The organism is Pseudonocardia sp. GCM10023141 (assembly GCF_042653605.1).
Genome location: NZ_JBHSIR010000080.1, coordinates 1 through 54,853 on the forward strand (window position 1 = coordinate 1; position 54,853 = coordinate 54,853).

Sequence of the window (54,853 nt, forward strand, 5' to 3'; positions counted from 1 at the left end):
CCTGATCAACCCCGAGGGGTGGAGACATTAACTTGGCCACCAGCGGGGACCACAACTTGGCCGTTGACAGCAGACCCTCCAACCGGCTCAGGCTCAGGCTCTGGCGCTGCAACGCCTCGTCGCGCCGGGCCAGTTCGGCCTGGGCCCGCGCCGGATCGCCCGTCCTGCGCAACGTGTCGACGACGGCCGTGCCGACCGGCGCCGGGTCGGTGGCCGCGGTGGCGAACGCCGCGTTGACGCGCGCGACGTGGGCGCGCTCGGCGGCGAGCTCGGCGTGACCGGCGTCGATCGCCGCGAGCGCCGCCCCGACGTCACCGCGATGGATGGCGCCCAAGGCTTCGCGCGCGCGTCGCGAGCAACGCGTCGGCGTGGCGGTCGGGGAAGGTGCGGTAGCCGTTGGCGCTGCGCCCGGCAGGCGGCAGGACGCCCATGTCGAGGTAGTTGCGCACCTGCTGCGGGGAGACCCCGCCGAGCCGGGCCAGCTCGACCAGCCGCCACCGCCCGTCGGACACATCTCGATCCCCGGACTTGAGGGTTCAGTGGGAGAACAGCATGGAGGACCCGACCAAACCATCAAGTGGCAAATTCAACGGTATTCGTCAAGGCATGGATCTCGGATCGATCGCACGGCTCATCACGGAAACGTTCGACGGGTGTTTGTGATGCAGGCCGCCGGGGACACCTTCTTCATCTACGACCCGGCGGGAGACCTCCCGGACAACCGGAAGATGCCCTTCGCCACGCTCGTCACGGGCGACCGCTACGACACCGTCTCCCGCCTCGACCGCGACGAGGAGACGTTCCGGTCAACATCGGCCTGCCGAAGGCCGGCTACGCCGCGCTGCTCGGCCCGGGGGCCGGTCGCCCCGAGCCGCCGACCGTCGATGACTCCACCGACGTCGTCATGCCGCATCCGGTCCACGCCGGGCAGCACTGGGTCTGCGTGATCAACCCCGGGCCTGCGACGGACGCCGCACTGCCCGGGCTGCTCGAGCAGGCCCACGACTTCGCCGTGCGCAAGCACGAGCGCCACGAGGCGCGGCAGGGCTCCCGGTAGGCCCGCAACGGTGGGCTCACCCCCGCCGCAGCACCGGCCGCAGCGCGTCCAGCACCGTGGCGTCGTCGATCGTGGACGGCACCGGCTCGTCGACGCCGTCGGCGATGCCCCGCATGGTCTTGCGGAGGATCTTCCCCGAGCGGGTCTTGGGCAGCGCGGCCACCACGGCCACGTCCTTGAGGCTCGCCACGGCGCCGATCTGGTCGCGCACCAGCTGCACCAGCTCGCCGCGCAACTCGTCCTCGTCGCGCTCGACACCCGCCTTGAGCACCACGAGGCCGCGGGGTACCTGGCCCTTCATCGCGTCGGCCACGCCGATCACCGCGCACTCCGCGACGTCGGGGTGCGACGCGAGCACCTCCTCCATGCCGCCGGTGGACAGGCGGTGCCCGGCCACGTTGATGACGTCGTCGGTGCGGCCCATGACGTAGACGTAGCCGTCCTCATCGAGGTGCCCACCGTCGCCGGTGAGGTAGTAGCCGTCGTACGCGGACATGTAGGACGCGACGAACCGCTCGTCGTCGTTCCACAGCGTCGGCAACGAGCCGGGGGGCATCGGCAGCTTGACGACGATCGCCCCGTCGGTGCCCGCCTCGACGGGCTTGCCCGCGCCGTCGAGCACCTGCACGTCCCAGCCCGGCAGCGGCCGCGTCGGCGAACCGGGCTTGATCGGCAGGAGCTCGATCCCGGCCGGGTTGGCGACGATCGGCCAGCCGGTCTCGGTCTGCCACCAGTGGTCGATCACGGGGATGTCGAGCTGCTCGGACGCCCACCGGTAGGTCTCGGGGTCGAGGCGCTCACCGGCGAGGAACAGGTACTCGAGCTTGGAGAGGTCGTAGTCGGTGATGAACCGGCCGTCCGGATCCTCCTTCTTGATCGCCCGGAACGCCGTGGGCGCGGTGAACATGCTCTTCACGCCGTACTCGGCGATCACCCGCCAGAACTGCCCGGCGTCCGGGGTCCCGACCGGCTTGCCCTCGTAGAGGACGGTGGTGGCGCCGGCCAGCAGCGGCGCGTAGACGATGTAGGAGTGGCCGACGACCCACCCGACGTCGGACGCCGTGAAGATCGTCTCGCCGGGTCCGACGTCGTAGACGTTGGGCATCGACCAGTTCAGCGCCACCGCGTAGCCGCCGCCGTCGCGCACCACGCCCTTGGGCTTCCCGGTGGTGCCCGAGGTGTAGAGGATGTACAGCGGGTCGGTGGCCCGCACCGGGACGCAGCCGGCCGGGGTGGCTCCGGCCACCGCCTCGGCCCAGTCCACATCGGAGGCGCCCATGGTCGCGGTGGCCTGCGGCCGCTGCAGGATCACCGACGCCACCGGCTTGTGCTCGGCGAGCTGGATCGCCTTGTCCAGCAGGGGCTTGTACTCGATCACCCGCTTGCCCTCGATGCCGCAGGACGCCGACACGATCACCTTCGGCCCGGCGTCGTCGATGCGGACCGCCAGCTCCTTGGGTGCGAAGCCGCCGAACACCACCGAGTGCACGGCGCCGATGCGCGCGCACGCGAGCATGGCGATCGCGGCCTCCGGCACCATCGGCAGGTAGATCACCACCCGGTCGCCGCGCTCGACGCCGAGCCCGGCGAGCACGCCGGCGAACGCCGCGACCTCGTCGCGCAGCCGGGTGTAGTTGTAGGTGGCCTTCGTGCCGGTGACCGGGGAGTCGTAGATCAGCGCTGCCTGATCACCGCGGCCAGCGTCGACGTGCCGGTCGAGCGCGTTGTGGCAGACGTTGAGCTCGCCATCGGGGAACCATCGGTAGAACGGCGGGCGCGACGCGTCGAGTGCGGTGGTCGGCGGCACCGTCCAGTCGATCGACTCCGCCGCCTGCAGCCAGAACGCCTCCGGATCGTCTGTGCTCGCCCGGAAGATGTCCTCGTACGAGCCCACCATGGCCTCCTCGCCTCACGACCAGCCGTCCGCAGCTCAACCTAAGCCGTTCGCCATCCGTCGCCCAACCCTGCGCCGCCCACCTGGTCAGGGGGACCTGACCGAGTGGTCGCGGAGCGTCAGAACACACGCAACGTAGCGTAATCACCCGATCGGCCGCTTTCTGAAACGGCTCGCCGCTCGTTCGACGATCTGTAACCGAGCGCCTACCGGCTGTTCTCCTGGCGCCCCGGTCGAACGAGGGGGAATGCGGTGAGCACGGTACTGCTGGCGGAACCGGAGCGGCCCGATGTGCTCGAGCGGTCGCCGGCGTCGACGGTCGGTCGGGCGCGGCGGGGGCGCCTGCGGGCCGGGCTCGCGGTCGGCGTGGCGCTGGTCGGGGTGCTGGCCGTGGCGGCCGGGGTCGATGACTCCCAGCAGTCGGCGGCCCGCCCTGCCGCGGTCGTGGTTCCCAGCGGATGCTCGGCGCCGCGCTGGGTCTCGGCATGGCAGGCGGCCACGCAGCCCGCGCCGGGTGACCCGGCGCTCGCCGGCGCCACGTTGCGCATGATCGTGCACCCGCAGGTCACCGGCGCGCAGGTGCGCATCCGGCTCTCCAACGCCTACGGCACCGCGCCGCTGGCCGTGGGCACGGCGTCGGCCGGTCGCTCGGACGGTGCCGCCGGCCTCCTGCCGGGATCGATGCGGCCCGTGACGTTCGCCGGCTCGCCGGAGGTGGTCATTCCGGCGGGCGGGTCGGTCGTCAGCGATCCCGCCCCGCTCGTCGCCGAGGTGGGCCGCCCGATCGCCGTCAGCTTCTACCTTCCGGCTGCTCCGGCAGTGGTCACCCAGCACGCGATCGCGCTGCAGACCTCCTACCTGGCCCGGAGCGCCGACGCCGCGCTGGCCACGGCCGGCACGGCGTTCGACCGACCGGTCGGCTCCTGGCTCGTGCTCGACGGCCTGGACGTGCTGGCCCCGCGGCCGGAGAACGCGGTGGTGGCGGTGGGCGACTCGATCACCGACGGCTTCGGGACCGCGCTGGACGCCAACGCGCGCTGGTCCGACGCGCTCGCCGCCCGGCTGGCCGCGGCGGGCGGTGCGTCCGACATGGCAGTGCTCAACGCCGGGATCTCCCGCAACCGGCTGCTCGCGGACGACCCCGCAGGCGATGGTGACGCGCCGCTGACCCGCTTCGACCGGGACGTGGCAGCCGCGCCCGGCGTCACCGACGTCGTGCTGCACATCGGCACAAACGACATCGCCGCAGGCCGCCCCGCGGGCGAGATCATCGCGGGGCTGGAGCGCTACACCGAGCGGGCTCGCGCCGCCGGCAAGCGGGTCTTCCTCACCACGATCACGCCGTCGGTGGCAGGGCCGCACGGCACCCCCGCCGCGCTGTCGACCCGGGCGGCCGTCAACGCCTGGGTGCTGGGAGAGGGGCGCGAGCACGCCGACGGGGTCTTCGACTTCGCCGCCGCGGTCGCCGATCCGGCGCAGCCTGCGCGCCTGGCTCCCGCGTTCGACTCCGGTGACGGGCTGCACCTGTCCGCGGCCGGCTACCAGGCGCTGGCCCGTGCGGTCGACGTCGCCCGCCTCTCGGGCAGCCCGTGCCTCGCCGACACCTCGCCGGCGCGGATCGTCCTGTCCGGAAGCTGAGCCGGCTGCCACGATCGCGGGAAAGGATGCTGTACGTCTGTATGGGAGACTGTACAGGTGTATTGTCCACCGTGTGGACGTACAGCAGGATGACCTGACGGCGCGTGCGCGGATCCGGGACGCGGCCATGGCCGAGTTCGCCGAGCGCGGCCTGGCAGGCACCACGATCCGCGCCGTCGCCGAGCGCGCCGGTGTCTCACCCGCGCTCGTGCAGCACCACTTCGGCACCAAGCAGCGGCTGCGCGAGGCCTGCGACGCGCATGTCGTCGACTACCTGCGGCGCGAGGCCGCCACCGGGATCGACGACGGCCTGATCGACGATCCCGGCTACATCGCGAGCATCTTCCGCTCCGCCCCACCGCTGCTGCGCTACCTGGCCCGCGCGCTCGTCGACGGCTCCCCGGCGGCCGCCGGGATCTTCGACGACATGGTCGCGTTGACCGAGAGCTACCTCGCCGACGTGCCCGGCGCTGCCGACGCCCGCACCCGCGCGGTGGTCTTCACCGCCATGCGCCTCGGCCTGACCGTGATGCACGACCACGTGTCGCGTGGCCTGGGCGTCGACCTGTTCAGCCGCGAGGGCTCCACCCGCGTGGCCAACGCGACGCTCGACGTCGTCGCACCCGAGATCATCCCCGACGGCATGGCCGATCGGGTCCGCACCGGACTGGACCGCTTCGGAAGGGAAGAGCAGCCATGACCGCCATCGCCACGAGGGGGCTGGTGAAGACGTTCGGGTCCACCAGGGCACTGGACGGGTTGGACCTGGAGGTCCGCGAGGGGGAGGTGCACGGCTTCCTCGGGCCGAACGGGGCGGGCAAGACCACCACCATCCGCATCCTGCTCGGACTGCTGCGCCCCACCGCGGGTGAGGTGACGCTGCTCGGTGGGGACCCGTGGGCCGACGCCACCGAGCTGCACCGCAGGCTCGCCTACGTGCCCGGCGACGTCACGCTGTGGCCGACGCTCACCGGTGGCGAGGTGATCGACCTGCTCGGACGGCTGCGGGGCAACCTCGACAAGGGGCGCCGCGACGAGCTGCTGGAGCGCTTCGAGCTGGACCCGACCCGGCGCTGCCGCACCTACTCGAAGGGCAACCGGCAGAAGGTCGCGCTCGTCGCGGCGCTGGCGTCCGACGCCGAGCTGCTGATCCTCGACGAGCCGACGTCCGGGCTGGACCCGCTGATGGAGGCGGTCTTCGGCGCGGCCGTGGCGCAGGAGCGCGACCGCGGCCGCACCGTACTGCTGTCGAGCCACATCCTCTCCGAGGTCGAGACGCTGTGCCAGCGCGTCAGCATCATCCGGGCGGGGCGCACCGTCGAGTCCGCCACGCTCGAGGAGCTGCAGCGGTCCCGGCGCACGGAGGTCACGGCCGAGCTCACCGGGCCACCGGTCGGCCTCGACGGGCTGGCCGGCGTGCGCGACCTCGAGGTGGCGGGCAACCGCGTCACCTGCCGCGTCGACGCCGAGCACCTCGACGCGCTGCTGCGCGCGCTCACGGCCGTCGGTGTGCGCAGCCTGGTGAGCAGGCCGCCGTCGCTGGAGGAGCTGTTCCTGGCCCATTACAGCGCCGCGGGGACCCAGCGATGACCGCCGTCCAGGAACGCCCCGGCGTGGTGCCCGCTGCGTTGCCGAGGGGACCGCTGACGGGCGCGGGCGTGCTCGTCCGGCTGATCCTGCGGCGGGACCGGATCGCGATCACGGCCTGGGTGGTGATCATGGCGGTGCTCCCGGTGCTGCTGGCGATCGCGACGGAGAAGGGCTATCCGGCCGAGGCCGACCGGCTCGCCTTCGCCGCCGCCTCCGCGGCCAACCCGGCCGAGCTGGCACTGCGCGGGCCGGTGTTCGCCCCGTCCGTCGGCGCGTTGGCGGCGTGGACGTTCGGCTCGTCCGGCGTGCTGGTCGGCGGCATCGTGAGCGTGCTGCTGCTGATCCGCCACACCCGGGGCGACGAGCAGGCGGGCCGTCGCGAGCTGGTCGGCGCCGGTGTCGTCGGCCGGCACGCCCCGCTGGCCGCCGCGCTCGCCGTCGTGGTGGCAGGCAACGTCGTGATCGCCGTGCTGGCGGCGCTCGGGCTGCTGGCCCACGGGCTGCCGGTCGCGGGATCGATCGCGCTGGGGTCGGCGATCGGGGCCGGGGCGATCGTGTTCACCGCGGTCGCCGCGGTGGCCGCCCAGCTCGTCGAGGGCACGGGCGGCGCCCGCGGTGTCGCGTTCGTCGTGTTCGGCGTGGCGTTCCTCCTCGCCGCGATCGGCGACGGCACCGGTTCGGGCCTGGTCTGGGCGTCCCCGTTCGGCTGGGTGCGCCACATCCAGGCCTTCGCGGCTGAACGGTGGTGGGTGCTGGGCCCACTGCTCGGCACGGCTGCGGTGCTGGCCGCGCTGGCATTCGCACTCTCCGCCCGCCGAGACGTCGGAGGTGGCCTGTTCGCGGCGCGCCCGGGGCCCGCGCACGCAGGCGCGGCACTGCGCAGCCCGCTCGCGCTCGCCTGGCGGCTGCACCGCGCCTCCGTCCTCTCGTGGGCGGCGGGGCTCACGATGCTGGGCCTGATGCTGGGCTTCGCCATGGGCTCGCTGGGCAACCAGCTCGACACCCCTGCGTTCCGGGCGCTGGCCGTGACGCTCGGCGGTGGCGACGTGGCCGCGGTGTTCTTCCGCTTCGTCCTCTACGTGCTGGCGCAGGTGGTGGCCGCCGCCACGATCGCCGCGGCGCTGCGGATGCGGTCGCAGGAGACCGGCGGGCTGGCCGACGCGGTGCTCGTGCTCCCGGTGGGGCGCGTGCGCTGGGCGCTGGGCCACCTCGTGATCACGGCAGGCGGTGCCGCGCTCACGCTGCTCGGGCTCGGCCTCGGAGCGGGCATCGGCTACGGCGCCCCGTTCGCCGTGCTCGGCTCGACCGTCGCCTACCTGCCGGCCTGCCTCGTCTTCGCGGGACTCGCGGTGGTGCTGGTCGGCTGGGCGCCGCGGGTGGCGGTGCCGGTGACGTGGGTGCTGCTCGCGCTCGCACTGATCGTCGACCTGCTCGGCGAGTTCAAGCTCGTGGGTGCCGCGGTGCTGCAGGTGTCGCCGTTCGTGCGGACGTTGCAGTCACTCGGTTCGGGCGCCGTCGGTCCGGCACTGGTGCTGCTCACCGTGGTGGCCGTGGTCCTCGGGGCCGTCGGGCTGGCCGGGCTGCGCCGCCGCGACGTGGACGCCGCGTAGGGAAGGTCAGCGGCGGCCGAGTCGCTCGCGCAGGCTGCGGCGCTTCGGCTCGTCGGCCTCGATGAGCGGCAGCGGGCCGGTGGGGGTGTCCTCCCGGTCCAACCGGTCGATCACCCAGTCGACGGCCAGCGCGCCGGGGGAGACGCCGCGCTCCTGGGCGATCCGTCGCAGCTGCTCGATCCGCAGCGCCGGCAGGCGCAGCTGGAAGACCTGCGCGCTGCCGAACCGGCCGGTGAGCTCGGTGGCGTCGGCATGCGCGTCCGGGGCGAGCGAGGCGAGGTAGGAGCTGAGGTCGCCGTCGCTCACGAGTTCCGGGTCGGCCACGAGGTTGCCCAGCTCGACGGGCGCCGGCGCGGTGGCGCGGTGGCGTGAGCGGCCGCGGGGTTGTGACATGGCCTCGACCCTACGACCGGGCGAGCGCGAACCCGGCTTCGGTGATGGCAGCGGCGATCTCCTCGCGCCCGACGGCGCGATCGGACAGCAGCGTGACGGCGCCGGTCGGGAGGTCCACAGCGACCGAGCTGACCCCGTCGATCCCGGCGAGCTCCTCGGTGACCGACATGACGCAGTGCTGGCAGGTCATCCCGCTGACGGTGACCTCGGTGCGGAACGGTGCCTCGACGGACATGAGAGAACTCCTCCACGGTGCGAGACGCACATCGTGGCAGGGCGCGGACCACCCCCGGCGACCGCCCCGAATCGGGTGAGAGTGCGGATGCACGTGCAGTTCCGCTGCGTCACACATCCCCCCCGGGCGGCCCCCGGAAGAGGGGTGCGTCGGCCGGGCCCGATAGGTAACGTGCCGGTCACGGCCACGGGGGTGGCTGCAGTCGTGCCGAGCCGGGCGTGGGGTTCCCGGCCCTGGTGAGCGGCCGGTTGTCGCCGGGCGGTGGGACCTGCGGAACGCCCCCGTCCAGGCCGTGACGGAGTGACGACCGGACGGGGAGGACGTCGATGAGTATCGGAAGCGCACGGCGCGAAATCGGGGACGAACGGGTCATGGGGTCGGGGTCGATCCCCACCCAGCGGACGGCGGCTGACGCCTACCGCGTCTCGGACGACCAGCTCAATCGCGCCAGGATGGTGGTGGCGAGGAACTCGGCGGATTCCGACGATCTGCGCCAGTTGCTCGACATGCTCGGCCTGATCTCGGCCAATCCGGATCTGCCGCCGCCAGTAACGCGCTGACCTGGCCCGATGCCCGATCGGACCCCCGGGTGTGGGGCCCGATCGGGGTCTGTCCTATGCTTAGCGAGCTCCCAACGGGCAGTCGTTGCAGGCGAGGATGGCTTCGGCGGTCCAAGTCCCCATCGTCTAGTGGCCTAGGACTCCGCCCTTTCAAGGCGGCAACGCGGGTTCGAATCCCGTTGGGGGTACGCTTCACCAGCAGCAAGCAAGGCCCAGTGGCGCAGTTGGTTAGCGCGTCGCCCTGTCACGGCGAAGGTCGCGGGTTCGAGTCCCGTCTGGGTCGCTCCACCAGGTGTCCGGTGTGACAACCGGCCCGGCCAGGTAGCTCAGTTGGTACGAGCGACCGCCTGAAAAGCGGTAGGTCGGCGGTTCGACCCCGCCCCTGGCCACCACCTTCAGGATTGCAAACAGCCCCGGCGGATTCCGCTCGGGGCTGTTGGCTTTCTCGGGCACGGTGCCGATGCGGGTGTGATGTGCGTCATGCCGCGCCCACTCGGTCACGCAGCGTAGGCGCTCGCCTGCGGTCCGCGCCCGCAGGGTGACGGCCGCCGGCGGCGGCGAACAGCGGCGCACCGCCCGTTCGGCGCACCGTCCGTTCGGCGCAGCCCCGGCCGCCGGGTGTCGGACGTCGGGCCGCCGCGGTCGCCGTGGCCGTTCCGACGGTTCGGACTTCATCGAACATGACCCGAATCACACGCTGCCCAGCCCCTCTGTGCCCGAACTTGCGGTTGGCTGACCGGTCGGGTTGCTTCCGGCAACGTCCACCGCGCGGGGGACGTCGCTGCCGCTGCCCGATCGATCCATGCAGCTCGCCGCTCGCCGAGTCCACGGGTGCGCCTGGACGCTGACGTACGGTTGCCGTCCGGCTACCATCCGCCCGGATGGGGGACAGGCGATCGAGATGTCAGCCCGGTTGAAAGGTTTCAGGGGGATGCAACTGTCGCGGCAGCGTCCGATCGGATTAACCCGATGGTCGCTATGGTCGTTGCCGGGGCGAGTGCTGACCGTGATCCTCCTCGTCGAGGTGACGGCCGTCGTTACCCTCCTCGCCACCGCGTCCTCCAGCTTCGGGTACCCGCTCTCGGAGATCGGCTCCCGAATGGCGGTGCTCGTCATCGCGGCCGTCCTCAGCACCGAGGCCTCGCTCGGCGTGGAGCGCGTCCGGCACCGCTCCGACGAGGCGCCCCACATCGACCTCAGCTCGGTCTGGGCCTTCGCCGCTGCCGCCCTGCTGCCCCCGCTGGCGGCATCCGGCGTCGTGCTGCTGGTCTACACCCACATCTACGTCCGGATCTGGTACCGCTCCGAAGTACCGCTGCACCGCGTGGTGTTCAGCACCGCCACGGTGGTGCTGGCCGTACAGGCGGCCGCCGCCGTGATGGGCGTCGTGAGCGACCTGAACCCGTTCCAGGAGGTCACCGGCCTGTTCTCGGTGGTGCTGGCGGTGTTCGCCTACGCAGCGGTCAACATGGTGCTCGTCGTCGCCGTGATCGTGCTGAGTGGACCGGTGCGGAACCTCGCGACGTTCCTGCAGGTCCTCGGCCACGGTGACGAGGCCGTGCTCGAGTTCGCCACCCTGTCCATGGGCGCGCTCGTCGCGGGCGCCATGGCGTCGTTCGGGATCGCCTACGCCATCCTCGTGCTGCCTCCGCTGATCGTGCTGCATCGCAGTGTGCTGGTGCGGCAGTTGGAGGAGGCCGCGAGCATCGACGGCAAGACGGGGCTGCTCAACGCGGCCGCGTGGCACGTGCAGGCCTCCCGCGAGCTGCGCCGGGCCGAACGCGCCCGCGACCGGGCCGCGGTGCTGGTGCTCGACCTCGACCACTTCAAGCTCGTCAACGACCGCTACGGGCACCTCGTCGGCGACGTCGTGCTCGCGGCGGTGGCTGCCGCGGTGCGGTCGGAGGTGCGCGACGAGGACGTCGTCGGGCGGTTCGGTGGTGAGGAGTTCGTCGTGCTGCTGCGCGGGATCGACGGCGACTGCCGGCTCGGCACGCATGCCGCCGCCGAGCGGATCCGGCGCCGGGTCGCCGCACTGCGCGTCGAGGTCATCGGTCCGAACGGGCCGATCGTGATCGACGACCTGACGGTCTCCATCGGCGGTGCCGTGTTCCCGCCGGACGGGCTCGACATCGCCCCGCTCCTCGAGATCGCGGACGCGGCGATGTACGACGCCAAGAACAGGGGCCGCAACCGGGTCCGGATGGGCCTTCCCGCCTGAACGGCGGGCCGTCACCGGCCGCGAGTTCCTGCCGGCCCGGGGTGCGTGGCACGATCGATGTCCACGGTGTGCCGCGAGGAAGGGCCGATGTCCGCTACCCCGATCGACACCGGCCCGCGCCGGGCCGGGCGGCGACCCGTAACCTCCCGCTCCGAGATCGAGCACATCGCGCTGGAGCTGTTCACCGACCGCGGCTTCGACACCACCACGGTCGACGACATCGCGGCCGCTGCCGGGATCGGCAGGCGCACGGTCTTCCGCTACTACGCGTCCAAGAACGACATCCCGTGGGGCGCGTTCGACGAGCAGCTCGACCGGATGCGGGCCACCTTCGCCGCCCTGCCGCCCGACGTGCCGGTGCTGACCGGGATCCGGATGGCGGTGCTGGACTTCAACGAGGTCGCCCCCGCCGAACAGCCGTGGCACCGGCGCCGGCTGCGACTGATCCTGGGCACGCCCGCCCTCCAGGCGCACTCCACACTCCGTTACGCAGAGTGGCGGCAGGTGGTCGCCGACTATGCGGCGTCACGACTTGGCCTGACGCCCGATCAGCTGATGCCCCAGACCATCGGGCACGCGAGCCTCGGAGTGGCGCTCGCCGCCTACGAACGATGGCTCAGCGCCGACGACGCGGATCTCCGGGATCTTCTCGACAGCGTTTTCCGATCCCTGGAACACGGCCTGGCTGTCGAGTCAATGCCCTGACCGTCGCCCTTTCGGCGGCAATCCGAAATGGTCGGCGGGTATTCCCGCCGACCATTTCAGGTCAAGCTGTTGCTCCGCTCAGTGTGCTGTCGCAGTGTTTCCGGTCGGATTTGCCGGAGCACTTCCCGGCAGTGCCGGTGCGGCCGGAGCGGCCGGAGCGGCCGGGGCGGGCGGCAGTTCCGGAGCAGCGGGGAGTGCCGGGGCGGCCGGGAGGGCCGGAGCCGGCACCGCGCCCGGGTCGGGCAGTGCGGCACCTACGCCGGGCACGTCCGGCGCCGGCAGCGCCGGCAGGTCGGCGGGCACCGGCGGCACGGCGACCGGCAGGCAGGTCGCCGGGACGGCCGGGTCCGGAAGGGCCGGGGTGGCCGGAACGGCCGGGACGTCAGGCGTCGCCGGAACCGCGGGATCCGTCGGAACGGCCGGGGCGGCAGGTGCTGCCGGTGCTGCCGGTGCTGCCGGGGCCGCCGGTGCGGCCGGTGCTGCCGGTGCTGCCGGTGCTGCCGGGTCGGCAGGCGCCGCGGGATCCGGTACGGCCGGTGTGGTCGGGCACACCGCGGGTGCAGCGGGCACCGCCGCACCCGGGTCCGGCAGGGCGGCACCGGGGTCGGGCAGAGCGGGAAGCGCTGGTAGCGAGGCTCCCGGAGCGGGAACCGCGGGAAGTGCGGGATCCGGCACCGCCGGTGTCGGCACCGGGAGCGGCGGCACCGGAAGCTGCTCGGGTGTCGACAGGTTGGCGGTCGGGAGGGCGGGCAGCGCGGGCGCCGGGAGCGCGGGCACCGGCAGGTCGGCGGGTACCGGGAGGGCGGGTACCGGGAGCGCCGGTACCGGCAACGCGGCGGGGATCGGCAGGGCCGGCAGCGGGACGGGCAGTGCTGCGCCCACCCCCGGCACCAGCCCGCCGAGCAGGCCCGTCACGGCCGCGAGCAAGCCGCTGATGAGGCCACTGAGCGGAGAGTCCGGAGCAGCGGGGTCGGCGGCGGCCGGAGCGGTGATCGTCGGAGTGTCAGCCGCGGGAACTGCGGCATTTGCCGTTGCGCCACCGGCGACGGTGATCAATGCCCCCGCCGATATCGTGGCAATCGAGAGAGTCAGTTTGCGACTCCGCATCGGAGCCTCCCCGGACTAGGACGGATGGATCGGTTGTCGGGGGAATCATGGGCTCGGCGCAATGGCCCGCCAAGTGGTGCGGACTCCGCCGCGGCCGTTCCTGCTGATTGCGGCCGCAACTGTGGGTCACCGAAAGGTTGGCCAGACCCGATTCGGGGGTCACTCGAACCGGGTCTCGACCCCGCGCGTCACCCAGGCGCGCCGAGCAATCCCGGCCGGGGCATACGGCGTTCGCCGATCTCGTCACCCGTCGGCTTAGGAGTTGCGCACCAGTACCCGTCCGGGGTGTGTCGTCACCTACGGTCCCCACTGTGGGCCGAGAATGTGACACATCGTCACTGCGGTGCCGGTGGCGCGGATCGTCGATGCCCTGCTCGTGACGTCGCCCGCCGTCGTGCCGATGCGGTCCCGGACCGGACGAACGGCGCGCCGCGATCCGGACGTCCGGCCCCCCGCCGCTCGTCGCGTCGGCGATGCCCCTCGCCGACGGTGCGTGATAGGTTCTCCGCGGTTGCAGTCGTGTCTTCCTCGATCGTTGTGAAGCGTCCGTGGAGAGTGACGGTGGGCTTCACTGGCGTTCGAAGAGTTCCTCTGCGCGCGTCCGTGATCCCGTGCAGCCCCTGGTCGGCACAGTGCCGGTCAGGCCCGCTTCACGTATGGAGAACAGGTATGCCGCAGGGCACCGTCAAGTGGTTCAACGCCGAAAAGGGTTTCGGCTTCATCGCCACCGACGACAACGGTCCGGACGTCTTCGTCCACTACTCCGCCATCCAGTCGGACGGCTTCCGGAGTCTCGACGAGAACCAGCGCGTCGAGTTCGAGTCGAGCCAGGGTGCGAAGGGTCCGCAGGCCGACACGGTCCGCCCCATCTGAGCCTCTCACCAGTTGAGAACCGCTGCCGGCGATCCCCTCGGGGTCGCCGGCAGCGGCATGTCCGGGGCCTTCCGGTGGCACTGGGCGCGCTCGGCTCCGGCTCTCGGCGTGGCATGCCACGCCGACCGTCCGTCGCAGGCCCCGACGGTGGTCACGGGGCGCCCCGGTCCGTGACCCACCGCGCCGTCTGCGCCAGCCCGGCGTCGACCCCCGTCGGTGTGAAGCCCAGCGCGCGGGCGCCGGCGTCGTCGATGCGGACGGGCGGCAGTTTGCCGTAGACCTCCGAACGCCGGGCGTACGTGTCGGCGTCGGGTCCCAGCGCGCTGCCAGGCGCGCGCAGCGCCACCCGCGACCCGCCGACGAGATCGGCGAAGGTGTGCAGCATCCGCCCGAACGTCGCGACCTCCCCGCAGAGCACGTAGCGCTCCCCGGGCACCCCGTGCTCGAGCGCGAGCACGTGACCGTCAGCCGCGTCGGCGGCGAGCACCCAGCCGACGGGGGCATCCACGACCTGCGTCACGGCGCCCCGCGCCGCGGCGAGGAACAGGGAGTTGTAGCTGCTCGGCCCCATCGGGCTCGGCCCGTAGATGCTGACCGGGTTGACGATGGTGGCGCCGAGGCCGTCGGCGGCGGCGTCGAGCACGAGCCGCTCGGCCTCCGCCTTGCTGGCCGAGTAGGGATCGGTGAGCGCGGGCGTGCCGGTGGGGTGCTCGGTGACCAGGCCGGTGAAGTCGATCACTGCGGCGCTGCTGCTGGTGAAGACGAAGCGCGACACCTCCGCGGCCACGGCGGCGGCGAGCACCGAACGGGTGCCCTCCACGTTGATCGCCCGGGTCTCGGCGGGATTGCTCCCGACGGAGCCGGCCACATGCAGCACCCCGGTGCAGCCGCGCGCGGCCCGGTGCAGCCCGTCGCGGTCGGCGAGGTCGGCGACCGCGACGTCGACACCCGCGGGCAGCGTCTCGCCACGGGACGCGCTGCGCACCACGGCGCGCACCTCGCGCCCGTCGGCGAGGAGCCGTTCCAGCAGCGCGCGGCCGAGGTAACCGGTGGCCCCGGTGAGCAACAACATGGTCATCCTCTCGGCACGGCGGCGGCGTCCGCTCGATCCTGCCGCTGGCTGCCCCCCGACGTCAGCAAGGTGGCCGTCCTGACATGGGCGCGAGCCGGGAACGCGCGGCCGACACCGGTGGGGTGAACGTGTTGCCGCTGGCCGACGATCGACCCGCGACGACCGGTGCCGGGCGGCGGCGCCGCCGGAGGTTGCCACCGTTCGCATGCCGTCCGGCCACCGTTCGGCCCCGGTGGGCGGGAAGCCGTTCGCCCGCTGATCCGCTTGTCTCGGGGTCCGGCGCGGTCGTCGCGTATCGCTTCCAGGGCCGTTCCCCGAGCGCCATGCTTAGTGTTGAGAGTCACAGATGTGCACGTGATGAACGAAGCAAGGGAGATCGACGATGTCGGGCTGGGACAGCTACCGCGCGGTGTACGGCGCGGAGCTGCGCGCGGCGGCGCGAGAGTTCAGCGACCATGGGTGGATGGTGATCGTGCCGGATGCCACCACGCTGAAGCTGGTCACCGGAACGGCGCTCGACATCCTCGAGGTACCGGCGGCCGTCGGCCGGCTGATGTGCGCGCAGGTGCGCGACACCGGCGCGGTCGTGCCGATCGGCGCCACGCCGACCGGCACCTGGTGGTTCCCCGTCAGCGCCGGAGCGATGCTGCCGGTCGAGCTGCGCAACGCCGACGGGATCGTCCTGCACGCCGGGGGTGCCACGGTGTTGGCGCCTCCGTCGGCAGTACCGGACGGGTGGGTGCACTGGCGCGTCGCACCCGCACTCTGCGGGTACCAGGTACCCGCCGCGGAAGGACTCCTGCACGCCGCCGTCGATGCTGTTCGGTGGCGGGCCGACCACGAGACGCACCCGGGTGCCCAGCGGCCCGCCGGTGTGGGGGCGTGGTCGAGAGTCTGAGAACCGCAGGCCGGCACCCGGCCACACCCCTGATGCTGCGGATCCTCGGTCTGCGCCAGGGAGTCGGGAGTGCCGGCGGTGCGGCGCCCGAGGGGCACATCTCCTCGCAGCGCAGCCGCACCTCAACGTGGCCGGGGTCGATTGGAACACCATCGGCCCCGGCCAGCTCCATGTCCGGGCCGCTCCGCCCCTGGTCGGGCCGCGGTCGCGGGAGACCTGCCGTGACGCCGCCCGCGACGCCGCTACGACGTCACGATGACGTCTCGATGGCACGGGTTGGGACACAACGCGAGCCGTCGGCCCTCCGGACGGGCACTATGGACCCGTGCAGACACCGCAGCCCTCCCCCGCGGAGGCCCCCGCGTCGCCCAGGCAGAAGCCTGTCGTCGAGGTCGGCCTCGGGTTCGGGCACGTCGATTCCAGCACCCGGGCCGCCGATCTGCGGCGGATGAAGCGCTTCGCCACCGGGCTGCTGCTGGTCGCCACCGTGGTGTTCCTGCTGGCGAGGTGGTGGGAGGTCGGCGACGGCCCGGCCTGGATCGGCTACGTCCGCGCGATGGCCGAGGCCGGCATGGTGGGCGCGCTCGCCGACTGGTTCGCCGTCACCGCCCTGTTCCGCAGGCCGCTCGGGCTGCCGATCCCGCACACGGCGATCATCCCCACGAAGAAGGACATGATCGGCGACAGCCTCGGCGACTTCGTCGGTGAGAACTTCCTCTCCGAGGCCGTCGTGCGCGACAAGCTCGCGCGGGTCGAGGTCTCCTCGAGGGTGGGGTCCTGGATCTCCCAGGAGTCCAACGCCGATCGCATCACCGCGGAGCTGGCCAACGCCGCCCGCGGGGTCGTCACCGTCCTGCGTGACGAGGACGTGCAGGACGTCATCGAGCAGGTGCTGGTCCGCAAGCTGATGGAGCGCCCGATCGGGCCGCCGCTGGGCACCGTGCTGGAGGGCGTGCTGGCCGACGGCGCCCACCACCACCTCGTCGACCTCGTCTGCGACCGCGGCTACGACTGGGTCACGGCCAACCACGACATGGTGTTGCGCATCGTGCACGACCGGGCGCCGACGTGGTCGCCGCGCTTCGTCGACGACATGATCGCCGACAAGGTGTTCCTCGAGGTCCAGAACTTCGCCTGGGCGGTCAAGACCGATCCGGAACACCCGCTGCGCAAGGCCGTCGACACGTTCCTCGTCGAGTTCGCAGCCGATCTGCAGAACGACGCCGACACCATCGAGCGGGCCGAGCGGATCAAGAACCAGGTCGTGGCGCACCCCTCGGTGCAGAAGTTCATCGGCCAGGCCTGGGGCACGGTCAAGGGCCTCATCCTCGACGCCGCGGCCGATCCGTCGAGCGCGCTGCGCACGCGGGTGCGCGACGGGCTGGTGACCTTCGGGAACAGGCTGGCCACCGACGAGGAGCTGCGCGGCAAGCTCGACGGCTGGCTCGCCGACGCCGCGGGCTACGTCGTGCGCCACTACCGCGGCGAGATCACCACATTGATCACCGACACGGTGTCGCGGTGGGACGCGGAGGAGACCTCCCGCAAGATCGAGCTGCAGGTGGGCCGCGATCTGCAGTTCATCCGCATCAACGGCACGGTGGTCGGCGCGCTGGCCGGTCTGGTGATCTTCACGGTCGGGCAGCTGCTGTTCGGTGGCTGACCCGATCGGGAATTCCCTCGAGGTCTGTCGGTCCTCGCCCCTACGGTCGACGCCATGAGGGTCAGCTCCCGACCGCCGCCCCGACCGCCAGGCCCAGCCCGGCCGCGATCAGGCCGGCCAGCACCGAGCCGATGGCGTTGAGCGCCGCCGCCCCGCGCCGCCCGGCCATGGCGAGTGCCACCGTCTCGTAGCCGAACGTCGAGTACGTGGTGAGCGCCCCGCAGAAGCCCGTGCCCACCAGTGCCACGAGCACCGGTGGCGTGGCGGCGCCCAGCACCACGCCCAGCACGAACGAGCCCACCATGTTGACGGTGAAGGTGCCCCATGGGAGTCCGGTGTGGTGCCGCGCCTGCACCCACCTGTCGGACAGGTAGCGCAGCGGCGCCCCCACGGCGGCGCCGATGACCACCATCAGCGGTGTCATCGGGCGCCGCCGAGCACGGTGCGGGCGATCAGGATCCCGAGCCAGGCCGCCAGCAGGGCGGCCACGAGCGTTCCCGCCACGTAGGCCGCTGCGGTGCCGGCGGCTCCCGCGCGCACGAGCTCGTGCGCGTCCACGGCGTAGGTGGAGAACGTGGTGAACCCGCCGAGCACGCCGGTGCCGAGCAGCGGCCGCCACAGCGGGTGGGTGCGGGGGCGTTCGGTCACGGTGGCCACCAGCGCGCCCAGCAGCACGCAGCCCACGATGTTGATCAGGAAGGTGCCCAGCGGGAAGCCGCCGGGGGAGTGCGGAACGGCCAACCCGACGGCCCAGCGGGCGGTTGCACCCGCCGCGCCACCGATGCTGACGGCGGCCACGACATGGCCGGTGGGAGGCGGCTGCGGCATGCGGAATTCCTACCATGATCTGTGGCGCAGGCCACCCCACCAGCGCAAGCACACCGCTTGCAATAGCTAGCACCCCCGCGTAACGTCGTCGTGGACAGGAACGGGAGGCGACGATGACCAGCTCGAAGGAATCGCAGTCGAAGACCGAACGGTCGGCGGAGCGAGTGGGCAACGCGGTCGAGCACGTGGGCCAGGTTGTCGAGCAGGCCGGTCTCGTCGTCGGGCAGGCCGTTGACGACATCGGCAGCTACATCCGCAGCCAGCGGGAAGGTGCGCAGGTCTCCCTGCGCCAGCTGGCTCGCACCGCCGGTGTCAGCAACCCCTATCTCAGTCAGATCGAGCGCGGACTGCGCAAGCCGTCCGCCGAGATCCTCCAGCAGATCGCACGAGGCCTGCGGATCTCCGCAGAGGCCCTGTACGTCAAGGCGGGGATCCTCGAAGAGAGGCCGGAGGGCGCCGTCACCGACGCCGTGCTCTCCGACGTGACGCTGACGGAGCGCCAGAAGCAGGTGCTCCTCGACGTCTACCAGTCCTTCCGGCGGGAGAACGACCAGCAGGTCGTCCCCGGCGCATCCACGCACGTACCCGAAGAAGAGGAGTGATCACCATGGCCGTGTCGCTGCCGACCGCCGCTGACGTTCGCAAGGTTCGTGAGCAGGCTGCCAAGACCGCCACCGAGCGGGCCGAGATCGTCCGCACCCCGCTGTTCGCCGTTCTCGGCGCCGGTGACGTCGCCGTCACCACCGTGACGAAGGCCGTCGCCGACGCCCGGACCCGTGCCGCCGCACAGCGTGAGGACGCCCAGAAGCGCGTCGCCGACGTGCAGGCCCGCGTCTCCGAGGTGCAGGCCAAGCTCCCGCAGCGCCTCAGCTCCGACGAGGTCCGCAAGGCCGTCGCCGAGCTGCGCACGCAGGCCGAGAAGGCCTACGCCGACTTCGCCGCCCGTGGCGAGCAGGCCTGGGGCAAGATCCGCACCCAGCCGCAGGTCAAGCAGGCGATCGAGACCATCGAGTCCTACACCGAGAAGTTCGACGCCCGCGTCGACGACCTGGTGGACGACGCGCACGACGCAGCCGAGAAGGCACTGGGAGCCGTCACCCGCCAGACCCGCTCCACCGGCGAGAAGGTGGCCCGCAACACCCAGAAGTTCGCCGCCACGGCCGCCGAGACCGTCACCGGCGTTTCCCGGGACGCGTCCAAGGCCGTCGCCGACGCCGGTGCCGAGGTTGCCGCCGACATCACCGAGGCCGGTGCCGAGGTGGCTCACGAGACCCGCAGCACCACCCGCCGGGCCGCCGCCAAGACCGCCCCGAAGGCGGCCGTTCGCAAGCCGGCCGCGCGTCGTACCAGCACCAACGGGACCAAGACCTCCAGCTGACCACCAGCTGACCTTCTCCCCAGCACCACAGTGCCCCCGAGGACTCCCGTGCCTCGGGGGCACTGCCCTGTCCGGAGCCGGAACGGGGGACGGGGTGTGCACGGGGCTCCTGGCACGTAGTCTGACGCGGTGAGCGTGCTGTACAACCTCGACAACTGGGTCCTCCTGGGGATCTGGTTGCTCGCGATTCCCGTGGGTGGCTACGCCTTCATCCACGCTCTGATGCAGCGCGCCGACGCGTTCACCGCGGCCGACAAGCTGACCAAGCCCGCCTGGCTGGGCATCACCGGGGCGAGCCTGCTCGTGCTGGTCGTCTTCCAGGACGGCCCGGGCGGCAGCGGCACGCTGTTCTGGCTGGCCGCGCTCGTCGCGGTGCTCGTGTACATCGTCGACGTGAAGCCTGCGATCGTCGGCGTCCAGGGCGGCGGCCAGCGCTGGTGACGCACTGGCCCGTACTCGGCACCCTCGTCGCGGTGCCCGCGCTCGACCGGCCCGACCTGCTCGGTGAGCCCGTCGCCGCCGCGCTCAAGCTGCTCGACCCGTCCGATGCCGCGCTCGTTGGCGTCGCGGAGATCGATCCCGGTCTCGCCGACACCGCGGAGTTCTGTGCCGCGTACGGCTCGCCGCTCGACGGTTCCGCCAACTGCGTGGTCGTCGCCGGGCGTCGCGGGGAGGACACGCGCTACGCGGCCTGCCTGGTGCTCGCCAGCACCCGCGCCGACGTCAACGGTCTCGTCCGCAAGCGGCTCAACGCCCGCAAGGCCTCGTTCGCGCCGATGGACGACGCGGTCGAGCTCACCGGCATGGAGTACGGCGGCATCACGCCCGTCGGGCTGCCGGAGGGCTGGCCGGTGCTCGTCGACGCCGCCGTGGCGGCCGCGCCCGCCGTCGTGATCGGCAGCGGCGTGCGCCACTCGAAACTGGCGCTGCCCGGTCAACTCGCCGCTCGGCTGGTGGGCGCCGAGGTCATCGAGGGGCTGGGGCGTCCGGCACCGATGTAGCTCGACGCGCCGACACCGAGGGCCGGACACCGATGGAAGGTGTTCGGGCCTGCGGTGGTTGGGTCGGTCATGGCCTCACATCCCGCAGTCACCGCGTTGCGTCGCTCCCACGACAACCTCCAGGCACTCGTCGCACCGCTGACCCCCGATCAGGTGCGGGACCGCTCGTACGCCTCGGAGTGGTCGATCGCCCAGGTGCTTTCGCACCTCGGTTCGGGTGCGGTCATCGGTTCGCTCAACCTCGACGCCCTGCTCGCCGACCGGCCTGCACCCGGGCGCGAGCAGTACGAGGCTGTGTGGGACGAGTGGAACGCCAAGACCCCCGATGCCCAGGCCGCCGACGTGCTGCCCGCCGACGAGCGGCTCGTGGCCGGCTACGAGGCGCTCGACGACGACCGGCTCGCCGCGCTGCGCACGACCCTGGGTCCGATGGAGCTCGACGGCCCGGGGATGGTGCGCATGCGCCTCTCCGAGCACGCGCTGCACACCTGGGACGTCGCTGTCGCGCTGGACCCGGCTGCCGTGGTCGAGCCGCTGGCCGTCACGCAGATCGTCGACAACCTGGCCATGATCGTCGGGTTCGCGGCCAAGCCGCTCGACGCCGCGGAGCGGATCGTGGTGGCGACCACCGCGCCCGAGCGCCGGTTCGTGCTCGACTCGGCCGAGCGCGTGACGCTGGCGCCCGCGACCGACGACGACGGCCCGGCCGGTGTCACGTTGCCTGCCGAAGCGCTCGTCCGGCTCGTCTACGGGCGGCTGGAGCCGACGGGTGACCAGGCGATCGACCGGCTGCTGGGGATGTTCCCGGGCTTCTGATCGGCGTTGAGTCGAGGGCGCTCAAGGTTCCTGAGTTCGCTGGCAGCGTATTTACTTGAGCGCTGGAATGAGTTCAACGGTGTAAGCGTTGGGCAGGACATGACAGAGACGCTGAAGCTGCCGGTGCTTCCGCTCGCCGACTCGGTGGTGCTGCCCGGCATGGTCGTTCCCGTCCGGCTCGACCAGCCGGAGATCCAGGCAGCGGTTGACGCAGCTCAGAGCGTTGAACCGCGCAAGGTCCTCATCGTTCCCCGCCTCGACGGCAAGTACGCCGCCGTAGGCACGATCGCCGTCCTCGAGCAGGTCGGCAGGCTCCCCAGCGGGGAGAAGGCAGCCGTCGTGCGTGGCGAGGGCCGCGCACGGATCGGGTCCGGAGTGACCGGACCCGGTTCGGCACTCTGGGTGGAGGCCGAGCCCGTCGACGAGACGGTGAGCGCTCCCGGACATGCCGCCGAGCTCGCCAAGGAGTACAAGGCACTGGTCATCGGCATCCTGCAGCAGCGGGGTGCCTGGCAGGTGATCGACTCCGTCCAGCAGATCACCGATCCCGGCCAGCTGGCCGACACCGCGGGCTGGGCGTCCTACCTCGACCTCGAGCACAAGGCCGAGCTGCTCGCCGAGATCGACGTGGTGAAGCGCCTGGAGCTGCTCATCGAGTGGACGCGCGCGCACGTTGCCGAGCAGGAGGTCTCCGAGAAGATCTCGGCCGACGTCCGTGAGGGCATGGAGAAGACCCAGCGTGAGTTCCTGCTGCGCCAGCAGTTGGCCGCGATCCGCAAGGAGCTGGGCGACGACGAGCCCGAAGGTGCCGACGACTACCGCACCCGAGTCGAGAACGCCGACCTGCCCGAGGAGGTGCGCAAGGCCGCGCTGACCGAGGTCGGGAAGATGGAGCGCGCCTCCGACCAGAGCCCCGAGGTCGGCTGGATCCGCACCTGGCTCGACACCGTCCTCGACATCCCGTGGAACGAGACCACCACCGACAACGACGACCTGGTGGCCGCGCGGGCGATCCTCGACGCCGACCACGCCGGTCTCGACGACGTCAAGGAGCGGCTGATCGAGTTCCTGGCCGTCCGTTCGCGGCGCGACCGCAAGGGCCTCGGCGCCGTCGGTGGCCGTGGTTCCGGTGCCGTGCTCTCGCTCGTGGGTCCTCCCGGCGTCGGCAAGACGTCGCTGGGGGAGTCCGTGGCGCGGGCCATGGGCCGCAAGTTCGTCCGGGTCGCGCTGGGTGGCATCCGGGACGAGGCCGAGATCCGGGGCCACCGGCGCACCTACGTCGGTGCGCTGCCCGGTCGCATCGTCCGGGCCATCCGTGAGGCGGGCTCGATGAACCCGGTCGTGCTGCTCGACGAGATCGACAAGGTCGGCAGCGACTTCCGTGGTGACCCCACGGCGGCGCTGCTCGAGGTGCTCGACCCGGCGCAGAACCACACGTTCCGCGACCACTACCTCGAGGTCGACCTCGACCTGTCCAACGTGCTGTTCCTGGCCACCGCCAACGCGTTCGACACCATCCCCGGCCCGCTCCTGGACCGGATGGAGGTCGTCACGCTCGACGGCTACACCGAGGCGGAGAAGATCGCGATCGCTCGCGACCACCTCCTCCCGCGGCAGATCGAGAAGGCCGGCCTGGAGCCGTCCGACGTCGAGTTCACCGAGGTCGCACTCGGTATGATCGCCGCCGAGTACACCCGGGAGGCCGGCGTCCGGCAGCTGGAGCGGAGCCTCGCGAAGGTCCTGCGCAAGGCCGCCGTCAAGCTCGACAGCGCAGATGCACGCTCCGCTGACGCTCCGCGTGGCGGCACCGAGTCGCCGATCCACATCGACGCCGACGCGCTCGTCACGTTCCTCGGCAGGCCCCGGTTCACCCCGGAGTCGGCGGAGCGCACCTCGGTGCCCGGCGTGGCCACCGGCCTCGCGGTCACCGGAGCGGGCGGCGACGTCCTGTTCATCGAGGCAACCTCGATGGAGGGCGAGCCCGGCCTGATCCTGACCGGTCAGCTCGGTGACGTCATGAAGGAGTCCGTCTCGATCGCGCTGAGCTACCTGCGGTCGAAGGGGCTCGCCGGTGACCTGGCCTCGAAGAAGCTCCACGTCCACGTGCCCGCGGGTGCTGTCCCGAAGGACGGCCCGTCGGCAGGCGTCACGATGACGACGGCGCTCGCGTCGCTCGCCACCGGACGCCCGGTGAAGTCGTCGGTCGGTATGACCGGTGAGGTCACGCTGCAGGGCAAGGTGCTCCCGATCGGTGGGGTCAAGCAGAAGCTGCTGGCCGCACACCGCGCCGGGCTCACCGACGTGATCATCCCGAAGCGCAACGAGCCCGACCTCGACGACCTGCCCGACGAGGTCCGCAACGGGCTGCGGATCCACCCGGTGGCCGATGTCTCCGAGGTGCTGGAGCTCGCACTGGAGCCGGCCGTGGCGGAGGTCACCGCCGCAGCCTGACGAAGGGAAGGCTCAGGGTCGCAGCCTGACGGGTTAGGGGAACGGGTGGTCGTAGGCCTTCGGGCGCGCGGCCACCCGTTTCGCGTATCAGGGGACCGGGCAGCGTGCTCTCAGCCTCAGGAGGGCGTCGGACGACGTGCTCGTCAGGAGGACAGACATGACTTCCACGGTCAGCGGGGGCGTCGAGGCACTGCGAACCGCGATGGGCGGTGCGGTGCTCGATCCTTCCGATCCCGGCTACGACGCGGCGCGCGCGGTGTGGAACGCCGCCATCGACCGGCGTCCCGCGGTGATCGCCCGGTGCAGCTCGGCGGCCGACGTGTCCACGGCCATCGGCTATGCGCAGGCCACCGGCCTGGAGATCGCCGTCCGCTGCGGCGCGCACAGCATGTCGGGCGCGTCAACCGTCGACGGTGGGCTGGTCGTCGACCTGAGCGGGATGCGCGACGTCACGGTGGATCCGCAGGCCCGGCGCGCCCGGGTGGCCGGTGGCGCGCTGCTCGCCGACGTCGACGCGGCCACCCAGGCGCACGGGCTCGCGGTACCGCTCGGCGCGATCGGTCACACCGGTGTCGGCGGGCTCACCCTCGGCGGCGGCATGGGATGGCTGACGCGCCAGGCCGGGCTGAGCATCGACAACCTGGTCTCGGCGGAGGTGGTCGTCGCGGACGGGCGGATCCTGCGCGCGTGCGCGGACGAGAACGCTGAGCTGTTCTGGGCGATCCGGGGTGGCGGCGGCAACTTCGGGGTGGTCACGGAGTTCGAGTTCCGGCTCCACGAGGTCGGACCGATGCTCGAGTTCGGACTGCTGTTCTGGGGTGTCGACCAGGCCGCCGAGGCGTTGCGGGTGGTTCGGGAGGTGCTGGCGGAGCTGCCGCGGTCGATGAACGGCATCGTCGCCGGGATGAGCGCTCCGCCGGAGCCGTTCGTGCCGGAGCAGTTCCACTTCCGGCCCGGGTTCGCGCTGATGCTCGCGGGTTTCGGTGACCCGGCCGAGCACGCCCGCGTCGTCGCCCGCCTGCGGGAGGCCGTGCCGCCGCTGTTCGAGCACGTGTCCCCGATGCCGTACGTCGCGCTGCAGCAGATGATCGACGAGGCGAACGCGTGGGGCCGGCACAACTACGAGAAGTCGACGAACATCGAAGCCCTCACCGATGGTGTGATCGAGGTCCTGACCGAGCACGTGTCGCTGCGGAGCTCACCCCTCTCGATCTTCCTGCTCTACCGGCTCGACGAGGCCTACGCCGATGCTGACGCGGACGCCACGGCCTTCGGGGGATCCCGGATACCGCAGTTCGCCATGTTCACCGTCGGGGTGTCCTTCTCCGCGGAACAGCTCGTCGCGGAGCGGAACTGGGTCCGCGGGCTCTGGGACGCGATGCAGCCGCACAGCCTCGGCGTCGGCTCCTACGTCAACGGGATGACCGAGCAGGAGGAACACCGGGTGCTGGCCGCCTACGGTCGGACGAAGTACGACCGGCTGGCGCGGATCAAGCGCGAGTACGACCCGGCCAACGTGTTCCACCGCAACATCAACATCAGGCCGGCCTGATCGGGAGGCCCTGGACCGGGGGGACCGTCGTGCGCCACATGATGCACCGCGTCGCCAGGCGGCTGGCCGCCTCGCAGCTGGTGGTGCGGGTGTTCGGCCCGCTCATCCACCGCATCGACCGGTCGGTGCCGATGACGCAGTGGCTCTCCGGCATGCCGGTGGTGCAGCTGACCACCACCGGAGCGCGCACCGGGCAGCGGCGCACCGTCTCGATCGTCGGCATCGGTACCCCGGACGGGGTCGAGGTGGCTGGGGGCAACGGTGGTGCGCTCCGCCACCCGGCGTGGTGCCTGAACCTGCGCGCCGATCCGCATGCGCTGCTGCGGATCGGCCGCCGGGAGAGCCCGGTCGTGGCGCGCGAGCTGACCGGCGCCGAGCGGGATCGGGCATGGGCACGCAGTCTCGCCGTCCACCCGGACGGCGCCGCCTACGTGACCCGCGCGGGTGGGCGCCTCATCCCGATCTTCCGGTTGGAGCCCGTGGGCGGGAATGCCGGGTGAGGCCCGGCGTTGCGATGGCCATGCCCTTCGCACTGCCCGATCCCACCACCGAGTTCGGTGCCCGTGTCACCCGCCGCCTCGACGAGTCCGTCGTGGCCTGGTTGACCATCGTCGACGCCGCCGGCACGCCGCAGCCCGCGCCCGTCTGGTTCGTCTGGGACGGGGAGACGGCCCTGGTCCACAGCCACGGCGAGGCCAGGCGCCGCACCCACCTGCGTGCCAACCCCAAGGTGGCGCTGCACCTCGACAGCGACGAGGGCGGTGACGTCATCGTGCTCACCGGGAACGCCGAGGTGGACGCGACGGCGCCGCCGATGCACGGGAACCCGGCCTACGTGGCCAAGTACGGCGAGCGGATCGCCGCCGAGTCCTGGCAGACCCCGGAGAACTTCGCCGCGATCTACTCGGTACCGGTGCGGTTCCGGCCGCAGCGGGTCCGGGGTCACTGAGTCCGGGGTCACTGAGTTCGGCGGGCACCGAACCGTTCCGCTCCTACCGTGGTGGACATGATCACCACCGCTCGCGAGGAGCACCTGACGATCAGCCCGTCGATCCTCTACTTCGGCACGCCGGTGGTGCTGCTGTCCACCGTCAACCCGGACGGCAGCGCCAACCTCGCGCCGATGTCGTCGGCGTGGGCACTCGGGCAGACGGTGGTGCTCGGTACCGGCGCCGAGGGTCGGACCAGCCAGAACCTGCTCGAACGGCCCGACGTCGTGATCAACCTGCCGGCGCCGGACCAGTGGGCGGCCGTGGAGCGGCTGGCCCCGCTCACCGGCCGTGATCCCGTGCCGGCCGCCAAGAGCGCCGTGTTCCGGTTCGAGCCGGACAAGTTCGCGGCGGCGGGGTTGACGCCGGTGCCGTCGGAGCTGGTGGCGGCACCGCGGGTGGGGGAGTGCCCGCTGCAGCTGGAGGCCCGCGCGGTGCGGGTCGGCCCGGACGTCAGCGGCAGCTTCCTGATCACCGAGGCCGAGGTCGTGCGGGTGCACGCCGACCCGCGGATCGTCGTGCCGGGCACGTCCCACGTCGACCCGGCGGCCTGGAGCCCGTTGATCTACAACTTCCGGCACTACTTCGGGCTCGGCGCCGAGCGCGGGCACTCGTTCCGCTCGGAGACGCCGAACCGTCAGTGAAAGACGACCGTCTTGTTGCCGTGCACCAGCACCCGGTCCTCCAGGTGCCAGCGCAGCCCGCGGGAGAGCACCAGCCGCTCCGCGTCGCGGCCACGCCGCACCATGTCGACGGCGGTGTCGCCGTGGTCGACGCGGATCACGTCCTGCTCGATGATCGGCCCGGCGTCGAGGTCGGCCGTGACGTAGTGGCAGGTGGCGCCGATGAGCTTGACGCCGCGGGCGTACGCCTGGTGGTAGGGCCGGGCCCCGACGAACGACGGCAGGAAGCTGTGGTGGATGTTGATCGCCCGGCCGGCCCACTCGGTGCACAGCTGCGGTGGGAGGATCTGCATGAACCGCGCCAGCACGATGGCGTCGGGGTCGTGCTGGTCGACCAGACCGCGCAGCTCGTCGAAGGCCTTCGCCTTGTCGCCCGCGGTGGCGCCGGAGCCCGCCTTCGGGAACGCCACGTGGTGGAACGGCACGCCGTGGGCCCGCACGATGTCACCGAGGGTGTCGTGGTTGCCGATCACGGCGGCGAGCTGGACGGGCAGCTCCCCTGCGGTGACGCGCCCGAGCAGGTCGTGCAGGCAGTGCGGCTCCTTGCTGACGAGCAGCACGGCGCGTTTGGGCACGCCGGTGTCGGTGACCCTCCAGGTGGCCTGGCCGCCCAGCTCGGCGGCGAGCGCGGCGAACCGGGAGCGCAGCTCGTCGGCGTCGAACGGCAGCGAGCCGGCGCGCACGACCTGGCGCGTGAAGAACCATCCCGTGTCCGGGTCGGAGTGGTAGCCGGCCTCGACGATCCAGCCGCCGGCGTCGGCGAGGAAACCGGCGATCCGGGCGACGATGCCGGTGGTGTCGGGGCAGCTCAACGACAGCACGTAGCGGCGTTCGGCTTCGGGGTCCACGCGGCCATCGTCGCACCTCACCCGATCGGTGTTGCGGAGTGGATCGCCTCACTGCACCGCTCCCGCCGGCACCTCCGCGGCGCATGATCGACGGGTGACGATCGAGAACCCGGTCCGGACCCGGCGGCGTGCGATCGCCGCGATGACGTTCGCCACCGGCGTGATCATCGCCAACAACTACTACGCCCAGCCGCTGGAGGCGGCTCTGGCGGAGGCGTTCGACGCCGGGACGGCCGCGGTCGGTGCGGTGCTCACGCTCATCCAGCTGAGCTTCGCCGCGGGGCTCGCGCTGCTGGTGCCGCTGGGCGACCTCCTGGAGCGGCGCCGGCTGGTCGCCACGATGCTGGCGGTCACGGTGGCCGCGATGGCGACGATCGCGCTGGCCCCGGCGCTGGGCGTGCTCGCCGCCGCGGCCGCGCTGGTCGGGCTGACGACCGTGTCGGCCCAGGTACTGGTGCCGTTCGCGGCGCACCTCGCGCCCGATGGCGGGCAGGGCAAGGCGGTCAGCACCGTCATGAGCGGGCTGCTCATCGGCATCCTGTGCTCGCGGGTGATCGCGGGGCTCGTCGCTGAGGTCATCGGCTGGCGGGCGGTGTTCGGCATCGGGGCCGGTCTCACCGCGGTCGCCGCGGTCCTGCTGTGGCGCACGCTGCCGGTGCAGCCACCGGCCACGCGGATGGCGTACCCGGCGCTGCTGCGCTCGGTGCTGAGCCTGATCCGCGAGGAGCCCGTGCTGCGCTGGCGGATGGCGTTGAGCGGGCTCGCCTACGCCGCGTTCGGCGCGGTGTGGACCGTCGTGGGATTCGTGCTCGCCCGCCCGCCGCACGATCTGTCCGAAGCGCAGATCGGGCTGTTCGCGCTGTTCGGTGTGGGCGGCGCCGCCGGCGCGCTGCTGGTGGGACGGCTCGCTGATCGCGGGTGGGCCCATCGGGTGGTGGGTGTCGCGCTCGCGGTCGAGGCGCTGTCGTTCGTGCCGCTCGCACTCGGCGCGGGATCGCTGGTCGCGCTCGCGATCGGGCTGGTGCTGTTCGACCTCGGTGTCCAGGCGGCCCACGTCGGCAACCAGACGATCATCTACCGGCTCCGCCCCGAGGCCCGCAGCCGGCTCACGTCGGCCTACATGACGGTGTTCTTCCTCTGCGGCGCGCTCGGCAGCGGGCTCTCGACCTGGGTCTACAGCAGCGGGGGCTGGCCGGGTGTGACGGCGCTGGGCGCCGCGTTCCCGACCGCAGGGTTCCTGCTGTGGCTGGTGGACGCCGCCCGGCGGCGGCGCGTCAGCTCCGGGACGTCAGCCACTCCTGCATGAACGCGGCCTCGGCGGCGAGCAGGTTCTGCACCTGCTCGGCGACGATCGACTCGACCCGACCGCCGAAGAGCGGCACGTTGACGGTGACGGTGGCGCGCACGAGGAAGTCGCTGCCACCCGCGGTCACGTCCCGCAGCCGCATCGCGCCCGCGGCCGAAGCCGGGGTGGAGGGGATCGACACGCTCGTCTCGCCGCCGTAACCACCGGCGTCGAGGGGCTTCCAGCTCTCGGTGCGCTCGATCACGAGCGGGTTGGGCAGCATGCCCCGGACGATGGACGGGAGGTCCTTCGCGTCCAGGCCGTGGCGGATGGTGTAGCGGACGCCGCCGGCGGCTGCGGCGTGGTTCACCAGCGCCGCTCCCGGGCCACCGATCTGGGCGAGGCGGGCCCTGATGAAGTCGGGGTCGACCGTGGTGGCGAAGACCTCGTCCGCGGGGAACGTCGACGCGGACCGGTAGTCGATCTGGCTGGCCATCAGCGGAGGCTACCGTTGACGCCCGTGACTGCTCCCGATGTGGCCACCTCGCTCGCCGCGCTCACCACGCTGCGGCTCGGGGGCCCCGCCCGCCGGTTCGTCGAGGCCGACACCGCCGCCGAGGTCGTCGAGGCCGTCCGCAGCGCCGACGCCGCCGGCGAACGGCTGCTGCTGCTCGGCGGTGGCTCCAACGTGGTGGTGTCCGACGACGGCTGGCCCGGCACGGTCGTGCGGGTGGCGAGCACCGGTCGCCGGGTCGACCGCCGCCCGGACGGCAGCCTGCTGCTCACCGTCGAAGCAGGAGCCGGCTGGGACGACGTGGTCGCGGGCTGCGTCGCCGACGGGATCGGCGGGCTGGAGTGCCTGTCCGGGATCCCGGGCCGCACCGGGGCCACCCCCGTGCAGAACGTCGGCGCGTACGGCGTCGAGGTGGCGGAGCTGATCGTCGACGTCGACCTCTACGAGCGGCGGACCGGCACGGTCCGCGAGCACGTCCCGGTGGCCGAGCTGGGGCTCGCGTACCGCACCAGCGCGCTGAAGGGTCGCTCGGACGCCGTGGTGCTGCGGGTCCGGTTCGTGCTGCCGGGAGATGACCGCAGCGCGCCGATCCGCTATGCCGAGCTGGCCAGGACGCTCGGCGTCGCGGCGGGGGAGCGCGTACACACCGCCACGGCCCGGGCGGCCGTGCTGCAGCTGCGCCGCGACAAGGGCATGGTGCTCGACGAGGACGACCACGACACCTGGAGCGTGGGGTCGTTCTTCACCAACCCGGTCGTGGCCGAGTCCGAGGCGCCGCCGGACGCGCCACGCTGGCCCGCGGGGGCCGGGATGGTCAAGCTGCCCGCCGCCTGGCTCATCGAGCACTCCGGCTTCACCCGGGGCCGGCCGGGCCCCGGCGGCCGGGTCGGGCTGTCGTCACGGCATGTGTTGGCCCTCACGAACCGCGGTGGCGGCCGTACGGTGGAGCTGCTTGCCCTCGCAGCCGACATACGTTCGTCCGTTTGCAGCACGTTCGGGGTGGTTCTCGTCCCTGAACCAGTGCTGGTCGAATGCGCGCTGTAACCGGCGCGTACGGTGGGTCGGGTGTCGCGGTCGGGGGCCGAGGCAACCGATGAAGGGGCTGGACGTCCCTGGTTCGGGACGTTCTGTGAGGAGACGACGACTGTGCGACGGATCCTGCTGGTGCTGGCGGTGATACTGGTCGGTTCATTGGGCGTGGTGACAGCGGCCACGGCGGCAAACGGTCAGCTGGCCACACCTCTGTCGGCCGCTCCGGCGCCGATACTCGAGCCGGCTGCTGCCGTGACGTACACGCCCGCGGCGGGAGCCACGGGCGTCGACCCGAAGACCGCCGCAACCGCTACCGTGCGTGACGGAACCTTCGATCAGGTCACGCTCACGGGCAAGGACGGAAAGGTCGTCAAGGGGGCCCTCAACGCCGACAAGACGAGCTGGACGAGTTCCGGTCCGCTGGCGGCGGGTGGCACCTACACCTGGGGTGGCGCGGCGGTCGGCAGGGACGGCAAGCAGGTCCCGCTGACGGGCTCGTTCAGCATGGTCGCGCCGTCGAAGGTGATCCGCGGCACGCTGAACATCGGCGACGGTCGCGTCGTCGGCGTGGCGGCCCCGTTCCGCATCCAGTTCAACGGCCACGTCGAGGACCGTGCCGCGGTGGAGCGGGCGTTGAGCGTCACCACCTCCGCGCCCGTCGAGGGCTCGTGGGGCTGGCTGCCCGACGAGGGCGGCGGCTCGCGCGTCGACTACCGCACCAGCGCCTACTGGCCGGCCAACACCACCGTCACCGTGTCCGCCAAGCTCGGTGGCGTCGACTACGGCGGCGGTGCGGTCGGTGCGGCCGACATCACCAGCACCTTCCAGATCGGTCGCTCGCAGATCGTGAAGGCGGACGTCAACAGCTTCCGGATGATCGTGATCCGCGACGGCCAGCAGGTGGCCAACTACGCGGCGAGCTACGGGCTGGGCGCCGACCCGAACCGCAACACGCGCTCGGGCATCCACGTGGTGAGCGAGAAGTTCACCGACCAGCGGATGGTCAGCCAGCAGTACGACTACGACGTGGTCGAGAAGTGGGCCGTGCGGATCAGCAACAACGGGGAGTTCGTGCACGCCAACCCGGCCTCGGCCGCGTCACAGGGCAGCGCGAACGTCACCCACGGCTGCGTCAACCTGTCGCTCGACGACGCCAAGGCCTACTACGACACCGCGATGTACGGCGACCCGGTCGAGGTCACCGGCACCCCGGTGCAGCTCTCGGCCAAGGACGGCGACATCTGGGACTGGACGATGTCCTACGACCAGTGGAAGGGCCTGTCCGCGCTGAAGTAGCTCCTCGGCCGAGGCTCGCCTCCTCGCGCAGGGTGTACTTGCGGATCTTGCCGGAGCTCGCGGTCGGGAACGCGTCGACGAAGCGCCAGATGCGCGGCACCTTGTGGCGCGCGAGCCGCTTGCGGGCCCACTCGACCAGTGCCGCCTCGTCGGGCACGGTGGCCTCGCGCGGCCGGATCGCCGCGCCGACCTGCTCGCCCAGTGCGGGTCGGGTATCCCCACCACGGCGACGTCGGCGACATCGGGGCGACCGAGCAGGACGTCCTCGATCTCGCGCGGGAAGGCGTTCTCCCCGCCGCGGATGATCATCTCCTTGAGCCTGCCCTCGATGCGGCAGTAGCCGCGCTCGCCCATGCTCGCGAGGTCGCCGGTGTGCAGCCAGCCGTCGCCGTCGATCGTCGCGGCGGTCTGCTCCGGCGCGTCGAAGTAGCCGGCCATGACGTGGTAGCCACGGGTGCACATCTCGCCGACGGTGCCGGGGGGCACCGGGGTGCGACGGTCGATCGGGTCGAGGACCGCGACGTCGATGCCGGCCAGTGGTCGCCCCAGTGTCGATGTCCGATCGTCGGTGGCGTCGGTGACGGGGTCGGTCATCGTGATCCCCGGCGATGCCTCCGTCTGGGCGTAGATGATCGCCATCGGCACCCCGAGCGTCTCCTCGACGCGTCGCACGAGCCCGGGCGGGACGGTCGCACCGCCGGAGAGCGCGAGCCGGACCGATGAGTGTCGGTGCCCGCGAGATCGGGGTGATCGAGCACCGCGAGCAGCATCGTCGGCACGCCGCCGACCATCACGCTGCGCTCCTCCTCGACGAGGCGCAGGTAGAGCGCCGGGTCGAACCACGGCTGCAGGACGTGGGTGGACAGGGTCGCCATCGGAGCCAGCGTCGCCAGTACCGATCCGGCGGTATGGAACAGCGGCATGACGTTGAGCACGGCGTCCCCGGGCCGCAGCCCGAGCAGGGTGTCGTAGGACAGCCGCGCGTTGTTGACCTGGCCGCGGTGGCGCAGCACCGCGCCCTTCGGAACCCCGGTCGTGCCCGACGTGTACCGGATCTGGACCGGGTCGTCGGGAGTGACCTCGGGCAGGGTGGTCGTGGGGTCGCCGGACCGGGCGAAATCCGCCCGGTCGTCGAACAGCACGGCCTCGCGCAGCCCCGGTAGATCGGCACGCAGACCGGCCACGGTGTCGGCCATCGGGCTGCCGCGGTACTCCCGCCGCAGGAAGAGCCCGGCCGCCCGGGACTGCCCCAGCACGTGGGCGAGCTCGTCGCGCCGCAATGCCGGGTCGACCGTGACCAGCGTGAGCCCCGCGAGCGCTGCGCCGGTCTGCAGCAGGATCCATTCGGGGATGTTGTTGGCCCACACCGCGACCCGCTCGCCGGGGCGCCAGCGGCTCAGCAGCGCACGGGCGCCCGATTCCGCCTCGGCGGGCAGTTCCGCATAGGTCCAGCGCCGCCGCTCGGCCCGGTCCGGCACCCCCTCGCCCAGCGCGACCGTGTCGGGTGCCAGCGCGACGGCCCGCCGCAGGAACGTTCACACGGCGTGCTCACCGACCCGCTCGGCGCCGACCCGGGTCCAGAGCGACCGGCCCGGGGTCATCCCGCTCGGTGTCACGCTCCCTTCCCGCCGATGGCCACACGGGAGGGCGCGCCGTCCCAGCGGCCGTCGATCCACATCGGCTCGGTGGGCCGCTCACCCGTGACCCAGTAGGAGTCGAGGTCGGCGTCGGTCCAGCCGCGCTCGCGCAGCACGTCCTCGTCGGTGACCGCCCGGCCGGTGAAGGAGGACGGTTCGCTGGCCAGGATCTGCATCGCGGCGTCGACGTAGATGTCGGGTGAGCGCCACTGCGCGCGACTGCCCATCTTGTCGCTTCCCCAGTTGAGCGTCGCGGCCGTCTCGATCGGGGTGACGGGCCACAACGCGTTGGCGGCGACGTTGTCATCGACGTGCTCGGCCGCGATCCCGAGCGCGATCCGCGTCATCCCCATCTTCGTCGTCATGTAGGCGGACTTGCCCGGTGTCGGGCCCGTCGAGATCGCCGGGCTGTTGGTCAGCACGTGGCCCCACCCCTGGCGGACCATGTGGGGCAACGCGTAGTAGGCCCCGAGGTAGGCCGCCCGCACGTTGACCTGCCACATCAGGTCGTACCGGCGCGGTGGGGTGTCGACGACGTTCTCCCACCACAGCGCCCCCGCGTTGGCCACGACGATGTCGACCCGGCCGAACTCCTCGACGGTCCGCCCGATCAGCGCCTCCACCTCCTCGGCGTGGCGGACGTCGGTGCGGACGGCGAGTGCCCGGGCGCCGAGTGCCGTCGCCTCGGCCGCGACGCTGTGGATCGTGCCGGGCAGTGCCGGGCTGTCGGTCTCGCTCTTCGCGGTCACCACGACGTCGGCGCCCGCGGCGGCGAGCGCGAGAACGAGGGCGCGGCCGATGCCACGGCTGCTGCCGGTGACGACGGCGACGCGACCGGCCAGCGCGTCGGGGCCGGGACGTGCGGCGATGCGAGCAGGGGAGGGGTCCATAACAAACGTTATAGAGTCTGTGGGGTCGGTGCGCAAGGCTGTCCGGCCGGTTTCCCCGAGTGTCAGCTGGGGGTGTCGGGGCGGCGCAGCCCGCCCAGCAGGGCGTTGATGGCGACGGTGTAGCGCGTCTCGGCGTCGCCCTCGGGTGCGTTACCGGTCAGCTCGAGCAGGACGAGCCCGTGACCGGCGGCCCACAGCACGTGCGCGGCGTCCTCGGTGGTCGCGGTCAGCGGCGTCCGCGCGCCCCAGCGGCGGACGGCGTCGACGAACTGCGCGTAGTTCGTTCGCGCATGCTCCCGGCTCGACTCCGACGGCACGAAGTCGGGAACCGGCCGGCCGAACATGACCTGGTAGTACTCGGGATGGGCGAGCGCGACCGTGCGGTAGGCGAGGCACATCGCGCGGACGTCGGCCTCCGGGTCGTCGGTGACGGCGATGTTCTGGGCGCCGTGCAGTCGCTGGAACCCCTCGACGTAGAGCGCGTCGAGCAGGCCCTTCTTGCCGTCGAAGTAGTGGTAGACGGCCATCGTGGAGCAGCCGGCATCGGAGGCGATCCGCCGGACCACGAGCCCGCCAGGGCCCTCCGTGGCGAGCAGCCTGGCCGCTGCGGCCAGCGTTGCCGCACGCAGCCCACCCGGCTCGGGGTCCGGATCGGATGCCGGGCGGGAAGGGGTGGGGCGAGCCATGGTCTGGAGATCCTAGGGCGCGCTGTGGAGTCGACCCTGTGGTGTCGACCCTGTCGATCCGGTCCGGGCCGTGCTAGTTTTCGACTCTGCACTAATCATTTCTGAACTAACTAGTTGGAGGCGCCATGACCACCACCATCGCTGCCGGCATGCTCATCACCGAGACCGCCGAGGAAGGTCGCGAGCTCGCGATCAAGCTGGCCCGATCGTCGATCAAGGCCACGCAGCCCGACGCCGACGTGCGCAAGGCGCTCCGGCCGGACTACGCAGGCAGCGCTACGGACCTGATCGCGGTCGCGCAGGTGATCGCCACCGAGTTCGCCACGGTCGCCGCCGCCAATGGATACTGGCGCCGGTGATCGATGAGTCGGCGGCCCGGATGGCGGAGCAACCCTGCTTCGCCCTCTACGGCACGGTCAACGCCATCACGCGGGCGTACCGCCCGCTGCTCGATCCGCTGGGCCTGACGTACCCGCAGTACGTCGTGATGATGCTCCTGTGGGAGCACGACGAGATCGATCTTCGGACGTTGGCCGAACGCGCCCGGCTCGACCCGGCCACGCTCACACCGATCGTCAAACGACTCGAGCAGAAGGACCTCCTGCAGCGCATGCGCTCGACGATCGACGAACGCCGCCTCGTGATCACCGTCACTGCCGCGGGTCGTGAGCTGCAGGAGCGGGCCCGTACCGTGCCCGACGAGATGGTCTGCAAGGTCGGGATCACGCCGGACCAGGCCGCGACGCTGCAGGCGCTGTGCACACAGATCGTCGCGACGCTGGCCGCGGACGGCGCGTCCTGAGAGCTACTCCCGATGGGCCCGGGTGGCACTCGCCTGTGCCCGCGGCTTGAGCACGATCTGGTCGATGTTGACGTGGCTCGGACGCGTGGCGGCGAACGCGATCGTCTCGGCCACGTCGTCGGCGGTGAGCGGCGTGATGCCCTGGTAGACGCCGTCGGCCCGCCCGGCGTCGCCCTCGAAGCGCACGAGCGAGAACTCCGTCTCGACCATGCCCGGCAGGATCTCGGTGAGCCGGATGGGCTGGCCCAGCAGCTCGCCGCGCAGCGTCCGGTGCAGCATCGCCTGCGCGTGCTTGGCCCCGGTGTAGCCGGCGCCGTTGTCGTAGAACTCCACGGCCGCGATCGACGTGATCGTGATGATGTGCCCGTCGCCGGAGGCCAGCAGTGCCGGCAGCAGCGCCTTCGTGACGCGCAGCGTGCCCATCACGTTGGTCTCGAACATCCAGCGCCACGCGTCCTCGTCGGCCTGCGCCACCGGCTCGAGGCCCTTGGCGCCGCCGGCGTTGTTGACCAGCAGCCTGGCCGGTCCCGCCGCCGCCGCGAACGCCGTGACGGAATCGGCGTCGGTGACGTCCAGTGGCAGGGCGGTGCCGTCGATCTCGCGGGCGATCTCGGCGCAGCGCTCGACCCTGCGGGCTCCGAGCACGACGTGGAAGCCGGCCTTGGCCAGCGCGCGGGCGGTGGCGGCGCCGATGCCGGAGCTGGCTCCGGTGACGACGGCGGTGGGGCGATCGGTCATGCCTCGACCCTATGCGCTGCGCCGCGTCACTCCACGCCGGTCTGCGCCGTTCGTGACCCGCGCCGCACCGCCGCCCGCTGCCAGGAGAAGACGCCGTAGCCGAAGCCGCCGAGGATCGTGCCGGCGACGCAGGTGGTGAACCAGATGTCGAGGGGCCTGCCGGCGAACAGCCAGGCCGCGAGCAGGCCCAGTACCCCGAGCAGCCACAGCGCGGTGCCGACGGCGGCCACCGCGCTGGCGCGGCTGAGGCGCGCCGGGAGCGCAGGAGGGTTGACCACGGGACCAGCCTAAACCGGGCGAGCCCCCGAGTTACTTGCTGTAAGCTAACTTCAAGTGAGCGCCGTCCTGGAGTCCAAGTCCGACGGCGGGATGTTCGCCTCGCTGCGCGTCCCCAACTACCGGCTCTACGCCGGTGGCCAGATCGTTTCCCTGATCGGCACCTGGATGCAGCGGGTGGCTCAGGACTGGCTCGTGCTCGACCTCTCCGGGGGCAGCGCGGCCGCGCTCGGGGTCGCCGCGGCGCTGCAGTTCTCGCCGACACTCGTGCTGTCGCTGTGGGGCGGGGTGCTGGCCGATCGCCTCGACAAGCGCCGGGCGCTGCTCGTGCTGCAGGTGGCGATGGGCATGTGCGCGCTCGCGCTGGGGCTCGCCGTCGTGACGGGCACCGTCGCGCTCTGGCACGTCTACGTCCTGTGCGCGCTGGTCGGCTGCTTCTCCGCGCTCGACGTGCCCGTGCGCCAGTCGTTCGTGTCGGAGCTCGTGGGGACCGAGCAGGTCGGCAACGCCGTTGCGCTCAACTCGCTGACGTTCAACCTGGCCCGGATCGTCGGCCCGTCGGTGGCCGGGGTCATGATCGCGGCTGTCGGCACCGGCTGGGTCTTCCTGATCAACGCCGTGAGCTACGCCGGGGTCGTCACCGCCCTCGCGCTGATGAACACCGCGGGGCTGCAGCGGACCGAGCCGGTGCCACGCGCTCCCGGGCAGCTGCGGGAGGGGCTGCGCTACGTGCGCGGTCGCCCGGACCTGATGGCCGTGCTGCTGCTCGTGTTCCTCGTCTCGGCGTTCGGGATCAACTTCTACCTGACGGTGCCGGTGCTGGTCCGCAGCGTCTTCGGGCTCGGGGCCGAGTCCTACGGCCTGCTCACCACGCTGCTCGCCGCCGGTTCCGTGCTCGGGGCGGTGCTGGCTGCCCGTCGGACCGCTCAGCCGCGACTGCGGCTCGTGATCGGCTCGGCACTGGCGTTCGGGGTGCTGGTGACGGCGCTGGGGCTGATGCCGACCTTCGCGCTCACCGGGGTGATGATCGTGCCGGTCGGGCTCGCCACGCTGACGTTCACCACGGCGGCCAACAGTGCGGTGCAGCTGTCGGTGGACCCGACGCTGCGCGGGCGTGTCATGGGGCTCTACATCCTGCTGTTCCTCGGCAGCACGCCCGTCGGGGCGCCGCTGCTGGGGTTGCTCGCGGAGCGGTTCGGCGGCCGCGCTCCGCTCGTGCTGGGCGGCGCCGTGACGGTGGTCGCGGTGCTCGTGGTGACGGCGGTGCTCGCTCGTCGCACCAGGGGGTTGCGCCGCGAGGCGAGGTTAGGCTAACCTATACAAGTCGCTTCGTGGTGGGAGCGGCGCGTCAGTTCGGGAAACGGTATCGGGGCCCTGGCCATCAAGCCAGGGCCCCGATCCGCGTTTCGGCCCGCAACCCCGGTTGATTCGGGTGGATCCGGGTGATCAGACCCCGTAGATGCGCACCCAGTCGATCTGTAGCTGCACCTGTGGCGGTGTGGTGGCGTCCAGCGCCGGGATCCAGTCGTCGCCGTAGGGACCGACGTCCTGCTGGATCGCGAGGTGCATCGGCCGTGGCGGCAGCTGCGCCTTGTCGGTGGTGCGGAAGATCTCCTGGCCGTCGATGAAACCGGCGATGTGGTCCGGTGTCCACTCGACGGCGTAGTTGTGCCACTGGGTGAAGTCGCCAGGGACCGAGGCACCGTTCTGATCGTTGTTGTCGCCGAAGTGCAGGACGAAGTTGGACTCCTTGCGCTCCGGCTTCGGGATCTCCATGAAGTCGACCTCGCCGCCCTGCGGCCAGTCCTCGGCGTCGGGCCAGAGCAGCATCACAGCGCCGTAACCGGTGCCCACCTGCGTCTTGGCGCGCACCTCCCAGCGCCCGTACATCTGGCCGGGGGCCCACGACATGCCGCCGGACCGGGTGCCGTGGCTGGTGATCGAGAAGATGCCGTCCGCCACCGAGAGGTTCTTCGGGTCGTGCTGACCGGTGCCACCGGTGGTCTTGCCGCTGTAGGGCTGCCAGTGGGCGGTGCTGAGCGCGGTGCCGTCGAACTCGTCGTTGGCGATCATCGGCCAGTTGAACCGCACAGCGGCCTCGGTGTCGTTGCGCGTGCTCGGATCGAGCGTGGCGCGACCCTGCGGGTGCTGGGGATTGCCCGGACCGGTGGCGGCCGGCTTCGGTGCGGCGGCGGTGTTCTCTGGCGGGGTGCCGCCGCGCACGACCGAGATCCCGATGGCGAGCAGTGCCACGACACTGGCCAGGCTCAGCACCACCAGCACGGCCCGCCGGCGTCCCTCGGGAACCGGTGGAGGGGGCGGCGTCGGGGTGGAGAGCTGCTGGGTTTCGGACACGATCGGTACGGTAGGCAACCGCGACTGTGTTCACGCTGAGAGCAGATGCTGCTCCATCCGTGGTGGTCATCCCCAGGAGAAGAGCCTCCTGATCACGTTGCGTACCGGGGTGGTGTCGGTGTCGCCCTGGTCGTCGGAGCTCTGGGCGGTGCCCTGGTTGCGGCCCTGACCGCTGCCCTGGTTGCCGGTCGTGTTCCCGCCCTGGTTTCCCTGGTTGCCGGTGCTCTGGTTGCCGGATCCGCTGCTGCCGGCGCCGGAACCGTCGACCGCGTACTGCCGCACCCAGTCCACCTCCATCGTGGACTCCTGCGGGGTGCCGCCCTCGGGGAACCAGTCGAACTGGATGCAGAGGTGCATCGGGCCTGGGGGGAACATCTTGGTGTCGGTGGTGCGGTACCACTCCTCGCCGTCGAGGTAGGTCGTGATGGACTCAGGTGTCCACTCGAGCGCCCAGTTGTGCCACTGGGTGGCGTCGACCTGCACCTCGCCGCTGTCCTGCGAGTTGTCGGCTCCGTAGTGCAGGAACATGTTGGTGCTCTGGCGATCGGCGCCCATCATCTCCATGAAGTCGACCTCGCCGCCCGACGGCCAGTCCTCCGCGTCGGGCCACAGCAGCATCAGCGCGTGGTAGGACGGATCGGACTTCGGGGCGCGCACCCGCCCCTCCCACCGGCCGTACTTCTGACCGGGGTTCCAGGCCATGCCGGCGGTGGTGCCCGACGAGTCGCCCGTGATCGTCATGATCCCGTTGTCGAGCGAGACGGCCGACGGGGACCGCGTGCCCTGGCCGTTGTGGCCCGCGCCGTCGTAGATGCTCCACTGACCCGCGCCGGAGCTGAAGTCGTCCTCGCGGTCGGGAGTGCCCCAGCCGAACTTCTGGGCGGCCGTGGTGCCGTCACCCGTACTGGTGGCTCCACCGCCGGTGTTGTTGCCGCCGCCGGTGTTGCCGGCGCCGGTGTTGCCGGCGCTGCTGCCGCCGGAGCGGTTGTTGTCGGCACCGCTGCGGGTCTCGCCGCCGGTGCCGTTGTTGCCGGTGCCGGCGTCGTTGTTGCCATCGTCGTTGTTGTTGCCGTTGTTGCCGTTGCTGCCGTTGGCGGCGCCACCCCCGGTGTTGCTGCCCCTGGCGCCGTTGCTTCCGGTACCACCCGGGTTGTTGCCGCGGCTGCTTCCCCCGCCGGAGCTTCCCCCGCCGGAACTGTTGCCGCTACCGGTGTTGCTGCTCGTGCTGTTGCCGCCGGGCTCGGCGGTGCCGGAGTTGTTTCCCGGGTTGCTGCTGCCGGTGCCGCTCGCGCTGTTGGCACCCGAGTTGTTGGCACCCGAGCTGTTGCCGGAGTTGTTGCTGCCGGGCTTGTTGCTGCCGGAGTTCGTGCCGGAGTGACCGGTGCCGGTGCTGCCCGTTCCGCCGCTGCCGCCGGCGCCACCGGACCCGGTGGTGGCGGAGGGGGCGTTGCCGTTGTTGCCGGTTCCGGTGGAGGGGATCCGCTGGTTCCCGGTGTCCCCGCTCTGGTTTCCGGATGCGCCTGGAGCGGCGTTGCTGCCGGTTCCCGTGCCGCTGGCACCGGATCCGGTGCCGCCAGTGCCAGTGCCAGTGCCAGTGCCAGTGCCGGTGCCCGTGCCCGAGTTGCCGCCCGTGTTGGAGTTGCCCGAGTTGTTGTCGGTGCTGGTGCCGGTGCCGGAGTTGCCGGTGCTCGAGTTGCCGGTGCTCGAGTTGCCGGTGCCGGTGCCGGTGCCCGATGCCGGGGTGCCGTTCGCGGGTGCGCCCGGATCGAGGGTGATGACCTGCGGAGACCCGGCATCGCCGGTGCCGGTGCCGGGCGCGACGAGGATGACGACCACCGCGATCCCGGTCGACAGGTACTTCCGGATCAGCTCCTCGATCTCCTCGATGGTCATTCGGGGGTGCTCCTGTCGGATCAGTTGTTCCCGCCGGGGGAGCGGGGGTGCCGCTGGTGGTGCCGGGTCAGCCGGCGGCCGGCCCGTGTAGCCGGGCCGCCGGGGTGTCGAGCGAGCCGTCGATGTCGTCGTCGTCCAGCGCCGAGGGATCCGGCGCCGAGGGATCTGGTGCCGGTGCACGTGGTGCCGGGGCGTTGCGGACCCGCGGGTCGACCGCCTGCCGGGGCGCGTCGGCCCGCGGCAACCCGGCCGGGGCCGGCACGGCCACCAACTTGGGCCGCTGCGGTGCCGGCCGCTCGACGTCGAGGCCGTGCCAGAGCGTGATGGCGCGGGGCCGGGCGACCGGCGGGCGCGGGTGGTGCAGCTGGCCCGAGCGCAGCAGTGCCGCGGTGATGGCCCGCAGCGCGGCGGCGTAGGAGCGCAGCGACCGGGGGAGGTGCTCCACCGGGTGCCCGAGTACGGACGCGGCCTCGTCGAGCGACGGTTCGGGGCCCGTCCACGTCTCGACGAAGGGGATCAGCACGAGCGCGCCGAACCGGGCGTCGAGCGCGTGCAACCGGGGCAGCGGTGGGGGCGGCGCGGACGGTGCGAGCGCGACGGCGAGCACCGGCCGCAGGCCGGTTGGTGGGAACTCGAGTGCTCCGGCGAGCCGCAGCGACTCCGGCCGCGCCCCGCACACGACGACATCGGCGCCGCGCTCGCAGCGCCCACCGTCACGGCCGTGGAGGGCGGCCGCCACCGTACTGGTGCCCGCGACAGCCTCGAGCCCGGCGACGAGCGGCGGCCTCACCAGCCACCGCCGGGGTGCTGGTCGACGAGGGGGTCGTCGTCGGCGAGGGTGTGATCGTCGGGTGCGGGACCGGCCGAGACGGGTACGGGCGGCAGCTCACCGAGTGTCTCCTCCCATGCGTCGACGACGAGGCGACCGCCCTCCAGCGCCACGGGGACGCTCAGGCGGATCCAGTAGGACGCGAGGCTGCGCCAGCCGCGTCCGGTGGGTGCGGGTGCGACGGCGGGGGTGCCGGCGATGTCGGGTTCGGGTTCGGCCGCGGCGGGCTCGCCGCCGTGGTCGCCGACGGCACGGTAGGGCGTGACCCGGACCCGCACGTCGACGAGCACGCGCCCGTCGCCGTCGGGGCGGACACCGCCGGGGAGGGCGAACTCGGCACGTTGCCGGCCGCGTCCGGACCAGCCCAGCCGCGCCGGATCGCTGCCCGGCGTGGAGAGGTAGTCGACGAGCACGCAGCCGCGCCGTTCGGGGTCGTCCTGGTTCCACGACAGGTAGTCGACGGCGAACGCGCCCGCCAGCGCGGACGCCTCCGCCGCATCGGGCGTCGGAACCGTGCGCCGGCCACCCGCGCCGTAGCCTGCGGCCGCGATCGGCGGGAACCCGAAGGGATCGGTGGGCGGGTCGGCACGGGGATCGCGGTGCGCCGGTGGTGGCGCGTACCGGGAGCCGGCCGCACCACCGTCGTAGGGGCCGCCGTTGAACGCCGATCCGTTGCGGCCGGGCCCGTCGGGGTCGGGCTGGTGCATTGCGGCGGGCGGAGGGAGCGGGCGCTGGGGCACCGGCCGGGCGGCTCGGGTGGCCGGCCCGTACGAGGCCTCCGGCCACGGCACCCCGGCTCCGACGGGCGGGGGCGCGGCGGCCCATCCCGGGGGTGGCCCGGGGGCGGGCTGCGGATCGGCGGCATCGTCCTCGACGGCCGTGGGCCGGCCGAAGAGCCGGAAGCGGGCCACGGCGGTCACCGGAGACCGAACCGGGCGATCGGGCGCCGCGGGGGATGGATGGAGGGGCGTGCGGGCATGGTTCCCCCGTCTGCGGGCGCGCGGGATCAGCGCCTGCGGCGGGCGCGGCAGGCGCAGGACAACTGGCTGACCGGCGACGACGCGCTGTGCTCACCGTCGGAACGGCACCGACTGTAGGAGCGGGAGGGGGCTGCCCGTGGGCGAACGGGAGGAGAGTTTGCGATGGTGAACGTTGGCGATCGACCTGCGGTCCAGCGGGAGCGCTACGGCACCTGCCACGTGTGCACGGGCTCGTTGGCCGTGGAGTGCTCCAGGTAGCGCTCCAGCATCTCGTGCAGGGCCTGGGTGCGGTCGGCGCCGCGCGCCTCGAGCGCCGCGACCGTGTCGAGCTGCCACGCCGAACCGGTGCGGCGCGTGACGCAGCGGTTCTCGATCACCGACAGGTAGCGGTCGGTGACCTCGGCGGCCACCCCCCAGCGGGCGAGCCCCTCCGCGGCCTGCGGCAACAGCTTGCGCAGCACCAGCTCGTCGGGGCGGATCCAGCCGCTGCCGGGCCAGTACAGCGGCCCGTCCATGCCGTGGCGGGCGGCGGTGGTGAAGTTCTCCTCGACCGCCTCGAAGGACATCGAGCTCCACAGCGGGCGGTCGGCCTCCACCAGCACCCGCAGCAGCCCGTAGAAGAACAGCGCGTTGGCCACCATGTCCACCGCGGTGGGGCCGGCGGGCAGCACCCGGTTCTCCAACCGGACGTGTGGGACGCCGCCCGCGATGTCGTAGACCGGCCGGTTCCAGCGCCAGATCGTGCCGTTGTGCAGGCGCAGCTCGGTGAGCTCCGGTACCCCGCCGGCCTCGAGCTCGGCCATCGGGTCGGTGTCCTCGGTGACCGGCATCAGCCCGGGGAAGTAGCGTCCGTTCTCGGAGAACAGGTCGAGGATCGAGGTGATCCACCGCTCGCCGAACCACACGCGGGGCCGCACCCCCTGGTTGCGCAGCTCCACCGAGCGCACGTCGCAGGACTGCTCGAACAGCGGGACGCGCGTCTCGGACCACAGCCGCGAACCCAGCAGGAACGGAGAGTTGGCCCCGACGGCCAGCTGGACCCCGGCAAGGCACTGCGCCGCGTTCCAGTACGGGCCGAACGCATCCGGATGCAGCTGCAGGTGCAGCTGCATCGAGGTGCAGGCCGCTTCGGGGATGATCGTGTCGAAGGCGGCGGTGAGGTGATCGGGGGCCACGGCATGGCGGCCGCTGGCGTCGTCGCCGGTGATGTCGAGCCGGATCGGTTCGCCGCGGGCGGTGAGCATCTGCTCGTTGAGCATGCGGTATCGCTCATCGGGCGAGATCGCCCCGGCGTGCATGTGCTGCCGCTCGAGGGTGGGCAGGATCCCGATGACGGCGAGCTGCGCGCCGCAGTCGCGCGCCTTGGCCCGTGCCACCGCGAGCTCGTCCAGCAGCTGGTGCTCGAGGTGGCGCCACTGGTCACCGGGCAGCGGTCGCGGCGGCAGGTTCAGCTCGAGGTTCCAGCGGCCGAGCTCGGACTGGAACTCCGACGTGCCGATGGCGTCGAGCACGTCGGGGCCGGTGAGCGACGGCACGAGCGCGTCGTCGACGAGGTTGAGCTCGACCTCGATGCCGGTCATGGGCTCGTCGCGGGCGAACGGGTGATCGCGCAGCATCACGGCCAGGGTGTCGAGGCATTCCTGCACCTTCACCCGGTACCGCTGGCGGTCCCGCCGACTGAACGTGGTCCGGTCGACGTCCTGGCCCATGCGTGTGCTGCCTCCATTGCCCCCGGAGCGTGCCGGATCGCCGCCGTCGTGGTTCCAGACCTCGGCACAGGCCGGGCGGCTGTCCACCGTGACACACCCTGGGGGCTGCCGCTACGGCTGACCGGATGACGGCTCGCAGCGACATGATCGTGGCCTGGGACGATGCATCCCCGTGGCCACCATCACTCCCGTCGGCGACCCCGCCGACCCCCGCGTCGACGACTACCGCGACCTGACCGCGGCCGATCGCAGGCCGGACCGGCCGGGCGGACGCGGGCTCGTCATCGCCGAGGGGGTGGTGGTGGTGCGCAGGCTGCTGGACTCCCCGTTCCCGGTGCGCTCGCTGCTCGGGGTGCCGCGGCGGCTGGACGAGCTGGCACCCGACATCGCGGCGCTCGACGTGCCCGCCTACGCGGCCGACGCCGACACGATGGCCGCCGTCGTGGGTTTCCACCTCAACCGCGGCGTGCTCGCCGTCGCCGACCGGGCCCGACCGGTGGATGTCGCCGAGCTGGCCCGATCCGCCCGGGTGCTCGCCGTGCTGGAGGCCGTGAACGACCACGAGAACCTGGGTGCGCTGTTCCGCAACGCGGCGGCGCTCGGTGTCGACGGGGTGCTGCTCGGTCCGCGCTGCTCCGACCCCCTCTACCGCCGCAGCGTCCGGGTGTCGATGGGCCACGTGCTGCGGGTGCCGTTCGGGGAGCTGGCAGGTCCATGGCCGGCCGCGCTGGGCGTGCTGCGTGCGGCCGGGATGCGCGTGGCGGCGCTCAGCCCCGCCGGGTCGGTACCGCTGACGGAGTCCGGCCTGCGCGGCGAGCGGGTGGCGCTGCTGCTCGGCGCGGAGGGCCCCGGGCTGACGGCGGAGGCGCTGGCGGCCGCGGACGTCCGGGTCCGGATCCCGATGGCGTCGGGCGTCGACTCTCTCAATGTGGCAACAGCCGCCGCTGTGGCCTTCCACGAGATCGTGGCACCCGTAGGCTGAACCCGCGATGACGACGACGCCGGTGGGGGGCCGCGTGGTGCTCGGGGACCGACAGCCGGGTGATCCGACGCTGCCCGCCGAGCTCTCGTCCGCGCTGCAGGAGTGGGAGCGGTTCAGCGACTCCGTGGCCCGCGGCGGGCGGCCCGAAGAGGTCGATCTGCTGCGCCGCAGGGGACGTCAGCTCGCGTCCCGGGTGGCCGACGTGCTGGGCAGGCCGGTCGACTTCGCCGATCCGATCACCGGCGCCGTGGAGTCGATCAGGGTCGGGGCCCCCCGTCCGCTCCCGCAGCTCGCGGCTCGCCGGCCTGCCACGGAGGTGACCGGCCCGACACCCTGGGCCACCGGCCTCGCCCTGTCCGGGTTCTGCGCGGTGCTGTTCGCCCTCGGTGACGTGGTGCTCTGCCGGGCCTTCTCGGAGGCGTTCGGGCTGCTCTGGGTGCCGGCCAACCTGCTCGTCGGGCTCGGACTGGCGCCGTCGCTGTGGCTGGTGCGGCGGATGCCGCTGTGGCGCTGGCTCTCGCTCGGCGCCGCTACGGGTCTCGGTGCCGCGTGGCTCGTGCTCCTGCTGGCGCTGCTCGGGTAGGGCCGGCAGGTCAGCGCTGGCCGCGGACGCCGAGCAGGACCTCGTCCCAGGAGGGCATGACCGGCTTGCCCTTCTTGGTGCGCCGGCTCGCGGCCGGTGCGGGTTCGGGCTGCTCCACCGGTGCGGGTTCGGCTGCGGGTGCCTCCGCGACGACCTCGGGCTGCGGCTCGGCCGGGACGGGGGTGGCGGGCTCGGCCGGGACGGGGGTGGCGGGCTCGGCCTTGACCGGCGCCTTGACCGGCTGGGCAGTCACCGGCGGGGCCTTCACCTGCGGTGCGGGCTCGGACTGGCGCTGGGCCGGTGGCGCGGGCCTGCGCTGTTCCGGGGCTGCCGTGCGGGCGGCGGGGCGGTCGGTCTCCGTCCGCGCGGGTTCGGGCCTGCTGACCTCTGGCCTGCTGACCTCGGGACGGGTGGGCTCCGGGCGTTCGCGCGGCGGCTCGACGGGTGCGCTGCGCGAGGTGTCGAACGCCGTCGGCGCCGTGGGGCGGGACGGTTCGGCTGCGCGCGGAGGTTCGGCGCGCGGGGCCTCGAGGTGCGGGGTGCGGCCCGAGTCGGCCGTGGCGCGCAGCTCCTCGAGCGGTGCCGGTGCCGGAGCGGGCTCGTCGGGGCGGGCGATGTCGATGACCGGGCCGACGGTGCGCAGCGGGCGGGCCGGCAGACCCTCGACCAGATCGCTGGCGTGCTCGTCGACGGCGGTGACGGTGCCGCCGTGCGCGCCGGGCTGGAAGGTCCAGTGCGCGCGGTTGTCGGAACGGCCGGCGCGCCACGAGAGCGCGACGATCCAGCGGCCGTCCTCACCCTTCCACGAGTCCCATTCGGCCTCGGTGTACTCCTGGCCGCGCAGCCCGAAGGTGTGGGCGACGACGTCGCCGAGCATCCGGGTGTCGGGACCGTCGGCGCGCAGCGGGTGGGCGCGTTGGGCGACCTCGGCGGTGCGGGAGCGTTCCAGCAGCACGGGGTAGGCAAAACGTTCGATCTTCGCCTGTGGCACGCCTGCCGCGGAGGCGACCTGGTCCACGGACGCTCCGGCGCGGATGCGGGCCTGGATCTCGCGTGGGCGCAACTGGCTCTCCAACTCGATCGAGATCTGTCCGAGCCGGGTCAGGTCTCCCCGGGCGGCTGCGCGCAGCTGCTCGTCGGCCGCAACGGTGAAACGCTCACGACGCCCCGAATCCTCGAGCACGACGGAGATCTCTCCGTCATCCTCGGTGATCCCGACGACCCGCAGCGCCCGCATCGACGGCCTCCCCGCTCTCTTACTCTCCCCGTCCGGGTGACGGTAGTTGCCGAAATGCAACCTGCGACGGAGGCGCGCCGGGCGCGTGTACCCGTCCCTACGAGGCATTCCGTACGCAGCGCACCTCTGTATGTACGCAGAGTGGCATGTCGGCGCGTTCTGGTAAAGCTGGGACAGATGTTACTGGTGTGGTTACGGAGTGCTGATCGGCCGCCACCGGGACCGCAGGCGGCCCGATGGCGGCCGGTGGATCAGGACTGGTGCTCGACGACCCAGTCGATGCAGGCGGTGAGCGCCTGCACGTCCGACGGCTCGACGGCCGGGAACATGCCGACCCGCAGCTGGTTGCGGCCCAGCTTGCGGTAGGGCTCGGTGTCGACGATGCCGTTGGCCCGCAGCGTCTTCGCGACGGCCGCGGCGTCCACCGAATCGGCGAAGTCGATGGTGCCCACCACCTGCGAGCGGTGCGCCGGATCGGTGACGAACGGCGTGGCGAACTCGCTCTTCTCGGCCCACGCGTAGAGCCGGCCGGACGAGTCGGCGGTGCGGGCGACGCAGGCGTCCAGACCGCCGAGGCCGTTCATCCACTCGACCTGCTCGGCGAGCATCACGAGCGTGCCCACCGCGGGGGTGTTGTAGGTCTGGTCCTTCACGGAGTTGTCGACGGCGGTGGCCAGCGACAGGAACGGCGGGATCCACCGGTCGGAGGCCGCGAGCTCGGCCACCCGCTCGAGGGCGGCCGGGCTCATGAGCGCGATCCACAGTCCGCCGTCGGAGGCGAAGCCCTTCTGGGGGGCGAAGTAGTAGGTGTCGGCGTTGCTGACGTCGACGGGCAGCCCGCCCGCGCCCGACGTCGCGTCGATCACCACGAGCTGCTCGGCCGTGGTACCAGCGGGGCGCACGACCGGCACCGACACGCCGGTGGAGGTCTCGTTGTGGGCCCACGCGAGCACGTCGGCGCTCGGGTCGCTGGTGGGTTCCGGCGCGCTGCCGGCGTCGGCCTTCACGATGATCGGATCGGCCAGGAAGGGTGCGCCCGCGGTGGACTCCGCGAACTTCGCCGAGAACTCGCCGTAGGTCAGGTGCAGCGACCGTTCCCGCACGAGCCCGAACGCGGCGGCGTCCCAGAACGCGGTGGAACCGCCGTTGCCGAGCACGACCTCGTAGCCCGCCGGCAGCGAGAACAGCTCCGACAGCCCCGCGCGAACGCGTCCGACGAGCGCCTTCACCGGCTTCTGGCGGTGCGAGGTGCCCATCACGGCGCCGGCGGCGGCAAGTGCGGCGAGCTGTTCCGGTCGCACCTTGGAGGGCCCGCAGCCGAAACGTCCGTCGATGGGACGGAGGTCGGCGGGGATCTGCAGGTCGTTCGGGGTCGAGGCGGTCACGCCGACCAGTCTGTCAGCCGGGCGAACCGGCGGATCGCGACGGGGCCGACGTCACACGCCCCGCCCGCTGTCGGTAGAGCTCCGCGAGCGTGACCCCTTCGGGTGCGATGTCGGCGGTGTCCGGATCGACCCCGAGCCAGGCTGCGGCGGCGAGCGGGGTCAGCGGTCCGCACTCGATCTCGGCGAGGCAGCGGCCCGGCCGGACGACAGCCGGGTGCAGCCGGGCGACGTCCTCGTTGGTGGTGAGGCAGACGAGCACGTCGAGGCCCTGGCCGAGCAGCCCGTCGGTGAGGTTGAGCAGGCGCGACAGTGCCTGTCCCGAGTCGTGCTTCGCCTCGGCGCGCACCAGCTCGTCGCAGTCCTCGAGCACGAGCAGCCGCCAGGTGCGGTCGTCACCGGGGCCGCCCTCGCCCAGCGCGACCGACGTCAGGTAGGCGGGCTGGGTGAACAGGGCCTCCGGGTCGAGGATGCACTCGATGCGACACCAGTCGCGCCAGGCGTGGGCGAGCGCGCGGATCGCGGTGGTCTTGCCGGTACCGGCCGGGCCGTGCAGCAGGAGCAGCCGGCCCGTGATGTCGTCGGGGCGCAGCGCCATCAGCCGTTCCAGCTCGACGCCGGCGGACGCGGTGTAGTTGCGGCGGATCGTCGACCACGGCGGAACGTCGATGTGGCGGGGCACCCGAACCCCGCTCGGACGGCAGTCCTCGGTGTGCCAGAAGTCGATCGGCACCTGCGACTCGCGCGGCGGGGTGCCGCGCTGCGCGGTGCGGGAGGCGAGCTCCAGCACGTCGCGTGCGCGCTCGTCGGTGGTGGCGCAGACGCGCAGGCTCGCGCTGCCGGCGCGGCGACGCATGGCGACGAGCGTCCAGCCAGGGCCGGTGGCCACGTGCGAGCGGAGCCCGCCGCTGTCATGGGTGAAGCAGGGCAGGCAGCCGGGCGGGCTGAGCGCGGCGTCGGGCCCGACCTCGCTGAGGTCGACGGAGTGGGCGAACGGTTGTTCACCGGTCAGGAACGGTTCCATCGCGATGGCGTTGAGGAGGCCTTCGATCGGCGCGTTGCCGCCGAAGAGCATGGACCGGGACAGTTCTTTGAATGGTGGCGTCACTCGCTGAGGGTCGCGAGCTACGCCGTTCGGTGCATCCGGGTTTCCCCTGGGAAACGCCCGAAATGACCCCGAATGACCTTGGTGGCAACCGATCAGGGTGCCACGATGGCGCCGGACGTGAACTGCGCGTTCTTTGGGGGACGACGATGACCGACACACCTGAGGGCCGCGAACCTGAGCGCCCGGATCCCACGGATCCGCCGGCTGCGGCAGATCAGCCGCCCAACGCAGCACCGCCCGGATACGGCACCACACCCGGATACGGCACCACTCCCGGATATGGGGGCCCGCCGCCGGCGTACGGGCAGCAGCCGGGGTACGCCCAGCAGCCCGGGCCGGACCTCCCGCCCGCGGGACATGGGCAGCCGGGATATGGGCCGGGATATGGCCAGCCGGGATATGGCCAGGCGCCGCAGGGTTATGGACCGCCCGGGTACCCGCCCCCGGGTTTCGGGGCGGCGCCACCGCAGCCAGGTGTGATCCCGTTGCGCCCGCTGCAGCTGGGCGACATCTATTCGGGTGCGTTCCGCAACATCCGGATGAACCCCGCCGCGACCCTGGGCGTGGCGTTCGTGGTCATCACGATCGTCGCGGTGATCCAGGTGATCATCCAGCTCGTCGCCCCGCGCCCGACGAGCGTGCGGCCGACCGACGTCGCCGCGGTGCTGAGCGCGAGCCTCACGTCGCTCGCGGTCAGCCTCGTGGGCTCGATCATCACGGTGCTGGCCGTCAGCGTCGCCAGCGGGCTGCTGGTCGTGGTGCTCAGCCGGGCGGTGCTCGGCAGGCCCACCACGTTCCCGCAGGCGTGGAGCATGGTGAAGGCGCGCATCGCGGGACTGGTCGGGGTGAGCCTGCTCGTCGGGCTGATCGCCATCGTGATCGCTGTCGTCGGTATCGGGGTGGGGTTGCTCCTGCTGTTCGTGGGCGGGTCGAACGGGTTCACGATCCTGCTGGCCGTGCTGCTGTTCATCGCCACGGTCGTCGCCGTGATCTACCTGGCCGTGTCGCTGTCCCTGGCCACGGCTGCCTACGTGCTGGAGCACGCCGGCGTGGTGGCGGCACTGCGCCGTTCCCGGGAGCTCGTGCAGGGCAGCTGGTGGCGGATCTTCGGCATCGTGATCCTCACCGGCATCATCGTCGGCATCATCGGGTTCGTGATCGCGCTGCCGTTCGGGCTGGGCGGAGCCACCGTCGCCATCTCGGCCGGTGTCACGTCCGGTGTCTCGGTGCCCGCGCTGTCGACGTCGGCGGTGATCCTCTCGGGGATCGCCAGCATCATCTCGGGCACGCTGACGATGCCGTTCTCGTCGGGTGTGACCAACCTGCTCTACGTCGACCAGCGGATCCGCAAGGAGCGCTTCGACGTCGACCTCGCCCGTGCGGCGGCGGAGGGTCGGGAGCCCGGTCAGCTGAGCTGAACCGGCTCGCGACACGGACATTCCGTACGCTCCGGCCCATGGCCGCCCCCACCGCCGAGATCCCGCCGTCGTCCGTCCTGCTCGGGGTGCGGCCGCGGCTGGTGCTGGCCAGCGCCCTGATGCTGTTCGTCGAGCTGGCACTGATCCGGTGGACCGGTTCCAACGTCGTGCACCTGAGCTACTTCTCGAACTTCGTGCTGCTGGGCTCGTTCCTCGGGATCGGGCTGGGCTTCCTGCGGTCGAGCCGCGCGCGGGTGCAGCCGTTCTACTCGCCGATCGCGCTGGCCGCGCTGGTGCTGTTCGTCGAGACCTACCCGGTCACGGTCGACCGGGGGCAGGACGCCACGGTCATCTACTTCACGAGCCTGTCCACCACCGGCCCGCCGACGTGGGTGGTGCTGCCGATCGTCTTCGCCGCGGCCGCGGTGATCATGGCGGGGCCGGGGGAGATCGTCGGGCGCTGCTTCGCCCAGCTCCCGCGCTTGGCCGCCTACAGGTTCGACCTGATCGGGAGCCTGATCGGCATCACGTCGTTCACCGGGCTGTCGTTCCTGGGCGCGCCGCCGGTGTGGTGGGGCCTGATCGTCTCGCTGGCGTTCGCGCTGCTGCTGGTGCCCGGCAGGCGTCCGGTGGCGGTGGTGCTGGCGGCGGTGCTGGTGGTCGCGCCCGCCGCGCTGATGCTGACGGCGTTGCGCACCGAGTCGGAGACGCCCGGGGCGAGCTGGTCGCCCTACTACAAGATCCAGACCAGCACGCGGGACTGGTACGGCAACCCGATCGTCGACATCTCGGCCAACGGGGTGCCGCACCAGCAGGCCATGCCGGCCGAGCTGCGGATCCGGGCCGAACCGCAGTACGGGCTGCCGTACGAGCGGTCGGCCCACAACGCGCTGGGCAACGTGCTGGTCGTGGGCGCCGGGAGCGGCACCGACGTCGCGATCGCGCTGCGGGCGGGCGCCCGGCACGTCGACGCCGTGGAGATCGATCCCGGGCTGCTCGCCATCGGCCGCAACCAGAACCCCGACCGGCCCTACGCCGACCCGCGCGTCACCACCCACGTCGACGACGGGCGCGCGTTCCTGTCGCGCACCGACAACCGCTACGACCTCATCCTCTTCGCGCTGCCGGACTCGCTGACGCTCGTGCAGGGCGCGAGCTCGCTGCGGCTGGAGAGCTACCTGTTCACGCAGCAGGCGTTCGACTCCGCCCGCGCCCACCTCAACGCGGGCGGCGCGTTCGCGATGTACAACTACTACCGCGAGGCCTGGCTCATCGACCGGCTCGCGCTCACCGCGCAGAACGCCTTCGGGCACGCGCCCTGCGTCGACGTCGTCGGGGGAGCGCTGGGGCAGGCCGTGATCACCGTCGGGTTGACCGCTGCCGACCAGACATGCGCGACCGCGTGGCCCGGGCCCGCGGCGAACACGCCGGAACCGGCCACCGACGGGCGGCCGTTCCTGTACCTGTTCGGGGCCACCATCCCCGAGCTCTACCTGGTGACGATCGGGCTGATCCTGGCCGTCAGCGTCGTCGCCGTCGCGTTCGTCGGTGGGGGCGGGATCGGTGGGTCGTACCGGCGGATGCGGCCCTACGCCGACCTGTTCCTGCTCGGCGCCGGGTTCCTGCTGCTGCAGACGAAGAGCATCGCGGGGTTCGCGCTGCTGTTCGGCACCACGTGGGTGGTCAACGCGATCGTGTTCGCCGGCGTGCTGGTGGCCGTGCTCGCCGCCGTGCTGGTGACGGGCCGGTTCCGCACGCCCCCGATGAAGATCATGTACGCGGTGCTGTTCGGCGGGCTGCTGCTGAGCTGGCTGGTGCCGGAGTCGTGGCTGCTGGGCATGCCGTTGCTGCTCCGCGGTGTGGTGGCCGTCGTGCTGGCGTTCCTGCCGATCTTCGCGGCCAACATCGTGTTCGCGAAGCGGTTCACCGACACCGCCGACGGCACGGCCGCGTTCGGCGCCAACCTGCTCGGCGCGATGGTGGGCGGGTGCCTGGAGTACCTGGCCCTGCTCGTCGGGTTCCCGGGACTGCTGATCGTGGCCGCCGTCCTCTACGCAGGCGCGTTCGCACTGGCCCCGCGCGGCACCCTGACCCCGTCGAGAACGACGTTGCCATGATCAACAGGCCCTGTTGATCATGGCAACGTCGTTCTCGACGGTCAGCTCGCGCCGCGGTAGGTGCGGCGGTAGGCCAGCGGCGCCACCCCGATCGCGGCGTGCAGGTGCTGGCGCAGCGACACCGTGTTGCCGAAGCCCGCGTCGGTGGCGACCCGCTCCACTGGCAGGTCGGTGGTCTCCAGCAGCCGCCGCGCCCGCTCGACGCGCTGGGTGGTGAGCCACCGCGCCGGGCTCTGGCCGGTCTCCTCGCGGAACCGACGGGTGAACGTGCGCACGCTCATCGCCGCGTGCGCGGCCATGTCGGCCAGCGTCAAGGGGGTGTCGAGCCGGGCCAGTGCCCACGCGCGCGTCGGGGCGACGCCCGCGCCGTCGGGGTCGGGCACCGGCTCCATGAACTGCGACTGCCCGCCGACGCGCCACGGCGCCACCACGCTGCGGCGGGCGACGCTGTTGGCCACCGCGGCGCCGTGGTCGCGGCGGATCAGGTGCAGGCACAGGTCGATGCCCGCGGCGTTGCCCGCGGAGGTGAGCACGTCGCCGTCGTCGACGTAGAGGACGCCCGGATCCAGGTGGACGGCCGGGAAGAACCGCGCGAACCGCTCGGCGTGCATCCAGTGCGTGGTGGCCGGCCTGCCGTCGAGCAGCCCGGCCGCGGCCAGTACGAACGCGCCGGTGCAGATCGACATCATGCGGGCGGTCCGACCCCGTAGCGCCGCGCCGACGGCCGGGTCGAGCACGCCGTGGTCGACCGCGGGCCCGCCCGAGTGTCCGGGGATCACGATCGTGTCGGCTGTCGCGAGGATCGACGCGTCGTGCTCGGGCAAGACCTGGAACCCCGCGGACGTGCGCACCGGACCGCCGTCGAGCGTGCAGACGCGCGCGCGGTAGAGCGGGCGGCCGTCGCCGTCGACGGCGCTGCCCAGCAGCTTGTGGGGCAGTCCCAACTCGAAGGCGATGACCTGTGGCATCGCGAGCACGGCGATCTCGTGTCGATCCGACGTCATGGCCGGATCCTTTCACAGGATGGCTGTCCGGCCACTGG

General features: G+C 72.1%; 54 protein-coding genes, 3 tRNA genes and 3 pseudogenes. 34 read left to right on the forward strand and 26 right to left on the reverse strand.

Going from position 1 to position 54,853, the window contains the following annotated elements; all coding sequences use genetic code 11:
* Both ACFPFQ_RS43455 and ACFPFQ_RS43460 read right to left on the reverse strand, forming a co-directional pair.
* Positions 1 to 334: pseudogene (locus tag ACFPFQ_RS43455) on the reverse strand (hypothetical protein); the annotation flags it as partial.
* Positions 312 to 512, reverse strand: a complete 201-nt coding sequence (locus tag ACFPFQ_RS43460) for a MerR family DNA-binding transcriptional regulator (protein ID WP_379629134.1) — start codon at positions 510 to 512, stop codon at positions 312 to 314. The gene ACFPFQ_RS43460 and the pseudogene ACFPFQ_RS43455, both read right to left, overlap by 23 nt.
* Before the next feature lie 150 nt (positions 513 to 662).
* On the opposite strand from ACFPFQ_RS43460, the pseudogene ACFPFQ_RS43465 reads away from it, so the two are divergent.
* Positions 663 to 1,057: pseudogene (locus tag ACFPFQ_RS43465) on the forward strand (DUF6194 family protein).
* 16 nt (positions 1,058 to 1,073) lie between these two features.
* Here the strand turns inward: ACFPFQ_RS43465 and ACFPFQ_RS43470 are convergent.
* Positions 1,074 to 2,954, reverse strand: coding sequence for a propionyl-CoA synthetase (locus ACFPFQ_RS43470; RefSeq protein WP_379629135.1), 1,881 nt, complete (start codon positions 2,952 to 2,954; stop codon positions 1,074 to 1,076).
* A gap of 249 nt (positions 2,955 to 3,203) precedes the next feature.
* Here ACFPFQ_RS43470 and ACFPFQ_RS43475 point away from each other — a divergent pair, with 249 nt between their 5' ends.
* From ACFPFQ_RS43475 to ACFPFQ_RS43490, 4 genes are all read left to right on the forward strand, one after another.
* A complete protein-coding gene (locus ACFPFQ_RS43475; RefSeq protein ID WP_379629136.1) occupies positions 3,204 to 4,589 on the forward strand; it encodes a GDSL-type esterase/lipase family protein in 1,386 nt (461 codons plus the stop codon).
* Positions 4,590 to 4,662: 73 nt separating this feature from the next.
* Positions 4,663 to 5,289 (forward strand): TetR/AcrR family transcriptional regulator, encoded by a 627-nt coding sequence (locus tag ACFPFQ_RS43480; RefSeq protein WP_379629137.1) that lies wholly within the window; start codon positions 4,663 to 4,665, stop codon positions 5,287 to 5,289.
* On the forward strand, positions 5,286 to 6,179 hold the full coding sequence (locus tag ACFPFQ_RS43485; RefSeq protein WP_379629138.1) for an ATP-binding cassette domain-containing protein: 894 nt from the start codon (positions 5,286 to 5,288) through the stop codon (positions 6,177 to 6,179). The genes ACFPFQ_RS43480 and ACFPFQ_RS43485 overlap by 4 nt, the downstream gene beginning before the upstream one ends.
* Positions 6,176 to 7,789, forward strand: a complete 1,614-nt coding sequence (locus ACFPFQ_RS43490) for an ABC transporter permease (protein ID WP_379629139.1) — start codon at positions 6,176 to 6,178, stop codon at positions 7,787 to 7,789. Before ACFPFQ_RS43485 ends, ACFPFQ_RS43490 begins: the two co-directional genes overlap by 4 nt.
* A gap of 6 nt (positions 7,790 to 7,795) precedes the next feature.
* Here the strand turns inward: ACFPFQ_RS43490 and ACFPFQ_RS43495 are convergent, their stop codons facing one another.
* Both ACFPFQ_RS43495 and ACFPFQ_RS43500 read right to left on the reverse strand, forming a co-directional pair.
* Positions 7,796 to 8,182 carry a hypothetical protein gene (locus tag ACFPFQ_RS43495; RefSeq protein WP_379629140.1) on the reverse strand — a complete coding sequence of 129 codons (387 nt, stop codon included), beginning with the start codon at positions 8,180 to 8,182 and terminating at the stop codon, positions 7,796 to 7,798.
* A gap of 10 nt (positions 8,183 to 8,192) precedes the next feature.
* Positions 8,193 to 8,417, reverse strand: a complete 225-nt coding sequence (locus tag ACFPFQ_RS43500) for a heavy-metal-associated domain-containing protein (protein WP_379629141.1) — start codon at positions 8,415 to 8,417, stop codon at positions 8,193 to 8,195.
* Positions 8,418 to 8,743: 326 nt separating this feature from the next.
* Here ACFPFQ_RS43500 and ACFPFQ_RS43505 point away from each other — a divergent pair, with 326 nt between their 5' ends.
* The 6 genes from ACFPFQ_RS43505 to mftR all read left to right on the forward strand — a co-directional run bounded on the left by ACFPFQ_RS43505 (position 8,744) and on the right by mftR (position 11,903).
* On the forward strand, positions 8,744 to 8,977 hold the full coding sequence (locus ACFPFQ_RS43505; RefSeq protein ID WP_379629142.1) for a hypothetical protein: 234 nt from the start codon (positions 8,744 to 8,746) through the stop codon (positions 8,975 to 8,977).
* 115 nt (positions 8,978 to 9,092) lie between these two features.
* Positions 9,093 to 9,165, forward strand: a tRNA-Glu gene (locus tag ACFPFQ_RS43510).
* Positions 9,166 to 9,186: 21 nt separating this feature from the next.
* Positions 9,187 to 9,260, forward strand: a tRNA-Asp gene (locus tag ACFPFQ_RS43515).
* A gap of 32 nt (positions 9,261 to 9,292) precedes the next feature.
* Positions 9,293 to 9,369: transfer RNA gene (locus ACFPFQ_RS43520), tRNA-Phe, on the forward strand.
* Positions 9,370 to 9,974: 605 nt separating this feature from the next.
* Entirely contained in the window at positions 9,975 to 11,198 is a 1,224-nt protein-coding gene (locus ACFPFQ_RS43525) for a GGDEF domain-containing protein (RefSeq protein WP_379629143.1), read from the forward strand.
* Between the two features lie 87 nt (positions 11,199 to 11,285).
* Entirely contained in the window at positions 11,286 to 11,903 is a 618-nt protein-coding gene (gene mftR, locus ACFPFQ_RS43530) for a mycofactocin system transcriptional regulator (RefSeq protein ID WP_379629144.1), read from the forward strand.
* A gap of 78 nt (positions 11,904 to 11,981) precedes the next feature.
* On the opposite strand, the gene ACFPFQ_RS43535 is transcribed toward mftR, so the two are convergent.
* Positions 11,982 to 12,818, reverse strand: a complete 837-nt coding sequence (locus ACFPFQ_RS43535; protein WP_379629145.1) for a hypothetical protein — start codon at positions 12,816 to 12,818, stop codon at positions 11,982 to 11,984.
* A gap of 861 nt (positions 12,819 to 13,679) precedes the next feature.
* On the opposite strand from ACFPFQ_RS43535, the gene ACFPFQ_RS43540 reads away from it, so the two are divergent.
* A complete protein-coding gene (locus ACFPFQ_RS43540) occupies positions 13,680 to 13,883 on the forward strand; it encodes a cold-shock protein (RefSeq protein WP_296373934.1) in 204 nt (67 codons plus the stop codon).
* Positions 13,884 to 14,034: 151 nt separating this feature from the next.
* On the opposite strand, the gene ACFPFQ_RS43545 is transcribed toward ACFPFQ_RS43540, so the two are convergent.
* Complete coding sequence (locus ACFPFQ_RS43545) at positions 14,035 to 14,955, reverse strand: NAD-dependent epimerase/dehydratase family protein (RefSeq protein ID WP_379629146.1); 921 nt, start codon at positions 14,953 to 14,955, stop codon at positions 14,035 to 14,037.
* Between the two features lie 382 nt (positions 14,956 to 15,337).
* Here ACFPFQ_RS43545 and ACFPFQ_RS43550 point away from each other — a divergent pair, with 382 nt between their 5' ends.
* Complete coding sequence (locus ACFPFQ_RS43550) at positions 15,338 to 15,853, forward strand: hypothetical protein (protein ID WP_379629147.1); 516 nt, start codon at positions 15,338 to 15,340, stop codon at positions 15,851 to 15,853.
* 448 nt (positions 15,854 to 16,301) lie between these two features.
* Positions 16,302 to 17,516, forward strand: a complete 1,215-nt coding sequence (locus tag ACFPFQ_RS43555; protein ID WP_379629290.1) for a DUF445 domain-containing protein — start codon at positions 16,302 to 16,304, stop codon at positions 17,514 to 17,516.
* A gap of 61 nt (positions 17,517 to 17,577) precedes the next feature.
* On the opposite strand, the gene crcB (ACFPFQ_RS43560) is transcribed toward ACFPFQ_RS43555, so the two are convergent.
* Both crcB (ACFPFQ_RS43560) and crcB (ACFPFQ_RS43565) read right to left on the reverse strand, forming a co-directional pair.
* The gene (crcB, locus tag ACFPFQ_RS43560; RefSeq protein WP_379629148.1) at positions 17,578 to 17,940 is read right to left on the reverse strand and encodes a fluoride efflux transporter CrcB; all 363 of its coding nucleotides are present in this window, start codon (positions 17,938 to 17,940) and stop codon (positions 17,578 to 17,580) included.
* The gene (gene crcB / locus ACFPFQ_RS43565) at positions 17,937 to 18,344 is read right to left on the reverse strand and encodes a fluoride efflux transporter CrcB (protein ID WP_379629149.1); all 408 of its coding nucleotides are present in this window, start codon (positions 18,342 to 18,344) and stop codon (positions 17,937 to 17,939) included. The genes crcB (ACFPFQ_RS43560) and crcB (ACFPFQ_RS43565) overlap by 4 nt, the downstream gene beginning before the upstream one ends.
* 113 nt (positions 18,345 to 18,457) lie before the next feature.
* Between crcB (ACFPFQ_RS43565) and ACFPFQ_RS43570 the strand changes: the two genes are divergently transcribed.
* The 10 genes from ACFPFQ_RS43570 (at position 18,458) to ACFPFQ_RS43615 (ending at position 27,175) form a co-directional block, all read left to right on the forward strand.
* Entirely contained in the window at positions 18,458 to 18,946 is a 489-nt protein-coding gene (locus tag ACFPFQ_RS43570) for a helix-turn-helix domain-containing protein (RefSeq protein ID WP_379629150.1), read from the forward strand.
* A gap of 5 nt (positions 18,947 to 18,951) precedes the next feature.
* On the forward strand, positions 18,952 to 19,722 hold the full coding sequence (locus ACFPFQ_RS43575; RefSeq protein ID WP_379629151.1) for a hypothetical protein: 771 nt from the start codon (positions 18,952 to 18,954) through the stop codon (positions 19,720 to 19,722).
* A 138-nt stretch (positions 19,723 to 19,860) separates the two neighbouring features.
* Positions 19,861 to 20,163 (forward strand): DUF2516 family protein, encoded by a 303-nt coding sequence (locus ACFPFQ_RS43580; protein WP_379629291.1) that lies wholly within the window; start codon positions 19,861 to 19,863, stop codon positions 20,161 to 20,163.
* Entirely contained in the window at positions 20,160 to 20,723 is a 564-nt protein-coding gene (locus tag ACFPFQ_RS43585; RefSeq protein WP_379629152.1) for a YbaK/EbsC family protein, read from the forward strand. Before ACFPFQ_RS43580 ends, ACFPFQ_RS43585 begins: the two co-directional genes overlap by 4 nt.
* Before the next feature lie 69 nt (positions 20,724 to 20,792).
* Positions 20,793 to 21,539, forward strand: coding sequence for a maleylpyruvate isomerase family mycothiol-dependent enzyme (locus ACFPFQ_RS43590; RefSeq protein WP_379629153.1), 747 nt, complete (start codon positions 20,793 to 20,795; stop codon positions 21,537 to 21,539).
* A 99-nt stretch (positions 21,540 to 21,638) separates the two neighbouring features.
* On the forward strand, positions 21,639 to 23,990 hold the full coding sequence (gene lon, locus ACFPFQ_RS43595; RefSeq protein ID WP_379629154.1) for an endopeptidase La: 2,352 nt from the start codon (positions 21,639 to 21,641) through the stop codon (positions 23,988 to 23,990).
* A 157-nt stretch (positions 23,991 to 24,147) separates the two neighbouring features.
* Positions 24,148 to 25,542: an FAD-binding oxidoreductase gene (locus ACFPFQ_RS43600; RefSeq protein ID WP_379629155.1), complete on the forward strand. Its 1,395-nt coding sequence runs from the start codon at positions 24,148 to 24,150 to the stop codon at positions 25,540 to 25,542.
* Positions 25,543 to 25,580: 38 nt separating this feature from the next.
* Positions 25,581 to 26,042, forward strand: a complete 462-nt coding sequence (locus ACFPFQ_RS43605; protein WP_379629156.1) for a nitroreductase/quinone reductase family protein — start codon at positions 25,581 to 25,583, stop codon at positions 26,040 to 26,042.
* On the forward strand, positions 26,039 to 26,491 hold the full coding sequence (locus ACFPFQ_RS43610) for a TIGR03667 family PPOX class F420-dependent oxidoreductase (protein ID WP_379629157.1): 453 nt from the start codon (positions 26,039 to 26,041) through the stop codon (positions 26,489 to 26,491). The genes ACFPFQ_RS43605 and ACFPFQ_RS43610 overlap by 4 nt, the downstream gene beginning before the upstream one ends.
* Positions 26,492 to 26,548: 57 nt before the next feature.
* Positions 26,549 to 27,175, forward strand: a complete 627-nt coding sequence (locus ACFPFQ_RS43615; protein ID WP_379629158.1) for a flavin reductase family protein — start codon at positions 26,549 to 26,551, stop codon at positions 27,173 to 27,175.
* Here ACFPFQ_RS43615 and purU read toward each other — a convergent pair.
* On the reverse strand, positions 27,169 to 28,062 hold the full coding sequence (gene purU, locus ACFPFQ_RS43620; protein ID WP_379629159.1) for a formyltetrahydrofolate deformylase: 894 nt from the start codon (positions 28,060 to 28,062) through the stop codon (positions 27,169 to 27,171). The two genes, ACFPFQ_RS43615 and purU, sit on opposite strands and share 7 nt — an antisense overlap.
* 94 nt (positions 28,063 to 28,156) lie before the next feature.
* Here purU and ACFPFQ_RS43625 point away from each other — a divergent pair, with 94 nt between their 5' ends.
* A complete protein-coding gene (locus ACFPFQ_RS43625; RefSeq protein ID WP_379629160.1) occupies positions 28,157 to 29,368 on the forward strand; it encodes an MFS transporter in 1,212 nt (403 codons plus the stop codon).
* On the opposite strand, the gene ACFPFQ_RS43630 is transcribed toward ACFPFQ_RS43625, so the two are convergent.
* The gene (locus ACFPFQ_RS43630) at positions 29,337 to 29,843 is read right to left on the reverse strand and encodes a DUF2505 domain-containing protein (protein ID WP_379629161.1); all 507 of its coding nucleotides are present in this window, start codon (positions 29,841 to 29,843) and stop codon (positions 29,337 to 29,339) included. The genes ACFPFQ_RS43625 and ACFPFQ_RS43630 overlap by 32 nt on opposite strands.
* A gap of 24 nt (positions 29,844 to 29,867) precedes the next feature.
* Between ACFPFQ_RS43630 and ACFPFQ_RS43635 the strand changes: the two genes are divergently transcribed.
* Both ACFPFQ_RS43635 and ACFPFQ_RS43640 read left to right on the forward strand, forming a co-directional pair.
* On the forward strand, positions 29,868 to 30,905 hold the full coding sequence (locus ACFPFQ_RS43635) for a UDP-N-acetylmuramate dehydrogenase (RefSeq protein WP_379629162.1): 1,038 nt from the start codon (positions 29,868 to 29,870) through the stop codon (positions 30,903 to 30,905).
* A 102-nt stretch (positions 30,906 to 31,007) separates the two neighbouring features.
* Positions 31,008 to 32,189 carry a L,D-transpeptidase gene (locus tag ACFPFQ_RS43640; protein ID WP_379629163.1) on the forward strand — a complete coding sequence of 394 codons (1,182 nt, stop codon included), beginning with the start codon at positions 31,008 to 31,010 and terminating at the stop codon, positions 32,187 to 32,189.
* On the opposite strand, the gene ACFPFQ_RS43645 is transcribed toward ACFPFQ_RS43640, so the two are convergent.
* From ACFPFQ_RS43645 to ACFPFQ_RS43660, 4 genes and pseudogenes are all read right to left on the reverse strand, one after another.
* Positions 32,092 to 32,649, reverse strand: coding sequence for an AMP-binding enzyme (locus tag ACFPFQ_RS43645; RefSeq protein WP_379629292.1), 558 nt, complete (start codon positions 32,647 to 32,649; stop codon positions 32,092 to 32,094). The two genes, ACFPFQ_RS43640 and ACFPFQ_RS43645, sit on opposite strands and share 98 nt — an antisense overlap.
* A gap of 23 nt (positions 32,650 to 32,672) precedes the next feature.
* Positions 32,673 to 33,667, reverse strand: a pseudogene (locus ACFPFQ_RS43650) (AMP-binding protein); the annotation flags it as partial.
* Between the two features lie 134 nt (positions 33,668 to 33,801).
* Entirely contained in the window at positions 33,802 to 34,716 is a 915-nt protein-coding gene (locus ACFPFQ_RS43655) for an SDR family oxidoreductase (RefSeq protein WP_379629164.1), read from the reverse strand.
* Between the two features lie 62 nt (positions 34,717 to 34,778).
* Positions 34,779 to 35,402: a TetR/AcrR family transcriptional regulator gene (locus ACFPFQ_RS43660; protein WP_379629165.1), complete on the reverse strand. Its 624-nt coding sequence runs from the start codon at positions 35,400 to 35,402 to the stop codon at positions 34,779 to 34,781.
* Positions 35,403 to 35,527: 125 nt separating this feature from the next.
* On the opposite strand from ACFPFQ_RS43660, the gene ACFPFQ_RS43665 reads away from it, so the two are divergent.
* Complete coding sequence (locus ACFPFQ_RS43665; protein ID WP_379629166.1) at positions 35,528 to 35,761, forward strand: hexameric tyrosine-coordinated heme protein; 234 nt, start codon at positions 35,528 to 35,530, stop codon at positions 35,759 to 35,761.
* Positions 35,758 to 36,204, forward strand: a complete 447-nt coding sequence (locus ACFPFQ_RS43670; RefSeq protein WP_379629167.1) for a MarR family winged helix-turn-helix transcriptional regulator — start codon at positions 35,758 to 35,760, stop codon at positions 36,202 to 36,204. Before ACFPFQ_RS43665 ends, ACFPFQ_RS43670 begins: the two co-directional genes overlap by 4 nt.
* A gap of 3 nt (positions 36,205 to 36,207) precedes the next feature.
* Here the strand turns inward: ACFPFQ_RS43670 and ACFPFQ_RS43675 are convergent, their stop codons facing one another.
* Positions 36,208 to 36,942, reverse strand: coding sequence for an SDR family NAD(P)-dependent oxidoreductase (locus tag ACFPFQ_RS43675; RefSeq protein WP_379629168.1), 735 nt, complete (start codon positions 36,940 to 36,942; stop codon positions 36,208 to 36,210).
* A gap of 26 nt (positions 36,943 to 36,968) precedes the next feature.
* Positions 36,969 to 37,220 (reverse strand): DUF2530 domain-containing protein, encoded by a 252-nt coding sequence (locus tag ACFPFQ_RS43680; RefSeq protein ID WP_379629169.1) that lies wholly within the window; start codon positions 37,218 to 37,220, stop codon positions 36,969 to 36,971.
* A 55-nt stretch (positions 37,221 to 37,275) separates the two neighbouring features.
* Between ACFPFQ_RS43680 and ACFPFQ_RS43685 the strand changes: the two genes are divergently transcribed.
* Positions 37,276 to 38,532, forward strand: a complete 1,257-nt coding sequence (locus ACFPFQ_RS43685) for an MFS transporter (RefSeq protein WP_379629170.1) — start codon at positions 37,276 to 37,278, stop codon at positions 38,530 to 38,532.
* 132 nt (positions 38,533 to 38,664) lie between these two features.
* On the opposite strand, the gene ACFPFQ_RS43690 is transcribed toward ACFPFQ_RS43685, so the two are convergent.
* The 5 genes from ACFPFQ_RS43690 to ACFPFQ_RS43710 form a co-directional block, all read right to left on the reverse strand.
* Positions 38,665 to 39,573 carry a glycoside hydrolase family 16 protein gene (locus ACFPFQ_RS43690; protein WP_379629171.1) on the reverse strand — a complete coding sequence of 303 codons (909 nt, stop codon included), beginning with the start codon at positions 39,571 to 39,573 and terminating at the stop codon, positions 38,665 to 38,667.
* Between the two features lie 66 nt (positions 39,574 to 39,639).
* Entirely contained in the window at positions 39,640 to 41,466 is a 1,827-nt protein-coding gene (locus ACFPFQ_RS43695) for a glycoside hydrolase family 16 protein (RefSeq protein WP_379629172.1), read from the reverse strand.
* 67 nt (positions 41,467 to 41,533) lie between these two features.
* Positions 41,534 to 42,256, reverse strand: coding sequence for a hypothetical protein (locus tag ACFPFQ_RS43700; RefSeq protein WP_379629173.1), 723 nt, complete (start codon positions 42,254 to 42,256; stop codon positions 41,534 to 41,536).
* Positions 42,253 to 43,215 (reverse strand): hypothetical protein, encoded by a 963-nt coding sequence (locus tag ACFPFQ_RS43705; RefSeq protein WP_379629174.1) that lies wholly within the window; start codon positions 43,213 to 43,215, stop codon positions 42,253 to 42,255. The genes ACFPFQ_RS43700 and ACFPFQ_RS43705 overlap by 4 nt, the downstream gene beginning before the upstream one ends.
* A 263-nt stretch (positions 43,216 to 43,478) precedes the next feature.
* Positions 43,479 to 44,984: a glutamate--cysteine ligase gene (locus ACFPFQ_RS43710; protein ID WP_379629293.1), complete on the reverse strand. Its 1,506-nt coding sequence runs from the start codon at positions 44,982 to 44,984 to the stop codon at positions 43,479 to 43,481.
* A gap of 172 nt (positions 44,985 to 45,156) precedes the next feature.
* Here ACFPFQ_RS43710 and ACFPFQ_RS43715 point away from each other — a divergent pair, with 172 nt between their 5' ends.
* Together ACFPFQ_RS43715 and ACFPFQ_RS43720 are read left to right on the forward strand one after the other, a co-directional pair.
* On the forward strand, positions 45,157 to 45,966 hold the full coding sequence (locus ACFPFQ_RS43715; RefSeq protein WP_379629175.1) for a TrmH family RNA methyltransferase: 810 nt from the start codon (positions 45,157 to 45,159) through the stop codon (positions 45,964 to 45,966).
* 7 nt (positions 45,967 to 45,973) lie between these two features.
* Positions 45,974 to 46,549, forward strand: a complete 576-nt coding sequence (locus ACFPFQ_RS43720) for a DUF2537 domain-containing protein (RefSeq protein WP_379629176.1) — start codon at positions 45,974 to 45,976, stop codon at positions 46,547 to 46,549.
* A gap of 10 nt (positions 46,550 to 46,559) precedes the next feature.
* Here the strand turns inward: ACFPFQ_RS43720 and sepH are convergent, their stop codons facing one another.
* The 3 genes from sepH to ACFPFQ_RS43735 form a co-directional block, all read right to left on the reverse strand.
* Positions 46,560 to 47,786, reverse strand: coding sequence for a septation protein SepH (gene sepH / locus ACFPFQ_RS43725; RefSeq protein ID WP_379629177.1), 1,227 nt, complete (start codon positions 47,784 to 47,786; stop codon positions 46,560 to 46,562).
* Between the two features lie 251 nt (positions 47,787 to 48,037).
* The gene (gene serC, locus ACFPFQ_RS43730; RefSeq protein WP_379629178.1) at positions 48,038 to 49,171 is read right to left on the reverse strand and encodes a phosphoserine transaminase; all 1,134 of its coding nucleotides are present in this window, start codon (positions 49,169 to 49,171) and stop codon (positions 48,038 to 48,040) included.
* 13 nt (positions 49,172 to 49,184) lie between these two features.
* Positions 49,185 to 50,276, reverse strand: a complete 1,092-nt coding sequence (locus tag ACFPFQ_RS43735) for a DUF5925 domain-containing protein (protein WP_379629179.1) — start codon at positions 50,274 to 50,276, stop codon at positions 49,185 to 49,187.
* A gap of 476 nt (positions 50,277 to 50,752) precedes the next feature.
* Here ACFPFQ_RS43735 and ACFPFQ_RS43740 point away from each other — a divergent pair, with 476 nt between their 5' ends.
* Positions 50,753 to 51,694: a hypothetical protein gene (locus tag ACFPFQ_RS43740; protein WP_379629180.1), complete on the forward strand. Its 942-nt coding sequence runs from the start codon at positions 50,753 to 50,755 to the stop codon at positions 51,692 to 51,694.
* A 38-nt stretch (positions 51,695 to 51,732) separates the two neighbouring features.
* Complete coding sequence (locus ACFPFQ_RS43745; protein ID WP_379629181.1) at positions 51,733 to 53,811, forward strand: spermidine synthase; 2,079 nt, start codon at positions 51,733 to 51,735, stop codon at positions 53,809 to 53,811.
* Positions 53,812 to 53,852: 41 nt separating this feature from the next.
* On the opposite strand, the gene ACFPFQ_RS43750 is transcribed toward ACFPFQ_RS43745, so the two are convergent.
* On the reverse strand, positions 53,853 to 54,815 hold the full coding sequence (locus ACFPFQ_RS43750; RefSeq protein ID WP_379629182.1) for a GlxA family transcriptional regulator: 963 nt from the start codon (positions 54,813 to 54,815) through the stop codon (positions 53,853 to 53,855).
* Positions 54,816 to 54,853: the final 38 nt, after the last annotated feature.

Excerpts from the sequence above, each read along its gene's own strand:
- ACFPFQ_RS43470 (WP_379629135.1), bottom strand. The coding sequence starts at position 2,954 with ATGGTGGGCTCGTACGAGGACATCTTCCGGGCGAGCACAGACGATCCG.
- ACFPFQ_RS43485 (WP_379629138.1), top strand. The coding sequence starts at position 5,286 with ATGACCGCCATCGCCACGAGGGGGCTGGTGAAGACGTTCGGGTCCACC.
- ACFPFQ_RS43490 (WP_379629139.1), top strand. The coding sequence starts at position 6,176 with ATGACCGCCGTCCAGGAACGCCCCGGCGTGGTGCCCGCTGCGTTGCCG.
- ACFPFQ_RS43495 (WP_379629140.1), bottom strand. The coding sequence starts at position 8,182 with ATGTCACAACCCCGCGGCCGCTCACGCCACCGCGCCACCGCGCCGGCG.
- ACFPFQ_RS43500 (WP_379629141.1), bottom strand. The coding sequence starts at position 8,417 with ATGTCCGTCGAGGCACCGTTCCGCACCGAGGTCACCGTCAGCGGGATG.
- ACFPFQ_RS43505 (WP_379629142.1), top strand. The coding sequence starts at position 8,744 with ATGAGTATCGGAAGCGCACGGCGCGAAATCGGGGACGAACGGGTCATG.
- mftR (WP_379629144.1), top strand. The coding sequence starts at position 11,286 with ATGTCCGCTACCCCGATCGACACCGGCCCGCGCCGGGCCGGGCGGCGA.
- ACFPFQ_RS43540 (WP_296373934.1), top strand. The coding sequence starts at position 13,680 with ATGCCGCAGGGCACCGTCAAGTGGTTCAACGCCGAAAAGGGTTTCGGC.
- ACFPFQ_RS43545 (WP_379629146.1), bottom strand. The coding sequence starts at position 14,955 with ATGTTGTTGCTCACCGGGGCCACCGGTTACCTCGGCCGCGCGCTGCTG.
- ACFPFQ_RS43550 (WP_379629147.1), top strand. The coding sequence starts at position 15,338 with ATGTCGGGCTGGGACAGCTACCGCGCGGTGTACGGCGCGGAGCTGCGC.
- ACFPFQ_RS43555 (WP_379629290.1), top strand. The coding sequence starts at position 16,302 with ATGAAGCGCTTCGCCACCGGGCTGCTGCTGGTCGCCACCGTGGTGTTC.
- crcB (WP_379629148.1), bottom strand. The coding sequence starts at position 17,940 with ATGACACCGCTGATGGTGGTCATCGGCGCCGCCGTGGGGGCGCCGCTG.
- crcB (WP_379629149.1), bottom strand. The coding sequence starts at position 18,344 with ATGCCGCAGCCGCCTCCCACCGGCCATGTCGTGGCCGCCGTCAGCATC.
- ACFPFQ_RS43570 (WP_379629150.1), top strand. The coding sequence starts at position 18,458 with ATGACCAGCTCGAAGGAATCGCAGTCGAAGACCGAACGGTCGGCGGAG.
- ACFPFQ_RS43575 (WP_379629151.1), top strand. The coding sequence starts at position 18,952 with ATGGCCGTGTCGCTGCCGACCGCCGCTGACGTTCGCAAGGTTCGTGAG.
- ACFPFQ_RS43590 (WP_379629153.1), top strand. The coding sequence starts at position 20,793 with ATGGCCTCACATCCCGCAGTCACCGCGTTGCGTCGCTCCCACGACAAC.
- lon (WP_379629154.1), top strand. The coding sequence starts at position 21,639 with ATGACAGAGACGCTGAAGCTGCCGGTGCTTCCGCTCGCCGACTCGGTG.
- ACFPFQ_RS43600 (WP_379629155.1), top strand. The coding sequence starts at position 24,148 with ATGACTTCCACGGTCAGCGGGGGCGTCGAGGCACTGCGAACCGCGATG.
- ACFPFQ_RS43605 (WP_379629156.1), top strand. The coding sequence starts at position 25,581 with ATGATGCACCGCGTCGCCAGGCGGCTGGCCGCCTCGCAGCTGGTGGTG.
- ACFPFQ_RS43615 (WP_379629158.1), top strand. The coding sequence starts at position 26,549 with ATGATCACCACCGCTCGCGAGGAGCACCTGACGATCAGCCCGTCGATC.
- ACFPFQ_RS43630 (WP_379629161.1), bottom strand. The coding sequence starts at position 29,843 with ATGGCCAGCCAGATCGACTACCGGTCCGCGTCGACGTTCCCCGCGGAC.
- ACFPFQ_RS43655 (WP_379629164.1), bottom strand. The coding sequence starts at position 34,716 with ATGGACCCCTCCCCTGCTCGCATCGCCGCACGTCCCGGCCCCGACGCG.
- ACFPFQ_RS43660 (WP_379629165.1), bottom strand. The coding sequence starts at position 35,402 with ATGGCTCGCCCCACCCCTTCCCGCCCGGCATCCGATCCGGACCCCGAG.
- ACFPFQ_RS43665 (WP_379629166.1), top strand. The coding sequence starts at position 35,528 with ATGACCACCACCATCGCTGCCGGCATGCTCATCACCGAGACCGCCGAG.
- ACFPFQ_RS43675 (WP_379629168.1), bottom strand. The coding sequence starts at position 36,942 with ATGACCGATCGCCCCACCGCCGTCGTCACCGGAGCCAGCTCCGGCATC.
- ACFPFQ_RS43695 (WP_379629172.1), bottom strand. The coding sequence starts at position 41,466 with ATGACCATCGAGGAGATCGAGGAGCTGATCCGGAAGTACCTGTCGACC.
- ACFPFQ_RS43710 (WP_379629293.1), bottom strand. The coding sequence starts at position 44,984 with ATGGGCCAGGACGTCGACCGGACCACGTTCAGTCGGCGGGACCGCCAG.
- ACFPFQ_RS43720 (WP_379629176.1), top strand. The coding sequence starts at position 45,974 with ATGACGACGACGCCGGTGGGGGGCCGCGTGGTGCTCGGGGACCGACAG.
- sepH (WP_379629177.1), bottom strand. The coding sequence starts at position 47,786 with ATGCGGGCGCTGCGGGTCGTCGGGATCACCGAGGATGACGGAGAGATC.
- ACFPFQ_RS43745 (WP_379629181.1), top strand. The coding sequence starts at position 51,733 with ATGGCCGCCCCCACCGCCGAGATCCCGCCGTCGTCCGTCCTGCTCGGG.
- ACFPFQ_RS43750 (WP_379629182.1), bottom strand. The coding sequence starts at position 54,815 with ATGACGTCGGATCGACACGAGATCGCCGTGCTCGCGATGCCACAGGTC.